The following is a 55,514-nucleotide window of genomic DNA, read 5'->3' on the forward strand; positions in this document are numbered from 1 at the left end:
GGTAGCCCACCGCGCGGTCGATGGAGGCGGTGGCCAGCCCGTCGAAGATGCCGGCGCGCGCCAGCCAGCGGCCGGGCACGGGCGAGGCGTGCAGCGCGATGCCGTCTTCCTCGAAGAACGGACGCGCGGCTGCCAGCAGGGCGGCCGATTCGCCTGCGTCGATCTCGATGGATGCCGGGTCGCCCAGTACCACGTCGTCGATGCCGACCTGCCAGTTGCACAGCGTGACCAGCCCCCAGCCTTCGGTGTCGCCGGGCGCGGCGATGCCCAGCCGGCGCGCTTCGAGCGCGGCCCAGGGGATGCAGCCGTCGGGCGAGGCGATGCCCAGCGCCTGCGCCAGCGCGCGTTCATGCGGAGGCGAGCGCGTGCTTTCGTCCTGCGTATCGGTGTCGGCGAGGGTGAGGCGGGAGAGCAGGCTTTCGAGATTGGGGAGCCGAAGCGTGGGCAAGGCCGCGCGGCACGACGGGGAACCGCGGCCGGCGAAGGGAATCAGTAATTGGCGTGGGGAGGTTTCGGCCATCCCCTTATTGTCCGGGAAGCCCCAGGGCCATCCGGAATGCCACAATTCCGACCCTATGCGACTTCCTTATGAACTGCAGCTCGGCTGGCGCTACACGCGCGCGGGACGGGCGACGCGGCGCAACGGCTTCATCTCCTTCATCTCCGGTGTCTCGATGCTCGGCATCGCGCTGGGCGTGGCGGCGCTGATCATTGTGCTCAGTGTGATGAACGGCTTCCAGAAGGAAGTGCGCGACCGCATGCTCGGCGTGGTGTCGCACATCGAGATCTTCTCGCGCGACGGCCAGGCGCTGCAGCAGCTCGACGAGATCATGGCGGCGGCGCGCAAGCACCCCGAGGTGGTCGGCGCGGCGCCCTTCATCAACACCCAGGCGCTCATCGCGCGCGGCGAGGACATGAAGGGCACGATCGTGCGCGGCATCGATCCCAAGCTCGAGCCCGAGGTCACCGACATCAACGGCATCGCCTCCAGGGGCACCTTCGACAAGCTCGTGCCGGGCCAGTTCGGCATCGTGCTCGGCGCGGAGCTGGCGCGTTCGCTCTTCGTGCAGCCGGGCGACCAGGTCACGCTGGTGGCGCCGGGCGGGCAGGTCACGCCGGCGGGCGTGGTGCCGCGGCTGAAGCAGTTCACCGTGGTCGGCACCTTCGACTCGGGCCACTACGAATACGACTCCGCGCTGGCCATGGTGCACGAGCAGGACGCCGCCAAGGTGTTCCGCCTCGAGGGCCCCACCGGCATCCGGCTGAAGCTCAAGAACCTCAACGAGGCGCGCGACGTGGCCGACCAGCTCGCAGTCACGCTGCCGGGCGAGTTCCTCATCCGCGACTGGACGCGCCAGAACAAGACCTGGTTCGCGGCCGTGCAGGTCGAGAAACGCATGATGTTCATCATCCTCACGCTGATCGTGGCGGTGGCGGCCTTCAACCTGGTCTCCACGCTCGTCATGACCGTGACCGACAAGCGCGCCGACATCGCCATCCTGCGCACGCTTGGCAGCTCGCCGCGCAGCATCATGGGCATCTTCGTGGTGCAGGGCGCAATGGTGGGCGTGATCGGCACCGTGGCCGGACTGCTGCTGGGCCTGGGCATCGCCTACAACATCGACGTGATCGTGCCCTTCCTGGAGCAGCTCTTCCACGCGAGCTTCCTGCCGAAGGACATCTACCTGATCAGCAAGATGCCGAGCGATCCGCAGCAAAGCGACATCGTTCCCATCGCGATCATTTCCCTGGTGCTGGCCTTCGTCGCCACGCTGTACCCGAGCTGGCGCGCCAGCCGCGTGAACCCTGCCGAAGCCCTGCGCTATGAGTGAAGTTGTATTGAAGGCCCGTGGACTGACCAAGCGGTTCCACGAGGGGCGGCTCGACCTGACCGTGCTGCATGGCGTCGACCTCGACGTGCATGCCGGCGAAACGCTCGCCATCGTCGGCGCCTCCGGCTCCGGCAAGAGTACGCTGCTGCACCTGATGGGCGGCCTCGACGAGCCCACGGCTGGCAAGGTCGAGCTGCTGGGCAAGGACATCGCGCATGCCGATCCGGCGGAGCAGGGCCGTCTGCGCAACCAGCACCTGGGCTTCGTCTACCAGTTCCATCACCTGCTGCCCGAGTTCAGCGCGCTCGACAACGTGGCGATGCCGCTGAAGATCCGCCGCACCGAGCCTCATGCGGCGGCGCAGTCGGCAGCGAAGATCCTCGAGAGCGTGGGCCTGGGCCAGCGCCTGCACCACCGTCCGGCAGAACTCTCGGGCGGAGAGCGTCAGCGCGTGGCGATCGCGCGCGCGCTGGTCACCGAGCCGGCCTGCGTGCTGGCCGACGAGCCCACCGGCAACCTCGACCGCAGCACGGCCGATACCGTGTTCGCATTGATGCTCGATCTCGCGCACCGGCATGGCACCGCCTTCGTGATGGTCACGCACGACCAGGACCTGGCGAAGCGCTGCGACCGGGTGTTGCAGCTGGTGGCGGGGCGCCTGGCGGGTTGAGACCGGTCTTTCTCCCTCCCCCTCTGGGGGAGGGCAGGGGTGGGGGCACGGCGGCGTTCAACAAAGCACTGCGCCGAACAATCGCAGCTTGCCCCCATCCCAACCTTCCCCCAGAGGGGGAAGGGGCTAACACAGGGCTGCTTCGTGCTCTTCGTTCGCCGGCCTGGCATCGAGCGGCAAGACACACAACACCTTCCCGCCCAGCGTCAGCACCAGCCCGAGCCGGCCGCCCATCTGCATGACCTGGCAGATGGTGCGCGGCGTTCCGCCATTGGACGCCGACATCGACAAGGCCCGCGCGGGCGGCTGCCTCAGCATCGCGAACAGCATGCGCGCATCGCAATCCTGCAGCGCCTGCCGGTAGACATGGAAGATCGCGTCCGATGACCCGGCTTCGTCCCGGTCCTTTTCCTGGCGCAGCCGCAGCAATGCGCGATGCAGCTGCTGCCTGCAGGCCGCCTCGGTCCTGCCGCCAGCCTCGGCGATTTCCCTGAAGCTGGCTTCGAAGACTTCGCGCAGCAGCACCGCGGCGCCGTCGGTCGGCGAGAGCCTCGCAGCGATCAACCTCAGCGCCCGCTCGATGGACTCGGCCTGCGCCGCCTCGGCCTCCGCTGACGGCGCTTCGAGTGAGCGCCCTTCGGCCTCTTTCAGCCACCGCTGCATCCACCCGTCCCGCCGCAGCCTGTCGATCGCGAGGTTCTGCATCACGGTCGTCAGCCAGGCCTGCACCGAATCCGGCCCGGGCCCGTCGCCGGCTTCCAGCGCGCGCAGGTAGCTGTCCTGCACCACGTCCTCGGCATCCGCCGGGCCGCCGAGCATGCGCGCCGCCGCGCGAACCAGCTGGCCGCGCAGTGCCGGGAATTGCGAGAGATAGCGTTCATCGAGCATCGGCGCAGCTTGCCATAGCGCGCAATGTCACGAAACTGTGGGCTTGTTCGTCAAGACAGTTCAACCAAAGGAGCTTTCTTCATGCAGCCCACCATGTTCTCAATGGAATCGGAAGACGACACCAAGCCCGCCGCCACCGCCGAGCCGCGCAACTCCTACCTGGAGGAAAAGGCGTTCAAGTCGCGAACGCTGCTGATCTTCGGCACCATCAGCGACTCCGTGGCCGCCGACGTGACGCGCCGGCTCATCGCGCTGGACGCCGACAGCCCCGAGAAGCCCATCGACATCCTCGTGAGCTCGCCTGGCGGGCACCTGGAGTCGGGCGATGCGATCCACGACATCGTGCGCTTCATCAGCGCGCCGGTGAACATGATCGGCACCGGCTGGGTGGGCAGCGCGGCCACCCACCTGTTCCTGGCGGCGCCGCGCGAGCGCCGCGTGTGCCTGCCGAACACGCGCTTCCTGATCCACCAGCCCAGCGGCGGCGCGGGCGGGCAGGCGACAGACATCGCCATCCAGGCGCAGGAAATCATCAAGGCCCGCCAGCGCATCGCGCACGAGATCGCGCGCGAGACCGGCAAGCCCATCGACGTGGTGCTGGCCGACATCGAACGCGACCGCTGGCTGTCGGCCGAGGAGGCCGTGGAGTACGGCTTGGTCTCGCGCATCATCCAGCGCAAGACCGAGCTGAAAGGCTGATCGCGTGCCGGATCAGGCCTTGGGCTTGTAGGCCACCACGTCGATTTCCACGCGCGCGTCGACCATCAGCCGCGCCTCGGTGGTCGAGCGCGCCGGCTTGTTTTCACCGAAATAGCTCATGTAGATGCGGTTGAAGGCACCAAAGTCGCGCGCGTCCTGCAGCCAGCAGGTGCTCTTGCACACGTCGTCGAGCGTGGCGCCGGCCAGCGCGAGCACGGTCTTGATGTTCTCCATCACCTGGCGCGTCTGCGCCTCGATGCCGCCGGCCACGATCTCGCCTTCCTTGTTCACGGGCACCTGGCCCGACACGTAGATGAAGTCGCCGGCGCGCACGGCCGGGGAGAAGGGGCGGACCTGGCGGTCGGAAGCCAGGGGCGGGGCGCCGAGGTATTCGAGGGGCATGGGAACTCCTTGTGTGATGAAAGGAAAGAGAAACGGAAAGAGCGGAAACGAGCCGCGAGTATCCCTCTGATTTGAAAATCTATTTCAAAATAACCCCTGAACAAGGGTTAACACGGATGATTTGGCATGAATACTGCTTCAAAGTCCGGGCCGAAGAGAAATTTTCTTTCACAAACCAGCCCGCCTCATGAAGGAGTTCCCCATGCCCCACGCCGGTCTTGCCCAGTGTCTGCCCAAGCTGTCCAAACGCAGCCTGCTGGGCGCCTCCCTGCTCGTGATGCTGTGCGCCGCGCTGCCCCAACAGGGCGCCCACGCACAGGGCCCGCGCAACTTCGCCACGCTGGCGATGGTGGCCGAGCCGCAGACGCTCGACCCGATGGCGTCCACCGCCGACCTGGTCGGAACCATCATGCAGCACGTCTACGAGACGCTCTACACCTTCGACGCCAAGTGGAACGTGGTGCCGATGCTGGCCGAGGGCATGCCGAAGATCTCCGCCGACGGCAAGACCTACGCCATCACCCTGCGCAAGGGCGTGATGCTGCACAGCGGCCGTGAGCTCACTGCCGACGACGTGGTGGCCAGCCTGCAGCGCTGGATGGACCAGTCGCCGCGCGGCAAGGCCGTGGGCAAGGAAGTCGACAGCCTCAAGGCCAAGGGCCCGCTGGCGGTCGAGATCGTGCTGAAGGAACCCTACGCGCCGCTGCTCTCGCAGCTCGCGCTGCCCAGCGGCATGGCCGCCATCATGGCCAAGGACTCCATCGCCTCGCCGCTGAAGGACTTCGTGGGCACCGGCCCCTACAAGTTCAAGGAGCGCCGCCCCGACCAGTTCGTGCTGCTTACGCGCTTCGACAAGTACAGCGCGCGCAAGGAGGCCGCCAGCGGCTACGGCGGCAAGCGCGAGGCGGCCATCGAGGAGCTGCGCTTCGTGCCCGTGCCCAACGCCAGCACCCGCGTCGAGGGCGCGCTGGCCGGCCAGTACGACTTTGCCGACCTGCTGCCGGTGGAGGCGCTGCCGCGCCTGGAGAAGTCGGGCGGCAAGACCGTGCCGATCATGACGCCCTCGTTCGGCTTCCCGTACCTCGTGCTCAACACCAAGGAAGGCGTGGCCGCCAGCCAGCCGGTGCGCCAGGCGATCCAGACCGCGCTGGGCGAAGGCGAGATGCTCGCCGCCGGCTTCGGCGACACGCGCTTCTTCGTGGCCGAGGCCAACCACTTCCCGAAGGGCTCGCCCTTCTACTCGGCCGCAGGCGCCGACCAGTACAACCAGCGCAACGCCGCCAAGGCCAAGGAAGCCGCCGCCAAGGCCGGCTACAAGGGCGAGCCGATCCGCGTGCTCACCAGCCGCCAGTACGACTTCCACTACAACATGGCGCTCCTGATGGCCGAGCAGCTCAAGCGCGCCGGCTTCAAGGTCGACCTCAACGTGGTCGACTGGGCCACGCTGGTGCAGCGCCGCAACGACGCCAAGCTGTGGGACATCTACGTCACCCACTCGGGCCAGTTCCCCGAGCCCATGCTCTCGCCGCCGCAGCTCGGCGACGGCGCGCCCGGCTGGTGGGATTCGCCCGCCAAGAAGACGGCGCTGCAGGCCTTCAACGTCGAGAGCGACCCTGCCAAGCGCGGCGCGCTGTGGGGCAAGGTGCAGCAGGTGGTGTACGACGAGGTGCCGTACATCAACGTCGGCAAGTTCAACGGCCTCTCGGCCAAGAGCCCGGCGCTGGACAACTACCAGCCCGCGACCTGGCCGTTCTTCTGGAACGCGAAGATCAAGTAAGAAGGCGGAGACACACAGCCATGCCGTCGCGTCGCCAACTTCTGCAAGCCAGCGCACTGGTCTCCGGCCTCGGGGCCCTCGGCCTCGAATCCTCCCTTGCCTTCGCCGCCCGGGCTGCCGCCCAGGGCCCGGTCTACGCCTACGTCGGCACCTACAGCGACGGCGGCAAGCCGTGGCGCGGCGGGCGCGGACAGGGCGTGCACCAGTTCGTGCTCGACGGCGCCACCGGCGCGCTCAAGCCCATTGCGGGCGCACCGGCGGCCGTGGCCAGCACGGGCGAGGGCGCGAAGCTGCGCAACCCTGCCTCGCTCGCGCGCCATCCGAAGCTGCCGATGCTCTATGCGGCCAACGAATTCGAGGCCGGCTCGGTCTCGGCCTTCCGTATCGGCGCGAACGGCGCGCTGACATTCGTCTCCGAAACGCCCTGCGGCGGCAAGGACCCGGCCTACATCAGCGTGCACCCCGACGGCCGCTTTCTCTTCACCGCCAACTACGCGAGCGGCGACGTCAGCGTGCTCGCGCTGCGCGCCGACGGCACGCCAGATGCCAGCGTTGCAGCCGTCGTCTACAAGGACGTGGAAGCCTGCGGTGCGTCCACCCCCTGCAAGCCCGGCGCCGATGTGGTGCCGCAGGCCGCGCGCTCGCACGAAGGCTTCGCCACCAGCGACCACGACGGCCCGCACGCCCACATGGTGCATGCCGACCCGAAGGGCGACTTCGTGCTGGTGGCCGACCTGGGGCTCGACCGCGTCATCTCGTACCGCTTCGACCGCATCACCGGCGTGCTGAGCCAGCCGAGCACGGTGGCCGTGTCGGAAAGCTCCGGCGCGCGCCACTTCGTGTTCCACCCGAACGGCAAGTGGCTCTACCTGGTGAACGAAGAGGCATCGACCATCGCCTTCATGCGCTACGACAACGCCACCGGCGTGCTCACGCTGGCGAGCGAGATCTCGGCGCTGCCCAAGGGCTTCAAGGGCACCAGCTACGCATCGGGCATCCGCATGCTGCCGGACGGCCAGCACTTCGTGTCGCTCAACCGGCTGCACGACTCGATCTCGATCTTCAAGGTCGACGCCCGCACCGGCGCTCCCACGCTGGTGCGCGAGGAATGGTCGCGCGGCAACTACCCGCGCAGCTGCACGCTCGACCCGAGCGGCCGCTTCCTCTACGTGTGCCACAACAAGCAGGGCGACAACGTGACCGTCTTCCGCGTGAAGGGGGGCGACATCCAGTTCACCGGCCAATACGTCGCGGTGGGCAGCGCGGCAGCCATCGAGTTCTCCGCGTGATGAAGAAATCGCTTTTCCGCTACATCGCCTCCCGCGCCGCGGGCATGCTGATCGTGCTCGCCATCGTGGCGGTGCTCGTCTTCGTGCTCACGCGCGCCGCCTCGGGCGACCCGGTCTCGGTGCTGCTGGGCGACCAGGCCACCGCCGCCGACATCGCCCGCGTGCAGAAGGAATACGGCCTCGACAAGCCGCTGCCCGTGCAGTTCGGCTACTGGCTGCGCGAGGTGCTCCAGGGCAACCTCGGCCAGTCGATCTTCCTGCAGCGCCCCGTGACGCAGGCGCTGTGGGAGCGCTCCGAACCCACCACGCTGCTCGCGCTGATGGCCGTGGCCATCGCGGCGCTGATCGGCGTGCCCTGCGGCATCGTCTCGGCGGTGTTCCGGGGGAGGGTGGTCGACCAGCTCTTCACCGGCATCGCGATGCTGGGCGCGAGCATTCCGAGCTTCTGGCTGGGCATCGTGCTGATCCAGATCTTCGCGGTTTCGTTCGGCTGGTTCCCGGTGTCGGGCTACGGCGCGCCCGATGCGCCGTTCGCCGAGCGGCTGCATTCGCTGGTGCTGCCGGCCACGGTGCTGGGCCTGCTCAACTCGGCGCTCATCATCCGCTTCACGCGCGCCTCGATGCTCGACGTGCTGGGTGAAGACTACGTGCGCACCGCGCGCTCCAAGGGCCTGAGCGAAAGCACCGTGGTGCTCAAGCACGCGCTTCGCAACGCGCTGGTGCCCATCGTCACGGTGATCGGCCTCACGGTGGCCCTCATGATCGGCGGCGCCGTCATCACCGAGACCGTGTTCGGCCTGCCGGGCGTGGGCAACCTCGTGGTCAGCGCGGTGCTGCGGCGCGACTACCCGGTGATCCAGGGTGCGCTGCTCGTCATCGCCGCGATCTACGTGCTCATCAATTTCTCCATCGACCTGCTGTACGCGGTGGTCGACCCGCGCGTGAAGGTCTGAGAAAAATGCAAATGCCCCGAATGCTCCGCCAGCTGATGCACAGACGCATCGTGATGGTGTCCGCGCTGGTGCTGCTGGTGATCGCGGTGCTCGCGATCGGCGCGCCGCTGTTCGCTTCCATCGACCCCAACGACACGGCCGTGCTGGAGCGCCTGAAGGCGCCCAGCGCCGAGCACCTGCTCGGCACCGACGAACTCGGCCGCGACCTGTATTCGCGCATCGTGCACGGCGCGCGCTACTCGCTGGCCATCGCCGCGCTCACCGCGCTGGGCGCCGTGATCGCCGGCACCGTGCTGGGCCTGATGGCCGGCTTCTTCCGCCGGCTCGACGCGCCGCTGATGCGCGTGGTGGACGCGATGATGTCCTTCCCCGACATCCTGCTGGCCATCGCGCTGGTGGCCATTCTCGGGCCCTCGCTCGTGAACACCGTGCTGGCGCTGGTGCTGGTCTACACGCCGCGCGTGGCGCGGGTGGTGCGGGCCTCCACGCTGGTGGTGCGCGAACTGCTCTTCGTCGAAGCCGTGCGCGCGCTGGGCGTGCGTACCTCGCGCATCCTGTGGCGGCACATCCTGCCGAACCTGATGTCGCCGATCCTGGTGCAGGTGTCGTTCATCTTCGCCTACGCCATCCTGGCCGAAGCCGGCCTCTCGTTCCTCGGTGTCGGCGTACCGCCCGAGATCCCGACCTGGGGCACCATGGTCGCGGGCAGCCAGCAGTACGCGCACCAGGCCTTCTGGGTGGTGCTGTTCCCGGGCCTCGCGATCATCTTCACGGCGCTGTCGCTGCAACTGCTGGGCGACGGCGTGCGCGACCTGCTCGACCCCAAGCTCAAGAAAGGCGCGTGATGACGACGACCGCCAACAACAACCAGGCCCCGCGCCTCACGGTCAGCAACCTGAGCACCAGCTTCCCCACCGAAGACGGCCTCGTGCGCTCGGTGGCCGACGTGAGCTTCTCGATCCAGCCCGGCAAGACGACCGCGCTGGTCGGCGAATCAGGCTCGGGCAAGTCGGTCACCAGCCTCACGCTGATGCGTCTGCTGCCCAAGACCGCCAACGCGCAGGTCAGCGGCAGTGCCTCTTTCGTGACGCGCGAAGGCAAGGCGCTCGACCTGCTTCAGATCGGCGAACGCGAGATGCGCTCGCTGCGCGGCAACCAGCTGTCGATGATCTTCCAGGAGCCGATGACCAGCCTGAACCCGGTGTTCACCATCGGCGAGCAGATCGCGGAGAGCGTGCGCCTGCACAAGGGGCTCGACCGCAAGGCGGCACTCGCGCATGCGCAGCGCATGCTGGAGCTGGTGGAGATCCCGGCCGCGGCGCAGCGCATCCACGAGTACCCGCACCAGCTCTCGGGCGGCATGCGCCAGCGCGCGATGATCGCCCTGGCCATGGCCTGCGACCCGACGCTGCTGATCGCCGACGAGCCGACCACCGCGCTCGACGTGACCATCCAGGCGCAGATCCTCGAGCTCATGCGCAGGCTGCAGGCCGAGACGGGCATGAGCATCCTGTTCATCACGCACAACCTCGGCGTGGTCGCGCACCATGCCGACGACGTGGTCGTGATGTATTCGGGCCGCGTGGTCGAGAGCGCGCCGGTGCGGCCGCTGTTCGCCCAGCCCGAGCACCCGTACACGCAGGGCCTGCTGGCCTGCCTGCCGGGCAAGGCGCGCCAGCCCGGCCAGCCCAAGCCCAAGCGCCTGTTCGCCATTCGCGGGCAGGTGTCGAGCCCGCTGGCGCCGCCGCCGGGCTGCGCCTTCGAGCCGCGCTGCGATCTTGCGCTCGCGGGCTGCAAGGACGCGATGCCGCCGCTGATCGACATCAGGCAGGGCCGCCAGGCACGCTGCATTCGCGTGCAGCCCGACCAATCACTCGCGAGGGCCGCATGAGCCGCGCGCCGCTTTCGTCTTACTCCCTCCCCCTTTGGGGGAGGGCCGGGGTGGGGGCAATCGGCCGTTCCATCGCCGCGACAGTCTCCATCGCCCGGAGCCCCCACCCCAACCCTCCCCCAGAGGGGGAGGGAGCCAATACAAGAAACCCACGATGACCACCGCAGCTCCTCTCATCGAAGTCCGAGGACTCAAGAAGTACTTCGGCAGCAGCGACCGCCCGGTGCGCGCCGTGGACGACGTGTCGTTCGCCATCCAGCCTGGCGAGACGCTGGGCCTGGTCGGCGAATCAGGCTCGGGCAAGAGCACCATTGGCCGCACCGTGCTGCGCCTGCTGGAGCGCAGCGGCGGCCAGGTGCTGTACCGCGGCGACGACATTGGTGAACTGTCGGGCGAGCGCATGCGCAAGCTGCGCAGCAAGCTGCAGATCATTTTTCAAGACCCGTACGCCAGCCTGAACCCGAAGATGCGCATCAGCGCGATCCTCGGCGAGGCGCTGTCCACGCACGGCCTGCACAAGGGCGCGGCGGCGCGAGACAGGCGCATTGCCGAGCTGCTCGAAACCGTGGGCCTGCGCGCCGAGCATGCGAACCGCTTTCCGCACGAGTTCTCGGGCGGGCAGCGCCAGCGCATCGGCGTGGCGCGCGCGCTCGCGGTGGAGCCCGAGTTCATCGTGGCGGACGAGCCGCTGTCGGCGCTCGACGTGTCGATCCAGTCGCAGGTCATCAACCTGCTGGCCGACCTGCGCGAGCGGCTGGGCCTGACGATGCTCTTCATCTCGCATGACCTCGACGTGGTCGAGTACCTGTGCGACCGCGTGGTGGTGCTGTACCTCGGCAAGGTGATGGAAGTCGCCACCACCGAGGAGCTGTTCGCGCGCCCCTCGCACCCCTACACCCGGGCGCTGCTGGCTGCCAGCCCGAAGCCCGATCCGGAGATGGCGACCGAGCGCATCGCGCTGAAGGGCGACATCCCGAGCCCCATCTCGCCGCCCTCGGGCTGTGTGTTCCGCACGCGCTGCCCGCATGCCATCGACGCCTGTGCGCAGACCGTTCCGCCGCTGGAAGAGATTTCGGCGGGACACTACAGCGCCTGCATTCGAACCCAAGAACTCCTATCCAACATCGCTGCATGACCGCCAACACCGCCATGACCGCCGCCGACAACGACTTCAACGACCCGCTGCTGGGCAGCAACTTCAAGGGCTATCCGCGCACCGCCGCGCCGCGCCGCCGCAGCGAGATCGGCGCCGCCGGCTGGAACGTGCTGGCCGGCGACCTGCCGCTGCCGCTGGCCGTGCTCAAGCGCGAGGCGCTCGAACACAACCTGTCGTGGATGCAGTCGCGAGTGCGCGAGTGGGGCATCGACCTCGCGCCGCACGGCAAGACCACCATGTCGCCGCAGCTCTTCCAGCGCCAGCTCGACGCCGGTGCCTGGGGCCTGACCTTCGCCACCGTCACGCAACTGGCCGTGGGCGTGGCGGCCGGCGCGCGCCGCACGCTCATCGCCAACCAGGTGGTGAGCGACGAGGACCTGGCCGGCATCCAGATGCTGCTGAGCGAGCATGCCGACCTGCGCATCGTGTTCCTGGTCGATTCGCTGGCGCAGCTCGGGCTGATCGAGGACTGGTCGAAGCGCCATCCCGCGAGCGTGCCCTTCGAGGTGATGGTCGAGATCGGCGTGGACGGCGCGCGCACCGGCTGCCGCACGCACGAGGAGGCCGTCGCGCTGGCCACGCGGCTGCGCGCGAGCGATGCGGTCAAGCTCGTGGGCATCGAGTGCTACGAAGGGCAGGGCGCCACCGGCCAGAGCGAGCCCGACTCCGCCTACGCCAGGACGCTGATGGACCGTGTCGAAGCCGTGGCTCGCCACTGCGACGAGAACAAGCTCTTCGAAACCGACGAGGTGCTGGTCTCGGCCGGCGGCTCGGCCATCTTCGACCTCGTGGCAGGCAGACTCAAGCCCGCGCTGGGCGCGCCGGTGCGCGGCCTGCTGCGCTCGGGCTGCTACGTGACGCACGACCATGGCTTCTACAAGCGCATGGTGAGTGCGGTGGACGAGCGCCTGGGCTGCGGCTGCGGCGAAAGCCTGGTGCCGGCGATGGAAGTCTGGGCCACGGTGCAGTCGCGCCCCGAGCCGGGCCTGGCGATCCTGGCCGTGGGCAAGCGCGACATCTCCTTCGACCTCTCGCTGCCCGTGCCCATCGCACGCGCGGCGCGCGGCGAACTGCAGCCGCAGGGCGTGCCGGCAGGCTGGAAGATCACAGCGCTGAACGACCAGCATGCCTACCTGCGTTGGGACGCGAGCGAGGAAGCCGTGGCGCCCAAGGTCGGCGACCGCGTGGGCCTCGGCATCTCGCACCCCTGCACCACCTTCGACAAGTGGCACTGGATGCCGGTTGTCGAGCAGGACTACCGCGTGAGCGACGCGGTGGCCATGCATTTCTGACCGAGCGACTTCCGAGCGCACACCGATGACTCCCTCACTGCTCCAGAGGATCGCGGACATCCGCAGCGACGCCCCGGCGACGCGGCGCGCGATTCTCGACCTGATCCTCGAAGACCCCGACCGCGTGCTCGAAGAGAGCTTCGAGCAGCTCGCCGAGCGCTCGCGCAGCTCGGTTCCGACCATCATGCGCACCTGCCGCGACCTCGGCTTTGCCGGACTGCGCGAGTTCAAGCTCGCGCTCGCGCAGGAACTCGCGCTGGGCGGCTCGCCGCTGCACCGCCGCGTGAACATCGAGGACGCGGCCGACGAAGTGGTCGGCAAGATCGCGCGCAGCGCGGCGGCCTCCGTTTCCGGCGTGCGCGGCCAGCTCGACATGCAGGTGCTCGACGGCGCCGTGGCCGCCATCGCGGCGGCGCCGCACGTCGACCTGTACGGCGCGGGCGCCACCTCGTGGTTCATGGCCAACGACCTGCAGGCGCGGCTGTTCCGCCTCGGCCTGTCGGCCAACGCCTGGGCCGACTACCACCTGCAGCAGGTGGCCGGCGCGGCGCAGCGCCCCGGCGGCGTGGTCATCGCCATCTCGCACGTGGGCGGCATGCCCTCGCTGCTCGACGCGGTGGACATCGCGCGTGGGCAGGGCGCCAAGGTGGTCGCGCTCACGCGGCCCGGCACGGCGCTCGCGGCCAAGGCCGACTTTCTTCTGGGCCTCTCGGTGCCCGACGACGCGGTGATGCACGTGGGCATCGACGCCTATCTCACGCACCTCACCGTCATCGAGATCCTCACCGTGCTGGTGGCCCAGCGCCGCGGCGAGCCCGCGGTGCAGCGCCTGCAGCGCGCGCGCGAGGCCTTCCAGCGCCACGGCATCGATGCCACCACGCATCCGCTGCAGAGCTGGGACGGCGGCGGCGTGAACGACGGAGGGAGCGCATCGTGAGCGAAAGCAACAAGAAGGCCGTCCTGCTGGAAGCGGGCCTGGTGGTCGACGGCTCGGGCGGCCCCTCGTGGCCCGGCGACGTGCTGCTGCAGGGCGACCGCATCGTCGCGCTCGGCGAAGGCCTGCGCGAGCGGCTGCCCGACGGCCTGGCGCTGGCCGATGTCGAAGTCGTCGACTGCCGCGCGAAGGTGATCGCCCCCGGCTTCATCGACGCGCACACGCACGACGACGCCATCGTGCTGCGCGATCCGCTGTGCCTGCCCAAGGTGTCGCAGGGCATCACGACCGTGATGACGGGCAACTGCGGCATCTCGCTCGCGCCGTACCGCACGCCGCAGTCGCTGCCGCCGCTCACGCTGCTGGGCGCCGATTCGTTCAAGCACGCGACCATGGCCGAGTACCGCGCGGCCGTCGATGCGATACAGCCCGCGCTCAACGTGGCCGCGCTGGTCGGCCACACCACGCTGCGCTTCGCCGCCATGGAGGCGCTGGACCGCCCGGCCAGCGCCGACGAGCTGGCACGCATGGAGGCACTGCTCGACGGCTGCATGGCCGACGGGGCGCACGGAATGTCCTCGGGCCTGTTCTACGAGGAGGCCTTCGCGGCGCCCGCGGAGGAAGTGACCGCGCTGGCGCGCGTGGTGAGCCGCCACGGCGGCGTCTACGCCACGCACCTGCGCAGCGAGATGCAGCAGATCATCGAGGCGCTGCACGAGGCCGGCGACTGCGCCTTCGAGGCCGGCGTGCCGCTGGTCATCTCGCATCACAAGTGCGCCGGACCCGCCAACTGGGGCCGCACGAAGGAAACGCTGCCGCTGATCGAGTCGCTTGCGCAGCGCCAGAAGATCGCGATGGATGTGTATCCCTACGTGGCCGGCTCGACCGTGCTGCGCGAGGACCTGGTGGACGGAGTGATCGACGTGCTGCTGACCTGGTCCGATCCGCATCCGGAGATGACGGGCAGGCTCATCTCCGACATCGCGCACGAATGGGGCGTGAGCGAGCAGGATGCCTGCCTGCGGCTGAAGCCCGGCGGCGCCTGCTACTTCCAGATGCAGGAGGAAGACGTGGAGCGCGTCATCTCGCATCCGCTCACCATGATCGGCAGCGACGGCCTGCCGCACGACCGCCATCCGCATCCGCGCCTGTGGGGCGCCTTTCCGCGGGTGTTCGCGCGCTACTGGCGCCAGCGACGGCTCTTCACGCTGGAGCAGGCGGTGCACAAGATGACCGGCATGACCGCGCGCAACCTGCGCATCGCCGACCGCGGCCTGCTGCGCGCCGGCACCATGGCCGACGTGGTGGTGTTCGACCCCGAGACCATCGCCGACACCGCCACCTACGACAAGCCGCACGGCGTGAGCCTGGGCGTGGAGCGCGTGTTCGTGAACGGCGTGCTGGCCTATCGCGGCGGCGAGGCCGAGGCCCGGGTGCTCGCGCGCGCGGGGCGGATGCTCACGCGCGGGAGCGCCATCTAGGCCCGGTCAGGCGAAGACGAGGCAGACCGGCGTAGGCACCTGCGCCACCTGCACCGGCTGGTCGAGCCTGCCGGTGGCGGGTTCGATGCGCAGGCGCAGGATGGTGTCGCCCTTCTGGCTCAGCGCGTAGAGGTGGCCGCCGTCGGGCGCCACCGCCAGCGCGCGCGGGAAGCGCAGGCCGTCGCTCCAGTGCTGCACCGGCGTCAGGTTGCCGCTGGCAGGGTCGATGCGGAAGGCGGCGATGCTGTCGGCCAGCGGGTGGTCCGACTTCAGCCTGCGGTTGCTCGCGTAGAGGAACTGGCCCGAGGGATGCATCACGAGCGCCGCGGCGCTCTTCTGGCCCGTGTAGCCGTCCGGCAGCGTCGAGACCCGCTGCCGCTGTTCCCCGACCGCGCCGTTCGCTGCGTCGTAGGCGTAGCTGGTGACGGAGGCATCGAGTTCGCCCACCACGTAGAGATAACGTTGCGACGGATGCAGCGCCAGATGGCGCGGGCCGCTGCCGGCTTGCACGGCCGCGCGGCCGATGGGCGCCAGCTTGCCGTCGGCCAGCGTGAAGACGTTGACGCGATCGCTGCCGAGATCGGTTGCGAGCACGCGCCGGCCCGAGGCATCGAACTGCACCATGTGCGGGTGCGGCGATTCCTGCCGCTCGGCGTCGGGGCCGGAGCCGGTTTCCTTCTCGATGCCTGAGACCTTGCCCAGCGCGCCGTCGTTGCCGATGGGCAGCACGTTGTAGGCGCCGCCGCCGTACAGCGCCACCACCAGTGCGCGCCCGTCGGGCGACACCGCCAGATGCGCCGGGATCACACCCGAGAGCGACAGCGACTGCCGGTTGACCAGCGTGAGCCGGCCACTGCGCTCGTCGATGGCATAGGCCTCGGCCGTGCCGGTTGGCAGGCCCTCGTAGGTGTCGATCTCGTTGATCGCGTAGAGGAAGCGCCGGTTCGGATGCACGGCGAGGAAGGACGGGTTCGCGCTCGCGACCGTCTGCACCGGCGTCCAGTTGTCGCCCTGCATGGCGAGCACGTAGATGCCTTTCGAGGCAGGCCCGCCGGCCGTGCCACCGGGCGCATCGAAGGTGTAGGTGCCGACGTAGGCGAAGCGTGGCGCGGGCGACGGCGGCGCGGTTGCTGCGCTCGCGGTGGCCGGGGCCTGTTGCGCATGGACCGGCAGCAGCGGCGCGAGGGCGCCGGCGGCGGATGCGCCGCCGAGCCACTGCATGACGGTGCGGCGTTTCTGACCGGAGTGATCTGTCATGGGGTTCCTCTCTGGTTGGGATCGCGTCACGGGCGCACCGACATCGCGTGGTGGAAGATGTTGTTCGGGTCGTAGCGGCGCTTCACCTTGCGCAGGAAGTCGTAGAGCCCCTGGTCGCCGTAGTAGAGCTGCGGCCAGAAGGGGTAGGCCAGCATGTCGTTGTCGGGGTAGTTGATGTAGCAGCCTTCGTAGCGCTCGCCCGGGTAGGGCGTGCCGGCGCGGCGCTCGGGCACGTCGGGCGTGCCGTACACGTCGCGGTAGAAGTCGCCGATCCAGCGCAGGTGGCCGGCGTCGTCCTTCGCGCTGCGCCAGTAGGTCTGGTACTGCAGCTTCATGATCGAGGCGCGCTGCGGCACGGCGGTGTCGGCGATGCGCTCGGGTCTGTTGACGGCGCCGCCGTACGAATCGACCTGCACCAGCGACTGGCTCAGGTCGACGCCGGCGATGGTGCGCGTGAGATGGGTGTAGATGCGCTGCGCCTCGCGGGCGCTGAAGTTCTGCTTCATGTAGGCCGACTTGTACTTGCCGCGCTGGTTGTCGCCCGAGCCGTTGAGGTACTGGGTGGCGGTGAGCCAGTCGTAGCGCGTCACGGTGTGCGGCTTGGAGCACAGCAACTGGCCCGCGTCGCGCTGCGGAGCCGGGCCCACGCCGGGCGCGCGGCCCTTGGCGGGCACCGGCGCGCAGGCGCGGAAGCGGTCGAGAAAATCGTTGAGCACCGTCAGGTCGTTGCAGGTGCCGTCGGGGTTGCAGAACTGCGTGAGCATCACGATCTGGCCGGCCGAGCGGTGCGTGAGCTTCAGCAGCGAGAACATGCCCCAGGTGTCGGGCGACTTGCCGCGCGTCGCCCAGTAGTCTCCGTAGGTGGTGAGCAGGGCGGTGAAGCGCTCGGGCGTCATGCTGGCCCAGTCGAAGGCCACCACCGCCAGCGCGACCTCTCGCGGGGCCGTCGGCAGCTTGTCGAACACGTAGCTGGTGATCGCGCCGAAGTTGCCGCCGCCCGCGCCGCGGCAGGCGCGGAACAGGTCGGGGTCGCGGTTCGCGTCGACGGTGCGCGGCACCACCTTGCCGCGGTTGTCCACCGTGAGGATGTCGACCGCCGAGAGCCAGTCGACCGTGAGCCCCTGCAGCCGCGACAGCAGCCCGTAGCCCCCGCCGCAGATGTGGCCGCCGGCGCCCACCGAATAGCAGGAGCCGCCGGGCAGCGTGACGTTGCTGCGCTTATACAGGTCGAGGTACTCGTTCCAGTTCTGGGTGCCGGGGCCGACGCGGAAGCGGCCGTCGCTCCTCGAGGCCGCGTCGGCCTGGTTGAGCAGGCTCAGGTCGAGGATGGCGCCGTCGGGGTTGTTGGAGACGAAGTCTTCATAGCAATGCCCGCCGCTGCGCAGCGTGGGGCGCAGGCCCGCGTCGACGATGCGCTGCAGCGCGGCAGCGGCATCGCCGGCGCTTTCCGCCAGCTCGATGCGCGAGGCCGCATCCGACTCCGTGGCGGGCCATCGCAGGTTGAAACCCTTTTTCAGGGTGTTGTAGCGGGCGTCCTGGCGCGTCACGGTGATGGTCATGGGCACTTTCCGATGGGTGTCTTGCGACGAATGGGTTCGCCGGCCAACGAAAAACTGAAATGTTTTTTCTTATATGATCCATTTTTCAGATGAAAACAGCATTTCCTCGGCCTTGCGGTGCGAATTCTTGGCTTGATTGAAAAATACTTTCATCGGATGAACCCTTAGATCACTGGCCGACGCAGCCGGACCCCGGGCCGCAGTATTTGGGTGGCTATAACCCCAAGACCTCTAAAGTTCTAACGCTCCCGGCAAAAATGAGTCAAACTGGCGCAATTACCGGCCGTCGAAATTCCTGATGGAGCAAAGATGGACAAGGACGCTGAAGGCCTTGGCGCCGATTTCGAGCTGTGGCAACAGCTCACTGACGACTACGAAGCAGCCTTGGGCGCGCTTGCCCGGGGCGAGCCGGGCGCGCGCGAACGGGTAGTGCGGCTGTCGCTGGCACTGCAGCAAATGCACCCGGATCTTTCCCCCGTCGGCGACGGCGGCTGAAGCCGCTTTCCCGCGCGGCCAGGCGGGCCGGAGCAATTCCGGCTCGGTAGGATGCAGCTCCCACCGCTGCTCCTCACCCTTCTGAATCCATGCACGCCGCCGCGCGCCACCTCGTCTTCCACGGTGCCATCGTCCTCCTGTTCGGATTGCTGCTGGGCGCGCCCTATGCGAAGGCGATCAAGCGGGAGGCCGCCGCGCACATCGTCAACTCGTGGCGCGTCGCGCACCTGAGCCTGCCCATTGGCGCGACCCTGATGTTCGCGACGGCAGCCGTGCTGTCTTCGCTTTCGGCTCCGGCGTGGCTGCTGTGGCTCATCGCCATCGCGCTGATCGTGTCGGCTTACGGCTTCTGCGTGTCGACGCCGCTGGCGGCCATCTCGGGGCAGCGCGGCCTGTCGTCCGACGGCGTGGTGGGGCTGGGAAGGCTCGTCTACCTCGGAAACATGGTCGGTGCGCTGGCGTCCATCGTCGCGGCGGTGGCGCTACTGGGAGCGGCATTCGTCTCGCTCTGAGCGATTCATGCCAGAAGAAATCCCCGTCGTTCAACTCGTTGGTCCCGGTGGGGCCGGCAAGACAACCGTCGGGCTCGAGCTTGCGCAACGACTCGACTGGGCGTTCGTGGACCTCGACCGGGAGTTCATGTCGCGTGAGGGCGATATCGCCGGCTGCATCGCGGCGCACGGCTATGCCGGCTACGCGAGGCGCAACCTAGCCCTGCATATCGACACGAGCAGTGTTTTCACGGTGCCGACCGTCTACGCGCTGTCGTCCGGTTTTATGACGTACCCGACCGACCTGGATGTGCGCTATGCGCAGATTCGCAGCGAAGTGGAGCGCAACGCGCTGACCGTGCTGCTGCTCCCGTCTTTCGAGCTGGAGCCTTGCGTCGAAGCCATTGTCCAGCGACAGTTGTCCAGGCCTTACCTGCCGGGCAACAGGGCCAGCGAAGAAGCGCGCATACGCCAGCGCTTTCCGGTGTTCATGGCCCTGCGGTGCGTGCGATTCCTCAACGATGGCACCCCGGAAGAGGTGGCATCGCAAATAGCCGATTTCGTGCGCGAACGCATGGAGGAGACGACCCGATGAATTTTCGAAGAAGCCTTGTCTTCGCGGGCAGCGCCACGCTGTTGGGCGCCGCTTACGCCGACTGGAAGCCCGGCAGTGCGGAAGCCCCGCGCATGTCGGGCGAAGAGCTTGAGAAGCTGCTGACCCATGCAAGCACCGCCGTGCCCGCGCTGCGCGCCATCGTCGTCGTGCGCAACGGCGTGCTGCTCGGCGAGAGCTACTACGCCGGTGCATCCGCAAACGACCTGTTGGCGATCAACTCGTCGACCAAGAGCGCCTGCTCGATGCTTGTGGGCCAGGCGCTGCAGCAGGGGAAAATCCAGAGCGTCTTGCAGACTGTGGCAGAGCTACTGCCCGAGGCTGCGAGCAAGGCTCCTGACTCGCCAGCCGCCAAGGTCACGTTGAGCCAGATTCTCACCGGCACCACGGGCCTGGCCTACGACTGGCGCACGCAGATGGGGCCACTGTTCTCGGCACCCGACCCCACCGCCTATGTTCTGAGCCTCAAGGGCGACGGCACCGAGTCCGGCACCTGGTCATACAACGACGCGGCCGTGTCGCTGCTCACGCCGATCCTCGAGCGTGCCCACGGCATGCCGGTTGCCGAAGTCGCGAAGCGCGACCTGTTCGCACCGCTCGGCATCGAGCGCTTCATGTGGCGCCATGACAAGTCCGGCCACGCGACGGCCTACATGGGCCTGAGCCTTCGCACACGCGATCTTGCAAAGCTGGCGTGGACCATGGCCGACGGCGGCCGCTGGGAGGGAGTGCAGGTGGTGCCAGCCGACTGGGTCGCCGACAGCACGCGCCGTCATGGCCCGGCGCAATGGCGCAATCCTCCGATCAGCGACACGGGCTACGGCTACCTCTGGTTCACGGGCATGCTCGACGGCCGCGAGGTTGCCTGGGGATGGGGCTATGGCGGACAGTTCGCGCTGCTCGTGCCGTCGCTGCGCCTCGTGGTGGCAACAGCCGTCACCTCGCCCGCGCCGCAGGGCGTGTCCGCGCAGACTGCCACCGTCGCGCGCCTGGTGCAACAGGTTGTCGCGCTGGCCGCAGCTTCCGCCTAGGCCTGGAACATCGATGCGAAGTCGCAGCACTCCTGCGCCAGCATCACGATCGACGAGGTGAGCGCGCTGCGGTGCTCGCCCTTGTGCATCGCCACGTAGCGCACCACGGGCAGTGCCGGCGTCACGTCGATCACCGCGAGCATGCCGGCCGCCACCAGCGGCTGCAGGCATTCGCGCGGCAGGTAGCTCACGCCCAGGCCCGACACGGTGAGGCCGGTCAGCGCCACGAGGTTGCTCACCACGATCACGTTGGCGGGCTGCACGCCCTGTTCCTTCATCCACGCGTCGTAGGCACGGCCGGTGCCCGAGTTGTTGCCCTGCACCAGCATGCGGTGGCGCGCCAGCTCGTGCAGCCGCATCGTGGCGCCTGCGCTGCTGTTGGCCGGCACCACGCCGGGCTTGCACATCCACGCGCTCCTCACCTGGCCGATGACCTTGTTCGGCAGGCGCGAGTCGGCGAAGGTCTCGGGCACGATGACGAGGTCGAGCTCGTCGGCCAGCAGCTTGTCGCGCAGCTGAAGGCTGTCGTCCACGTCGGGCTCGAGGATCACCTTGGGATAGTGCTGCTGGATCAGCCCGACCAGCCGCGGCAGCCAGGTCATCGCCGTCAGCTCGGTCACGCCGAGGCGGATGCGCCGCTCCACTACGCCCGGCTTGCCGAACTGCTCGATGGCTGCGTCGCGCTGCTCCAGCAGCTTGCGGGCGAGCACGAACATCTCTTCGCCCTTCTCGGTGAGGCGGGCGGTGCGCTGGCTGCGGTCGAAGAGTTCGGTCTCGAACAGCTGCTCGAGCTCGTGCACCCGCTTGGAGATGGCCGACTGCGAGGTGTGGAGCTGGTTGGCCGCCTGCGCGAAGCCGCCGAGACGGGCGATCCAGTACAGGGCTTCGAGCTGCTTGAAGGTCATCACGGGAAGCTGTCTCCAAAAGAACGCTTTTTCTCATGTGATTCGATCACAAAAAATCGCTTTTGGAAATTGATGGCGAGGCCGAAGATTCGCCGGAACCACCTCACCGACCCTTCAAGGAACCCGCCATGGACTTCAAGAAACTGCCCCTCGCGCTCGGACTTGCCATCGCCTTCGCCTGCGGCGCCGCCAGCGCCCAGGACGGCGGCACGCTGCAGAAGATCAAGGACAGCGGCACGATCCAGATCGGCGCGCGCGACAGCCAGATCCCGTTCTCGTACAAGCTCAGCGCCGACAGCGCGCCCATCGGCTTCACCAACGACATCTGCCTGAAGATCGTCGACGCCGTGAAGGCCAAGCTGGGCCTCGCGAAGATCGACGTGCGCTACACGATGCTCAACTCGACCAACCGCATCCCGCTGCTGCAGAACGGCACCGTCGACCTCGACTGCGCGACCACCACCAACACCACGCAGCGCCAGCAGCAGGTCGACTTCGCGCCCAGCCACTTCGTGACCAACATCACCGCCGCCGTGAAGAAGGCCTCGGGCATCAACACCCTCGCCGACCTCAACGGCAAGAACGTGGCCACCGTCTCGGGCAGCACCTCGATCCAGCTGCTGCGCGGCGCGCGCAAGAGCGGCACCATCGAAGTCAACGAGATCGCGGGCAAGGACACCTCCGATGGCTTCCTGCTGCTGTCCACCGGACGCGCCGACGCCTACGTGCTCGACGACGTGCAGCTCGCCGGCATGATCGCCAGCTCGACCAACCCCGGCGACTACAAGATCCTCAAGGAGTCGCTGCGCCAGGAGCCCTACGGGATCATGCTGCGCAAGGACGACCCGCAGTTCAAGGCGCTGGTGGACGAGACTGTCAACGGCCTGATGAAGTCGGGCGCCATCGAGCAGCTCTACACCAAGTGGTTCCTCTCGCCGATCCCGCCGAAGAACGCGAACCTCAATTTCCCGATGACGGACGCGGTGCGCGAGATCTACAAGAACCCGAACAACAAGGGCGTTTGAACGATGGATTCCAAGCTGTCTTCCAACCATCCCCGCGGGCTGGCTTTCTCGGACGCGCTGATGCGCGAGGTGAAGGCGCGCTTCCTGCAGGTCGACCATGACCACCATGGCCGCGAACGCCTTTACTTCGACAACGCCGGCGGCTCGTTCCGCCTGAAGGCCGCGGCCGAGCGCTTCGCGCAGGTCGACGCCATTCCCGACAATGCCGAGCGCATCCACGCCACGGCCGTCGAGCTGCAGCAGATCCAGGCGAAGGGCTGCGCCGACCTGCGCACCATCCTCAACGCCACGGGCGGCAGCGTGTACGCATCGCTCACAGCCTCGGGCGCCATGTTCGACATGGTGCGCGCCATCGCCGAGAACGTGCCGGGCACGAACATGGTCACGACCGTGCTCGAGCATCCCTCGGCCTTCGACGCGATGAGCCTCTATGCCCAGCGCCTGGGCCGCGAGCTGCGCGTGGCCAAGAGCAACCCCGTCACCGGCGGCGTGGACGTGGACGAGATCGTGCGGCTGGTCGACAAGGACACCTGCCTGCTCAACGTGATCCACGCGTCGAACATCTCGGGCGCCAAGCTCGACATGGAAGCCATCGTGCGCCGCGCGCGCGAGATCAAGCCCGACCTCTACATCCTGGTGGACGCCGTGCAGCATGCGCCGCACGGCCTCATCGACCTGCAGAAGGCGCCGGTGGACGGCATCAACATCGCGCCCTACAAGTTCTTCGGCTGCCGGGGCTCGGGGCTGTCATGGGTGTCGGAGCGCGCGGCCGTGCTGCCGCACCACAAGCTCGCGGGCAAGAAGCCCGACTACTGGGACCTGGGCAGCTCTGCGCCGTGGCAGTTCGCGGTGCTCACGGAAATCGTCGACTACGTGTGCTGGCTCGGTGGGCATTTCATCGACGCCACCCATGCCACCGATCGCCGCGCGCTGTTCGTCGCGGGCATCACGCACATCGAGCTGCACGAGCGTGCGCTGCTCTCGGTGCTGCTCGACGGCAACGAGAACGCAACGGGCATGCGCAAGCTCGAGGGCGTCAACGTCTTCCTCGACTACGAGGACCTGAGCAAGCGCGACCTGATCCTGGGCATCGGCTTCGACCGCATCGACTGCACGCAGGCCGTCGTCGAGTACGCGAAGCGCGGCGTGACGGTCTACGAGCGCGTGGCGAGCAGCATCTACTCGAAGCGCATGCTCGAATCCTTCGGACTCGAGGGCACGGTGCGCGTGTCGCCGCTGCACTGCAATTCGGTCGGCGACATCGAGAAGTTCCTGCGCATCACCCGCGAGATCGCTGCCGACATCTGACTGTCATAAACCGTCATATTCAGTAGTTAGTATGTTTCTCGACCCCCGCGCACAGGGGGCGAGGAGCATGAGATTTGGAAATCCGCAAGCTGATCGCACCAGCGCTGGCCGTCGTCCTGCTGGCCGCGGTCGGGGCCGGCGTCTGGTATTCGAACACCCGCCTGCACGATGAATCGGCCACCGCAACGGCGGCCCGTATCGAACAGGAAAAGCAGGTCACCCTGCGTGGCCTGATCGGCTCCGAAAAAGAAACCTTCTTCGCCGACCCGCGCGTGCAAAAGGCACTGGCCGCGCAGGGCATCACCGTCACCGTCGAGAAGGCCGGCTCGCGCGCCATCGCCAGCCGCTACGACGCCAGCAAGTTCGACTTCGGCTTTCCCTCGGGCGCTCCGGCAGCGGCGCAGCTCAAGACGCTGGCCAAGGCGCCGAACGTCTTCAATCCGTTCTACACGCCCATCGTGCTGGCCAGCTGGCGGCCGATCGCCGAGATCCTCGTGTCCAACGGCATCGCGCAGAAGCAGGGCGACTTCTACTACGTGGTCGACCTGCCCGGCCTCATGGCCATGATCGAGAAGGGCACGCGCTGGAAGGAGCTCAAGGCCAGCAGCGCCTTCTCCACCAGCAAGTCGATGCTCATCAACTCGACCGACGTGCGCACCTCCAACTCGGCGGCGATGTACCTCGCGCTCGCGAGCTACCTCGCCAACAGCCAGCAGATCGTGCAGAGCCAGGAAGACGTGGACCGCGTCATGCCGGTGGTCGCACCGCTCTTCCTGCGCCAGGGCTTCCAGGAGCAGTCGTCGGCCGGCCCCTTCGAGGACTACCTCGCGCTCGGCATGGGCAAGGCGCCGCTGCTGGTGGCCTACGAGTCGCAGATGGTCGAGTTCTGGCTGAAGAACCCCGACCGCCTCAAGAGCGACATGGTGCTGCTCTACCCCAAGCCGACCGTCTATTCGAAGCACGTGCTGGTGCCTTACACGCCCGGCGGCGCGCGCCTCGGTGCGGCGCTGGAGAACGACCCGACCCTGCGCGAGCTCGCGCACGAATACGGCTACCGCACCGGCGGCGACACCAAGGGCCCCGAGACCTGGGCCGCGCGCGGCGTGAAGGTGCCCGAGGTGCTGGTCGACGTGATCGATCCGCCGAGCTTCGAGTGGCTCGAACGAATGACCACGGGCATCGAAGCCCGCTTCAAGTGAACGAACACAGGAACACCATGAACGCACCCGTCACCACCACCACGACAGTCACCGCATCCGCTCCCATCGACCTCCAGCCCCCGCAGGCCTTCACGCTGGAGCCGCCCGCGCCCGTGGCGCCGGTGCCGGTCGAGTCGGCCAGCGGCAAGGTGCGCCTGAAGCCCGAAGACGTGGCCGAGCTCGACGCGCAGGTGGCGCGCTTCATCGAGGACATCACCGCGCACGACAGCCAGCACCCGCAGTTCAAGGAAGCGGTGGAGCGCATCCATTCGATGGGCAGCAAGGACATCGAGGCTTCGGCGTCGGTCTCCAACCGCATGCTCGACCGCCCCGTGGGCTCGCTGCGCAACGGCCTGTTCGACAAGGGCGCGCAGATCGGCCAGTCGCTCATCGACCTGCGCCACCAGGTGGAAGACCTCGATCCCTCGAAGCAGGGCGACCTGTTCTCCGCGCGCAAGCTGCTGGGCCTCATCCCGCTGGGCAACAAGCTGATCGCCTACTTCGAGCGCTACCAGTCGTCGCAGACGCACCTCAACGCCATCATCGAGTCGCTCAAGCGCGGCAAGGACGAGCTGCTGCGCGACAACACCGCGATCGAGCAGGAGAAGGTCAATCTCTGGACGCTGATGGAGCGGCTCGAGAAGTACGTGCACATCGGCAAGGCCCTCGACGGGCAGCTCGACGCCAAGGCCCGCGCGCTGGAAGCCACCGACCCCGAGAAGGCCCGCGTGATCCGCGAGGAGATGCTGTTCTATTCGCGCCAGAAGGTCACCGACCTGCTGACGCAGCTCGCGGTGAACATCCAGGGCTACCTCGCGCTGGACATGATCCGCAAGAACAACCTGGAGTTGATGAAGGGCGTGGACCGCGCCACCACCACCACCGTGGCCGCGCTGCGCACCGCCGTCATCGTGGCGCAGGCGCTGTCCAACCAGAAGCTGGTGCTCGACCAGATCAGCGCGCTCAACGCGACCACCGGCAACCTCATCGCCAGCACCAGCGAGATGCTGCGCGACCAGAGCAGCGCCATCCACCAGCAGGCGGCCTCCAGCACCATCGAGATCGCCAAGCTGCAGCAGGCCTTCGCCAACATCTACCAGACCATGGACACGATCGCCGACTTCAAGAGCCGGGCGCTCGATTCCATGCAGACCACGGTGGACACGCTGAGCAGCGAAGTCGAGAAGAGCCGCACCTACCTCGACCGCGTGCGCCGGCAGGAAACCACCGAGGCGCTGCAGTCGCCGCGCGGCGAGGTCGCACTGTGAGCCTGTTGTCGCGGCTGATGCTGCTGGCGGCCCTGGCACTGGGCCTCGTGGCATGCGGCAAGGAGGAGCCGGCACAGGTCACGAACGCCGCACCGGCTCCGGCAGCCAGTGCCGTCTTCACCATCCTTGCCGGCTCGGAACTCAAGGACCTCGAAGCCCCCATCGTCGCGGCCGCGCAGTCGGCCGGCGTGGACGTGAAGCTCTCCTACGCCGGCACGCTCGACATCGTCGAACGCATCAACGCCGGTGAGCGCTTCGACGCGATCCTGCCGCCCAACGGCGCGTACCCTGCGCTTGCGCTGCAGATCAAGCCGCTGGCGCGCGACAAGCTCTTCTATTCGCGCATCGCGCTCGGCGTGAAGAGCGCCAAGGCCGCGCAGCTCGGGTGGAACAAGAAGGCGCCCGGCTGGGCCGAGATCGCCAAGGCAGCCGGCGCCGGACAACTGCGCTACGGCATGACCAACGCCACCAGCTCCAACACCGGCATGAGCGCGTTGTTCGCCGTGGCCTCGGCACTGGCCGGCAAGACCGAAGACCTGACGGCTCAGGACGTCGACGAAAAGACGCTCAAGGCCTTCCTCTCGGGCCAGAAGCTCACGGCCGGCAGCTCGGGCTGGCTGGCCGACGCCTATGCGAAAGACCCGTCCGCCATCGACGCGATGGTCAACTACGAAGCGGTGATCCTGCGCGCCAACGAGAAGCTGCCCGCGGCCGACAGGCTCACGCTGATCTACCCGCGCGACGGCATGATCTCGGCCGACTACCCGCTGATGCTGCTCAACGCCGACAAGCGCGATGCGTACACGAAGCTCGTCGGCACCCTGAAGGCTGCACCGTTCCAGCGCGATGCGCTCTCGGCCGCCTTCCTGCGCCCCGCCAACCCCGAGGTCGCGGCCGTCGCCGCGCTGCCCACCGCCGCCGTGGCCGAGCTGGGCTTTCCCAACCGGCTGGAGGTGATCGATGCGGTGCTCGGCACCTACCAGTCGCAATGGCGCAAGCCCGCCACCTCGATCTTCGTGCTCGACCTCAGCGGCTCGATGGCCGGCAAGCGCCTGGCGTCGATGCGCGAGGCGCTCAAGCTGCTCTCGGGCGCCGACGAGTCCGCCACCGCGAGCGCACGCTACAGCGCCTTCCAGAGCCGCGAGCGCGTGGTGCTCATCACCTTCGCCACCGACGTGCAGGAGCCGGTGTGGGTGCGCTTCGACGCCGACCACATCGCCGCCGCGCGCGAGGAGCTGCGCCGGCTGGCCGATGGAATGTCGGCCAACGGCGGCACCGCCATCTACTCCGCGCTGGCCGCGGCCGAGGACCTGGCTCGCAAGGAGCAGCAGCGCGAGCCCGACCGCTTCGTGAGCATCGTCCTGCTGACCGACGGCGAGAACAACTCGGGCCTGAAGCTGCGCGAGTTCCGCGACCGCTATGCCTCGGGCGGCGTGCCCGCGCGCATCTTCCCCATCCTCTTCGGCGAGGCCAACGTGGGCGAGATGCAGGAGATCGCGCAGCTCTCGGGCGGGCGCGAGTTCGACGGCCGCAAGCTGCAGCTCGGGCAGGTGTTCAAGGAAATCCGGGGCTACCAGTGATGCCCCGGCGTTCGCTGAAGCTGCGCGCGCTGCTGTTCCTCTACGGCAACGGCAACATCCTGGGCTGCGCGCTGGCACTCCTCGGGCCGGCGCTGCTTTTCGCTGGTGTCATCGACAAGGGCTGGCTGCTCATCACCGCCGGCCTGTACGTGGCCGGCTGCCTGCTGGGCCGCAAGGCGCCCGAGCTGGAGCGTCGCATCGAGGACAGCCTCAGCGTCGAGCAGACGCTGGAGCGCCTCGATCACGTGGTCGCGCAAGCCCAGCCGCACCTCACCGAGGACATGCGCAAGAGCCTCGACAACGTGCGCGGCTCGGTGGGCGAGGTGCTGCCGCGCCTGGTGGGCGCGGGCTCGCATGGCGACGACTTGTTCACCGTGCGCGAGACCGTGCTGCGCTACCTGCCCGAGACGCTCGCCAACTACGTCGCGCTGCCGCCGGCCTTTCGCATCACGCATGCAGTGAAGGACGGCAAGACCGCGCGCCAGCTGCTGGGCGAGCAGCTCGGCCTGCTCGACGCCAAGCTGCGCGAGATCGTCGCCAACGTGGCTTCGAGCGATGCCGCTGCGCTGGTGGCGAACGGGCAGTTCCTCGAGAAGAAGTTCCGCCAGCCGGACTTTCTCGCGAGCTGAACGCGCCCGCTCAGAAAGGGTAGTGGCGCGGCGTGGTCTGCACCGTGATCCAGCGCAGCTCCGTGAAGGCCTCCACGCCCGCGCGCCCGCCGAAGCGGCCGTAGCCCGAGGCCTTGACGCCGCCGAAGGGCATCTGCGCCTCGTCGTGAACCGTGGGGCCGTTGACGTGGCAGATGCCGGCCTCGATGCGCTGCGCCACGTTCCATGCGCGCGCCACGTCGCGGCCGAACACCGCTGACGACAGGCCGAACTCGTTGTCGTTGGCGATGGTCACGGCTTCCTCCACGCCATTCACGCGCACGACGGCCTTCACCGGCGCGAAGGATTCCTCGCGGTAGATCTCCATCGCGGGCGTCACGTGGTCGAGCACGGTGGCGGGCATCAGCGTGTTCTCGGCCTTGCCGCCACACACCAGCTTCGCGCCCTTGGCCAGCGCGTCGTCGATGAGCGCGTTGCAGCGCTTCACCGTGCTCATGTCGACCACCGAGCCGAGCACGACAGGGCCTTCGCGCGGATCGCCCAGAGGCAGCGCCTGCGCGCGGGCCGCGAACTTCGAGACGAACTCGTCGGCCACCGCGCTGTCGACCACGATGCGCTCGGTCGACATGCAGATCTGGCCCGAGTTGGCGAAGGAGCCGAAGATGGCGGCGTTGACTGCCGCGTCGATGTCCGCGTCGTCCAGCACCACGAAGGGTGCCTTGCCGCCGAGTTCGAGCACGGCGGGCTTGAGGTACTTCGCGCAGGTCTGAGCGATCAGCCGGCCCACGCGCGTGGAACCCGTGAAGTTGACGCGCCGCACGGCAGGGTGGGCCACCATCGCCTCGACCACCGCGCCGGCATCGGCGGGGGCGTTGGTCACGAAGTTGACGACGCCCCTGGGCAGGCCGGCCTCGATCAGCGATTCGATGATGAGCGCGTGCGTCTGCGGGCATAGCTCCGAGCCCTTCAGCACCACCGTGTTGCCGCAGGCCAGCGGCGTGGCGATGGCGCGCGTGGCGAGGATCACTGGCGCGTTCCACGGCGCGATGCCGACTACCACGCCCGCCGCCTGCCGCACGCCCATTGCGAGGCTGCCGGGCACGTCGGAGGGAATCACTTCGCCGGCGATCTGCGTGGTGAGCGATGCGGCCTCTGTGAGGATGCCGGCCGCCAGATGCACGTTGAAGCCAGCCCACAGGGCGGAAGCGCCGGTCTCGTGGGCCATCGCCTGCACGAAGGCGTCGGCGCGCGCCTCAAGCGCGTGCGCGGCCTTCAGCAGCGCGGCGCGGCGCTCGTTGGGGCCGGTGGCCGACCATGCGGCGAAGGCGCGGTGCGCGGCCTCGACCGCGGCGACAGCGTCGGCCGGCGTGGCGGCCGGCGCACGCGTGGCGATGCCACCGTCCAGCGGGTTGCGGCGCTCGAAGGTCGCGCCGCCGGTGGCCGCGCGGCGCTCGCCGTCGATGAGCATGGAGATGTCGGTCATGGGGTGTCCTTTGCAAACAAGGGAAGGAAGAAGGGGGAGGAAGGAAAGAGGGCGGATCAGGCGACGCCCAGGTAGGCCTGGCGCACCGCGTCGGAGTTCAGCAGCGCCTGCGCTTCGCCCGAGGCCACGACGCGTCCGCGTTCGAGCACATAGCCGCGGTCGGCGGCCTGCAGCGCCTTGCGCACGTTCTGCTCGACCATCAGCACCGTCACGCCCTGCGAGGCGATGCGGCGCACGATGGAAAGCAGTTCGTCGACCATGCGCGGTGCGAGGCCCAGCGAGGGCTCGTCGAGCATCAGCAGGCGCGGCCCGCTCATCATGGCGCGCGCCACCGCCACCATCTGCTGCTCGCCGCCGCTCATGGTGCCGGCGAGCTGCGCGGCGCGTTCCTTCAGGCGCGGAAAGTCCTCGAAGGCGCGGGCGAGCCGCTCGGCGCGCAGCCGCGCCGGAATGAGCCAACCGCCGAGCTCGAGGTTCTCGGTGACCGTCATCTGCGGAAAGAGCTGGCGCCCCTCGGCCACCAGCGCAAGGCCGCGCCGCACGCAGGCCGTGGCGTCGGCCGATGGCAGCGCCGCGCCGTCGAGCAGCACCTCGCCGGCTCGAGGCAGCAGGCCGGCCAGTGCCTTCAGCAGCGTGGTCTTGCCCGCGCCGTTCGGCCCCAGCACGACGGTCACGCCGGGCCGCACGTCGAGGCTCATGTCCTGAATCACCTGGAAGCCGTGATAGCCGGCCGACAGCCCGCGCACGCTCATGTGGCTGTTGTTCTGTGCGCTCATGCCGTCGCCTCCATCTCGTCGCCGAGGTAGGCCTCGACCACCTCCGCGTTGCGCACCACCTCCGCCGGCGTGCCGTCGGCGATCTTGCGGCCCTGGTGCAGCACCAGCACGCGCTCGACGTACTTCAGCAGCGTGGCCACCGCGTGCTCGATCCACACGACAGTGAGTCCGTGCTCGTCGCGCAGCCGGCGGATGCGCCGCGCCATCGCGTCGACCTCGGCTTCTGTCAGGCCCGCCGCCACCTCGTCGAGCAGCAGCACGCGCGGCCGGGTGCCGAGCGCCATGCCGATCTCCAGCAGCCGCTGCTGCGAGGGCGTGATGTCGGCGGCGACGTTCCGTGCCAGGCCCCCGAGGCCCAGCATGTCGAGGATCTCGCCCGTGCTGCCCAGACCGGAGATGGGCTCGCGGTGCCTTCCGGCGAACTGCATGCCGAAGCGCACGTTGTCTTCGAGCGTCATGTCGGCCATCACGCGTGGCGTCTGGAAGGTGCGCGCGATGCCGTGGGCCGCGTACAGGTGCGGACCGCGGCGCGTGAGGTCGATGCCGTTCTCGACCAGCAGCGTGCCCGAGGTGGGCATGACCACACCCGAGATCGCATTGAAGAAGGTCGTCTTGCCCGCGCCGTTCGGCCCGATGATGCCGACGATCTCGCCCGCATGAAGCGTGGCGCTGACCGCATCGACCGCAGTAAGGCCGCCGAAGCGCACTGTGAGCTCGCGGGCTTCCAGCAGGAGTTGTTGCTGCCGATTGCTCATGGCCTTGCCTCCGCTGCCTTGCGCCGCCACAGCGACGCAAGGCCGTTGGGCAGGTACATCACGCACAGGATCAGCAGCAGCCCCAGCACCATCATGTAGCCGTAGGGCAGCTGCAGCCGCAGCGTTTCCGACAGCAGGCTGAACACGATGGCGGCAGCCACCGGTCCGCCGATGCTGGCCGCGCCGCCGATCATCGCGATGAGCACCGTCTGGAAGCCGATGAAGGGGCTGAACACTGCGGGTGGATCGATGTACGTCCAGCGCACCGCCATGGCCGCACCGACCGCGCCGGCGAAGGCGGCGGTGAGCGCGAAGCCCATCACCTTCATGCGGCGCGTATCCACGCCCAGCGTCTGCGCGCGCTGCTCGTCGGCGCCGATGCCCGAGAGCGCGAGGCCGAAGCGGCTGCGCTTGACCAGCAGGGCGGTGGCGATCGCCGCGCCCGCGATCGCGAGCACCGTGAGGTAGACCGTCTCGTTCGACGGCACCACCGTCAGCACGCGCCCGACCGTGCCCGACACCTGCTTCTCGACGAAGGTCACGGCATGGCGGATCAGCTCCGTCATGCCGAAGGTCAGCACCGCGAAGTAGGTGCCGCGCAAGTGCAGCACCGCCGCGCCCATCAGCACCGCCACCGCGCTCGCGATAGCCGCGCCGCTCAATATCACCAGCGGCCAGGGCAGCACTTCGAGCAGCGTCGCGCTCGCATACGCGCCAAGTCCGAAGAAGGCCGAGGTGGCGAGCGAAAGGTAGCGCGTGGCGCCGCAGAACAGCGACCAGCTCGTGGCCAGCGCTATGTACATCAGGCAGCCGAGCGCCACCGAGGCCACGAACTCGCTCGCGATCCACGGCACGGCGGCCGCCAGCGCGAGGCCGATGCACAGCACCCACCAGGGCCTCATTGTCGAAGGGGAGGAAATCATTTTCTGGAGAACAGTCCGTTGGGCCGCCAGATCAGCACGCCGATGAACACGGCGTACGACAGCAGCATCTTGAGCGAGGGGCTGGTGAAGTGCATGCCCAGCGCTTCCACGACGCCCAGCAGCAGGCCGCCGACCAGGCTGCCCGCGATGCTGCCGAAGCCGCCGAGGGTGATGACGATCAGCGCCGTCACCGTGTAGGGCTCGCCCATCGAGGGAGAGATTTCATAGGTCATCGAAAGCAGCGAGCCCGCCACGCCCGACAGGCCCAGGCCGATGCCGAACATCAGCGGATGCAGCCGCTTCGTGTTGATGCCCACGAGCTGCGCGCCGGTGGGCGACTGCATCAGCGCGCGCACCGCCTTGCCCAGCAGCGTGAGCTTGAGCAGCGCGATGAGCACCAGGCTCAGCGCCAGCGCCACGCCGAACAGCACCAGCTTGTTGGCGGTGAAGCGCATCTCGCCCACCTGCACCGGGTCGGCCAGGTAGTCGTAGCCGCGCAGGTCGCCGCCCCACACGAGAAGGGCTGTGTTCTGCACCAGGAACATCAGGCCGAAGCCCACCATCAGGCTGCGCGCCTCGAACACGTCCACGTTCGGCGCGCGCGCCGCCACCTGGCGGAAGCACAGCCAGTGCACCGCCATGCCCAGAGCCATCAGCAGAAGGAAGGCAATGGGCATGAAGAGCAGCGGCGACACGCCCAGTGCGGTGTGCGCCCACCACGTCGCGAAGGCGCCCAGCATCAGGAACTCGCCGTGCGAGATGTTCATGATGCGCATCAGCCCGTACTGCAGGTTCAGCCCGATGGCCACCAGCGCGTAGATGCCGCCCGTGATCAGTCCGCCGGCAAGAAGCTCGGCCCATCCAGAGAAAGACACGTCGTTATTTCCAGGCCGGTTTCGGCATCAGCTGCGCGGTGGCGCGGTCTTTGGGCCAGACGACTTCGAAGTCGCTGCCCTGCCATTGCGACACCGTGCCTGGAATGGATGCGTTCTCGCTGCCCTCGAAACGGATCGGGCCGAGGATGGTCTTGAACTCGGTCTTGGCGATGTGTTCGCGCAATGCCTTGCGGTCGAGCCCGATCTTCTCCACCGCCTGCTGCAGGATCTGCAGGCCGGCCCATGCATGGCCGCTGGCCCAGCGGTCGGGCTCCTTGCCGAACTTCTTCGTGTGCGCATCGAAGTACGCTTTTGCCTCGGGGCTGGTCTTGCCGTTCCACGAGCCCATGCCGATCACGCCCTCTGTGTTGGCGGCCATCACGTTCTTGTAGAGCTGGAAGGCCGTGCCCACCGAGGCGTAGAAGTACTTCGGGTTGAAGCCCACTTCGCGCGCCTGCCGGCTCGCGAGGATGGTGTCGGGCGGGTAGGTGATGCCGATGAAGGCGTCGGGGTTCAGGTCCTTGATGGTGCGCAGCACCGGCGCGAGGTCCTTCACGCCCAGCGGGTAGCTCTTGCGCTCGACCACCTGGATGCTCGTCTTCTTCAGCGCGTTGTTCAGTGCCGCGAAGTTCTCCAGGCCGAACAGGTCGTCCATGTAGACGATGGCGATTGTCTTCACGTTGTTCGCCACCAGCATGTCGACCAGCGCACCCATCATCTTGTCGGGCTGCTGCAGCAGCGAGAAGAAAAAGGGCAGGCGCATGTCGATCAGCTTGCGCGAAAGCGCGGTGGGCGCCAGCAGCGGATAGCCGAAGCGGTTGGCCAGCGGCGCGACCGCGAAGTTGGCGCCCGAACCCCAGGGCGGCAGCACGAGGTCGACCTTGTCGCTGCCCATGAGCTTCTCGAAGGTGCGCACGCAGGTCTCGGTCTCGCTGCGGTCGTCGTAGCCGATCAGCTCGATGGGCCGCTTCGCACCCTTCACCGAAAGCCCGCCCGCCGCGTTGACCTGCTCGGCCCACAGCAGGTAGTTGGGCTCCTGGCTCACCTGCGCGCCGGCGGCCCACGGGCCGGTGCGCGCGATGGCGTAGCCGATCTTCACGGGGCCGCCCGTGCTGTTCTGTGCGAACAGTTGCGGCGCGACGGCGGCCGCGCCCAGGGCGGTGGCGGTGCCCTTGATCCAGTGACGGCGATTGGGTCCAAGCATTGAGGTCTCCTCCGGGCGTCGGTATGCGCCCGCTGCCTGGGATCGTAGAAATCGGGGGCTTCGGGTGCTGTGCCGGCCGTGCACAAAGCACTTGTCGCTGCGTGCAGGCGCCTAGTGGTTAACCCGCAATCCCTTGCGCCCTGAAGGCGCTTCACAATGCGCGGCAACCCGGCTTCGTGCTGAAATCTTTCGTTCTCGTCGTTCCGACCCGTCCCTGTCTTCGTCGCCCAGCCTGCATGACCGCCTCATTGCTCCTGTCCACCGACCAGATCCCGCCCAAGGAGCGCGGGCCGCTGTGGTGCGAATGGGTGTGGCGCCACTTCGGCGGCCTGGGCTCCGACCTCTACGACGACAGCGAATTCGACGGCCACCTCGCGGCATCGCACGCGGGCGACGTGATCCTCACGCGGCTGGAGGCCAACCGCCACCGCGTGCTGCGCACCACGCAGATGGCGCGAATGAGCGAGGCCCCGTACCTGAAGATCGTCGCGCCCTGGCAGGGCTCGGCCGAGGTCACGCAGCGCGGCCGCGCCGCCGCCGTGCGCTCGGGCGGCTGGACGCTCTACGACACCACCGCCGACTACACCGTGGCGAACCCCGAGCGCAGCGACCACCTGATCGTGATGCTGCCCAAGGACCAGATCGCATCGCCCGCGCTGCCGCTCAACGACCTGGTGGCGCGCCGCATCGGCGGCGGCAGCGGCATCTCTCGCGTGGCGCTGGAGACCATGCGCAACACGTATCTCGAGCTGCCTTTCATGAGCGAAGCGGCGGCGCGAGGTGCGGGCGAGCTGCTGATACAGCTTGTGCGCCTTTCACTCATGGAGTTGGCAGGGCAGGAAACGCCACAGACGCAGCGCGAAGCATTGAAGGACCGCATCCGCCGCCACGTCGCGCAGAACCTGCACGACCCTTCGCTCTCGATAGACAGCATGGCGCTGGCCCTGCGCTGCAGCAAGCGCCTGCTGCACAGCGCCTTCGCCGACGACGACGAGACGCTCAACGGCTACATCCAGCACCAGCGGCTGGCCGCGAGCATCCGCGAGCTGCTCGATCCGACGAACGCGGCGAGGTCGATCACCGACATCGCGCTGGCTTCGGGCTTCGGCAATCTCTCGCACTTCAGCCGCGTGTTCCGCGAGCACACGGGCGGCAGCCCGAGCGAGTTCAGGCGGCAGGCGGCGTTGCGCTGACCGACGCGAACACTGCGTCAGCGGTAGCGCAGAAAAGCGGCAACTCGGGCCGCTACAAATCAAATTTTCGGGTCGATATCATCCCGGGCGGGTGCATCGAAGCAAGCCTGCAGGTTGAGGAACTTGCATGTTCCGGTGCACCCGCATCAACAACGAGAAATTAATTTCCGGGAGGCCGTATGGCAATTCAAATTGCCACGGATGGAATGATCATTCACGCGAAAGTCCGCAATGCGCGCAGCCCTGCGATCGAACGCGGTAGACGTACGAGCACGATCACAGGCATCGTCGTGCATCAGACCGATGCGGACACTTCAGCGTCCTCGCTGAACAGCTACACGCGCCCAAAGGCCAATGGCGCGCATTTTCTTGTCGACACCGATGGCACTATTTACCAGACCGCCGCGATCTACCAGCGCACGAACCATGTCGGGCCGCTGAAGGCGAGGTGCCTGATCACCGGGAAGTACTCTCCGCGAGACTACCCTGCGGGCGTGAACGCGGTGGACCTGATGCATCGCATCGAGATGCGCAGGGCACCTGGCGACCGGTATCCAGGCAACATGGAGGCCATCGGCATCGAGATGGTGGGCAGAGCCAGACTACCAGCGGGGTTTCAGGTGCCACGAAACAACAAACTCTCCATGGACGAATTGAGAGGAAGGTACGGTGTATATGACACACCGACCGCAGCCCAGAACCAGACACTCTCGTGGCTTGTCAAGGCACTAGAGGACTCCATGCAGATCGCACCGAGCGAGATATTTCGACATCCGGAAGCCAGCAGAAAAAATACGACCGAGGCACAAGGTGCGAATTGGAATCTGGTGGTCCCGACGCCATGAAAAAAGTCATCGTTCTTGCGGTAACGCTGGCTACCGCAGCTATGGCCCTGTCGGTTCACGCGGCAGACAAGCGCTATCCGGCAGCCTTCGTAAAGTCGATCAAGATCGACAACCCGTCGGGGAAAACAGCGTGGGAGAACAAAGATTTTCTGGATTGCCAGGATGTTGTCTTGACCGTCGAAGATGTGTTCTATGCGCTACGTCATATGCGGAGGGTCTCAAAGAAGTCGTATCTCGTGCCGCAGGCGCAAGAAACCGGATGCGAGGGCAGTGCGCTCGTTACGTTCAAGAACGGAAAGATCCTCGCTATCGGTATCGAACCCACGGGGAGAATCAGTACCGCGGAGTTGAACGAAGCGCTTGGGCCCACGACCGACCCCGGAAGCTACTACGAGTGCGAACCTTGCAACGATCGCAAGATGGCAATGCTCAAAGATGCTCTGAATCGGGCAGATGAGCGGCGCCTCAAGCGATTGGAGGCAGAAGGTCAGATTCCGCCAGGTCAGGCGGAACCACGACTTAAGGTTCTGCGGGAAAGCCGCGAGCCCAAGCCACCCTCCAGGAACTGAAATCCATACGGTTGAACACGCTGTATCCAGTGGTACGTGATCAAGAAGACCGTGGCGTCCTGCTTTCTTCTGGCTGCACCGCGTCGTCCACGCTCCACGGCGCGTACACCTCGGCGTGCAGGTCGGGCGAATTCACCTTCGCGAGCAGGTCGCGCACGTCGTCCTTCACGCGCGCCAGTGAGAGACGAAGGCCTCGCACGCGCACGTAGGCAGCGAAGTCGCACAGCGCCTCGATGCTGGTCGCGTCGAGGTCGGGCGACTCTTCCAGGCTCAGCACCATGCGCTGCAACCCCGGTGTGGCGTCGATGCGCGCGCGGATCGACGCGAACACCGCATCCGCATTGCCGAAGAAGAGCGGCACCTCGGGCCGTGCGATGAGCACGCCCGGCGGCACCACCGCCTCGGGGTGCCGTGCGATGTCGACGAAATCGTGGCTCTGGCCCAGCCGCCCGAGCCAGCTCACGGTGGTGCGCGAGAAGCCGCGCAGCAGCAAGAGCAGGCTCACGCCGATGGCCGCCAGCAGGCCGTCGAGCACGCCCAGCACCAGCACCGCCGCGACCGCCACCAGGGCGACGAGCCGGTCGCGCCGCCACTCGAAGTAGGGCCGCAGCGCCGCCGGGTTGAGCGTGTGGCTCACCGCGTGGATCACGATGGCCGCCAGCAGCGGCTCGGGCGTGTGCGCGATCCACGGCAGCAGCGTGAGCACCGCCAGCAGCACCACCAGCCCCGCCACGATGCCGGCCGCGCGGCTCCTCGCGCCCGCGGATTCATTGGCCGACGTGGCCGAGTAGCCCGCGCCCACCGGCATGCCCTGGAAGAGCGCCGACAGCAGGTTCGCGCCTCCCAGCGCCAGCAGGTCACGGTTGGCCGACACGTTGTCGCCATGGCGCATGGCGAAAGTGCGGATCGAGCCGTACGACTCGGCATAGAGAATCAACGCCATCGCGAAGGCCAGTCCGCCGAGGGTCTGCCACTGTGCGCGGTCGAGCTGCGGCACGGTCGGGTGCGAGAAGTCGAGCGAGATAGGCCCCACAGCCGCCACGCCCCAGGCCTGGCACAGGCCGTTCACGTCGAGCACGATGCCGGCCACGATCACCAGCAGCGCGGCCGGCACCGCGCGCCAGCGCGCCAGACCGCGCAGCAGCACGAGCGCCACCAGCGCCATCGCCGCGCCCGCGATGTTCCAGTGCCGCCATTCAGCCGCAAGCCCGGCGACGAGCCTGAAGAAATCGCTGTGCGCCGGATGCACAGCCAGCACCTTCGGCAGCTGCTTGACGACGATGGTGAGCGCCAACCCCAGTGCGAAGCCGCGCAGCACCGGCTTGGCGATCAGGCTCGACACCGCGCCCAGCCGCGCGACGCCCGCGATGACGAAGAACACTCCCGCCAGCAGAACGATGCCCATGCCCATCGCGAGCCGCGTGGCGGTGTCCACACCCGTCACCGACGTGGTGGCCGCGAACAGCACCGCGGCGGAAGAAGAGGTGGCGGAAACGATTGCGAAGCGGCTGCTGCCGAAGAGACCGTAGACCAGCAGGCCCGCGAAGAGTGCGATTACGCCCGCCTGCGGCGGCAGCCCTGCGATGCCCGAATAGGCCACCGCCTCGGGCAACAGCAGGCCCGCGATGGAAACACCCGCCACGATGTCGGCGAAGCCGGGTCGGCGGGCGTTGGCAGTCGGTGTCGGCGAGGTTTCGGTGGCCATGGCAGGCAGGCAAGTGTGCGGTTGCCGCACGATGCTGGCAATGGCTCGCGGACCGGAAGCTGACTCCGCGCAACAGTGCATACTCGCGCGCGCCCGGAAAACCCATATTTCAACGACAAGCAAGGACCCCATGTCAGGACACGGCTTTCACGTGCACGGCCCGCACGACCACGAACTCGAACACGCAACGAACGGCGGCCACGGCCATTCGGAATCGTCAGGAGACCACGAGCATTCCGGCGGAATGAGCAGCACGAGCAAGATCGCGATGTGCACCGCGGTCATCGCCACCTTCGGCGCCATCTTCGCGTACATGGGCGGCGCCACGCAGGCCAACGCCGGCATCTACAAGAACAACGCCGCGATCAAGAAGACCGAAGCCTCCAACCAGTGGAATTACTTCCAGTCGAAGAGCACCAAGCAGGCCCTCGCCGAGTTTGCACGCGACACCGCGACCGACGACGCACGCAAGCAGGGCTGGCAGGCCAAGGTGACGCGCTACGAGCAGGAGAAGACGGAGATCCAGACCGAGGCGAAAAAGCTGGAGGCGGAAGCGAGCAAGTGGGATGCGCAGTCGGATGAGCAGATGCATCAGCATCATCGGTGGGCTCAGGCTACTACTGTGTTGCAGGTTTCCATTGCGTTGGCGGCCATTGCTCTACTGACCAAGAACAAGTGGTTGGAGAGGGCGATGTTTGGGGTGGCTGTGGCGGGGTTGGCTGTGGGTGGGTTGGCGGCGGTGCACGTATAGGTAGGGCAGCGTGGGCCGAATGTATGTGCCTACGCTGAATGATGTGGGCGGCGGAATTCGGTTCTGCATGCCATCAGGCTGTCGTTGTCGGTGTGCAGGCTCTCAGCTAGGCTGAAAAAGCTTGTACAGAGTGTGCGTCGCGACGGCATGCGTCACTTGAGGGATTAGTCAGCTGCTAAAAAGATGCTGATCTTTGCAGGCGATGGGCATTTGGTCTGAGCTATTCAGGTACATAACCGAGAAAGCATGAGGGAGAGTGCGATGAGGGAGGGAAAGAGGTCTTTGCATGCATGGCTTTCATCGAGTCGTCACGCGCATCGTGTGTTCGGGTGGCTATGCAAGGCGGCAATGATCCTTTTTGTGCCGTTTTTTTTCTGCTGGCCATCTCTTGCTTCGGCTTACGTGCCTTACGAGGTGGGATACCGTCTCGATATAGGGGTGTGGCACCCGCTGTCGGAATCACCAGAGCAAGCTTGCGAGGTTGGATCTAAGGCTTGGCTCGGAGATCCTTCTCGCTACCTGTCATCAAGCGTCGGATCCGACGCGAGATGTTCGTTGCGGTACACCATGACAAATGGCATCGAAAACACGATGACGTTTATCGTTTCGGCAGTTTCTAATGGCCAGTGTTCCAGCAACAGCGTAGAGGAACAAGCCCCCAGCGGCGGGATGGCATGCCAATGTAGGCCCGGTTTTTTGGAGAATGCCGGCGCTACGGCCTGCGAAGCTGCTGCCCCCGAGCCTAAACAGTTAGCCGGTCCATTGTGCAAGGCGCCTATTGCCGGTATATGGACGCCATTTCCCATCGCGCTAGCGTCTGCAGAAAAGTACCGCTCAGAACTTGACTGGGCCGATTCGGGTCCAGCGCCTCTAACTCTGATCCGTACCTATCGCAGCAATTGGGGAAATGACACCTCACGGCCCAATAGCGAGTTGGGTCGAGTGTGGACCCACAACCATGCCATCCACCTCAAGCTGACCCCCGTTAACTCGCCGAGCACGGCCACAATCACCAGCCCCGAAGGCTACCTGCGCAGCTTCATCAAGGCGGCAGGGACCTCGACTTGGAGCGCCGCCAACGGTGCCGATACTCTGACCGAAGCTGGGGGCGTCTGGTTCTATAAGCGTGCTGACGACGACTCCGTCACGGCCTTCACTGCCGACGGCAAGCCTCAGACCACGACTGAGCGAAACGGCTTTGTCACCACCTATGGCTATGACGGTGCTGGATACCTTGGCACCGTTAGCAATTCCTTTGGGCGCTCCCTGGTCTTTTCGTATGCCAACGACAAATTGGCTTCCGTCACTACACCCGATGGCCGCGTCATCGGCTACACCTATGATGCTTCAGGTCGTCTGGTCACTGTGGCCTACCCCGATGGCAAGAGTCGGTCCTTTCTCTACGAAAACAGCACCTACCCGCTAGCCCTTACCGGCATCCTCGACGAGGCAGGCGCACGTTGGGGCACGTTCAGCTACGACAGCCAGGGCAGAGCCATCGCCAGTGAACTGGCTGGCGGCGTCTCGCGCTACCAGGCTAGTTACCCTTCCAGCCGCTCGGCGACGGTGGTCGATCCACTCAACACCAGCCGAGGCTACGGCTATAGCATCATCAAGGGCAGGCTGGCCGTGACTGCTGGCAGTCTCCCTTCTGGGGAAGGCGAACCCGATGCGGCCAGTCGTGTGCAAGATGTCAACGGCCTCGTCAGCAGTGAGATCGACTTCTTGGGCTTCCGTACCGACTATGTATGGGACACAGCCCGCCGTCTGCCCACCAGTGTCACTGAAGCCGTTGGCACCGATGCCCGCACGGTCACGACGCAATGGCACGCGACCTTCTCGCTGCCCCTGCTGGTCACCGAGCCCGGTCGCACCACCGCCTACACCTACGACGCCGTCGGCAACGTCCTGACCCGCACGGTCGCGGACACGGTGACCAACAAGGCCCAACTCTGGCAGTGGACCTACAACGCTTCGCAACTGGTCGATACCGCCACCGAGCCCAACGGCGCGGTGACGAGCTACACCTACGACACCCGAGGCAACGTCCTCACCTCCACCAACGCCTTGGGCCATGTGACTCAGTATGGCTACGACCTCGCCAACCGAGTCGTCAGCTCGACAGGCCCCAACGGCCTGGTCACCACCTACACCTACGACCAGCGCGACCGCCTGCTGACCCAGAGCACCGGCGGCCAGACCACGGTTCTCACCTACAAGCCCTACGGCACGGTCGAGACAGTGTCCTTGCCCAGCGGCCTCGTCCTGACCTACGCCTACGACGCGGCCCACCGCCTGACCGGCTGGAGCAACAACCGAGGCGAGTCCGGCACCTACACCCTGGACGGCATGGGCAACCGCACCGCCGAGCAGATCAAGGACAGCGCCGGCAACGTCGCCTGGAGCGTGGCGCGAACCATCAACAACATCAACCGCCTCTCGGGCAGGACCGAAGGCGCGAACCAGAGCAGCACCTTCGGCTACGACGCCAACGGCGAGCTGACCAGTTCGACCAACGGCCTGAACCAGAGCACCAACTACGGCCTGGACAGCCTGCGCCGCGTCAAGAGCGTCACCGACGCAGCCAACGCCAGCGCCACCCTGAAGTACAACGCCCTGGATGCCGTCACCGAGGCCAAGGACTTCAAGGGCGTGGTGACCGCCTATGGCCGCGATGCCCAAGGCAATGCCACCACCGAGAGCAGCGCAGACACGGGAGGCTCCAGCACCCAGTACGACAACCTCGGCCTGCCCAGCCAGGTCACCGATGCGCTGGGCCAGGCGACCACCATCACCCGGGACGCCCTGGGCCGCCCCACCGGGATGGTCTTCGCCGACGGCAAGACCACCACCCTGCGCTACGACCTCACGGCCAACAGCAAGGGGTATCTGTCGGAGATCCTCGACCGCAGCGGCACCACCGAGTACACCCGCGATGCGTTCGGGCGCATCACGCTCAAGAAGCAGACCCTCGCAACAGGCACGAGTACGGGCAGCGTCCAGCAGGTCAGCTACGCCTACAACCCCAACGGCACCCTGGCGAGCATCGGCTATCCCAACGGCGGCACCCTCAGCCACGTCTACGACGCCACGGGCCGCCTCACGGGCCTGAACTGGAACGGCACCCCGCTGGTCAGCGGCATCGCCTGGAACCCGCTGGGCCAGCCCACCACCTGGACCTGGGCCTTCACCACCGGCAGCCCGCAGCTCACGGCCAGCCGCAGCTACAACACCGCAGGCCGACTCACGAGCACCGAGTTCAGCAGCTACGGCTATGACGCCGCAGGCCGCATCACGAGCCTCACGCAGAACCTGAACCTGCCCGGCGACACCGATCCGACCCACAGCACCATCGCCAATGCGAACGTGACCTGGAGCGTGGGCTACAACAGTGTGGGTCGCATCACCAGCTTCAACGCCACGGGCAACACAGCAGGCTTCGGCTACGACGCCAACGGCAACCGATCCAGCAGCACCCGGGTGCTGAACGGCCAGACGACGAGCCGCACCTACACGGTGGGCGCCAGCAGCAACCAGCTCACGGGCTTCACCCAGAGCATCAACGGAGCGAGCAACACCAGCGTCACCTACGGCTACAACGCCAACGGCGACCTGCTCACCGACGGGCTGCGCAGCTACACCTACGATGCCGAAGGCAGGCTGGCGGCTGCAACGACAGGCGCCACCGATGTGAGCCCGACCACGCGCTACGCGCACAACGCGCTGGGGCAGCGGGTGTTCAAGACGGAGCCGCTGTACCCGCCGAGCCAGGGTGACGAGGCCGACCCGGGCTTCATGGCCAGCCTGATCGCGTTCTTCACGAAGCTCTGGAGCCCGACGACCGCAACAGCTGAGCAGCTGGGCTACGCCTACGTCTACGACGAGCAGGGCACGCTGATCGCGGAGGTGGGCAGCGGGGGCACAGCCAGTGCGGGGCAGAGCCAGTACATCTATCTGCCGACCGCAAATGGGCCGATGCCGATTGCGGCCGTGATCGATGGCGCCACCTACGCCATCCACAGCGATCACCTGAACACCCCGAGGAAGCTGAGCAGCGCGGACGGGCAAGCTGTCTGGCAGTGGGGCTACAGCGCCTTCGGGGAGGACAAGCCCACCACGGCAAGGAACAGGTTCGCCAACACGGAGATCACCCCCAACCCGGGCACTACGAACATCGCGGAGGTGAAGTTCAACCTGCGCTATCCGGGGCAGTACGCGGATGAGGAGTCGGGGCTGAGCTACAACTACTTCCGCAGCTACGACGCCAGGACCGGGCGGTACAGCCAGCCGGACCCGATCGGGCTCGATGGCGGGTGGAATCAGTATTCCTATGCCGAATTGAATCCGTTGCTGTATAGCGACTCGACGGGTTTGACATCGGTGGCAGCGTGTGCCAATCCCGCGAACGCTGCTGCCTGCGCAGCTGCGGGCATTGGCATTGCCGGAGCAGCTGCCGTTGTTGCACCTCCTGCACCTCCAGTCCAGCCAGAGCCGAGCCCGAGCCTTTGGGATAGGTTTATCGACTGGTGTATGGAAAGTCGCGGGCGTGGAGAGCGTGGCGCCACCGGAGGTACTTCAGGGAAGGGGACGAACAACCCCTACAAGCATTGCAGAGATCATCCAACCGACCCGAATAAGATCATTTGCAAAGACCACCAAACGGGCAAGACCAACGAAAAGAAAAAACCTGCTGATTGGCCTACACGTTGAAAGGAGTCATCCATGGATGGGCATAGCAATGAATACACAAGCCTCTTTGATGAGGCCAACGAAGCATGGGATGCAGGCGAAAGGAAAAAAGCCTTTCAACTCTTTTTAGCTGCAGCGCTCAACGGGGAGGAGGATGCATTTAATAGTGTGGGCTACTTTCTCGATCATGGGATTGGCGTCAAGAAGGATCCAGCAGGTGCATATCGGTGGTATCGACGCGCGGCCATGCGAGGTAATCTTGCAGGATGCCTCAATATGGGCGTGTGGTATCGCGACGCCGATAATCTACGCCGCTCGAAGTTCTGGTTTGAGAGGGCATATGCGCAAGGCGATGGGTCAGCAGCATACGAACTCGGAAAGATCTTCCTGCACAAGCGTTCGAGTGCTAGTGCCCAGCGAGCATTGCTGTATCTGACTGCCGCCGCCAAATCCAAATACATCAGCGAAGATGAGCGCGTGGAGGCAAAGAATCTGCTAACCAATATGAAGCGCAAATAGGCGCAGGGGGAATCGGAGTCAGACTTCCGTTAATTTTATGACTTGGGAATATCGAGTAATGAACCGAGGTGGCGAGGTCGCTATCTACGAGGTCTACTACTATGAAGACGGTAGGGTGCAGGGTCACAGCGCGGAACCAACTTTTCCTGCGGGCGAAACCGTTGAAGAGCTACGAGCCAACTGCGAGTTGTACCTTGCTGCACTCCGGAAGCCAGTTCTCGAATACAGCAGTTAGCGAGGGTCAGGGTTCGGTCTTGCTCGGTGCCCTAGATTTTCAATGAACAGAGAAGGCCGCTTGTTACTTTGGCCGCTCAGACTGGGGTTGGCGGGCAGCGTTGCTTGTGGCCGCGTGGCTGATACGGCATGGTGTAAAAGTTCTTCAGAGATGGTTCTCCAATGAGCCTCGGATTGTTGATTCCCTCGTGGACTTGAGAAAAGTTCAATCGCTCCCCAAGAGCAGTTGGTTGTACCGTCCATAAGGGGAAAAATAACCTTTACTCGCCTCCGAAATGAAGAGAGTTGTTGTTGCCCTTGTGTCTTTAACCATCTTGGTGGCCGTACTTCTAGTCATCGCCTCCGAAACATATATCTTGGTTGCGGATGGCCCTCTTTACCCGAGGAGAACTCTGGGCGAGCCAGATTCGAAGGCGAACGTAATAGCGCAAGTTCGTGCCGGGCAGGAGTTGAAAGTCACAGGGTGCGTCGACTACAAGAGTGACATCGCGGTTCAGGTGCGCCTGGATGAGCAAATTGGCTACATAAGTGATGGCGACTTTCACCTGATGAGGTTGCCATGGCGAGTCAGATTCGCCTCCTTAGACCTTGACTCGGTCGTTTGGTCTTGCCACGGCTTCTTCAACAACAGAAAAACTGAGGGCTGAAGATGTCACATGAAAATGCAGGGTCAGGATCTCGTCTCTTCTGCAAGGCGAGCTTGGCGAGTCCATACATCGTGCGCGAGGTCCCACAGAGTCAGCATCTCAAATGAACCATTTGCTTCTCCCGAGAAGTATCACCACCAACAGGCAAGAGGAAGCGCCAGACATGAGCCTCGGGGGCTGCTTCTATGACCATCTTCGATCGAATGAAGGGGAGTTGATCGGCGTCCGATACTGGTTGATTGAGTCTGTGAAATTCGAGGAGCACCCGGTTTACTCCCAGTTTCTCGGTGATGGGCGATTCGCTTTCGACCAAGCTGGCAACTACGTGGATATCGTTTTTGATGAACGCAGTATGGCGTTTCTTCGGAAGGGGGCGATCACGGTTGAGACCGTACAGGATTTCGGTGGAGAGCGTGTTGTGAAGTGCGGCGAGCAGTTCGGCATAGCTCTTGCAATTTCAGATGATTGGCAATGAGCCAGCAAGAATCGGGCAACCCCGTAGGAGATGCGTGCTACTACTACAGCATTCGACTGCTGATAAGAAATACGCCCATACCTTCGACATGACCGATTTTTCCCTTCATTTCCCAACCGGCCTTGCCGAGCCGACCTTGGACGACAACGTCGACGTCCATATCAAACTGCGAGACGGCCGCGCATTTGCCGTGACCTTCTTCACCGTCTCCAATCTGACAACACTCATGGCTCGCTGGGGACGGACCGGGGAGTGCGCGCACGGCCTGTATGTCTGTGCGACGAACATGATCGTGGTGCAGGAAATCTCGCAAGCGGTGATAAGAAGAGTCGCCCAGGATCTTGTCGAGACTAGGCAGATCGAGTCAGTGGGCCATCTGATTCATTCGGCCGAGCATGTTGAGTCGACGGGAAGCGAAATGAATGACTGATGTCTTTCTTGTTCACCATGTCCATCAACTTCCTGATGCGGAGGAAGACGTCAAGCTGCTGGGTGTCTTTTCATCCGAGGCAAGGGCAGTGCTTGCGATTGACCGCGCCCGCAATCTGACAGGCTTCTCGGAGGCGCTCGATGGTTTCAGTGTCGACAAGTATCAGGTCGACAAGAGCGCGTGGACCGAAGGCTTCTTGACTTGGGGTCAAGCCGAAGACAAAGGGAATGGGTGAGTTGCGAAGAAAGAGTGTTCATCGCGTACCGCTTTCGCTCAAGGCAGCACGCAACGACTGAAGCGCAGAGTCAGCCGTTTCGATCCGCCGCTTCAACTCCTCGTTGACCACTCGCACCAGCGCTCCGAGTTCGGTGCGAGTCGGATAAATCTCTTCCGTATCGTTCACGTTCTGCGAAACGATGAGCTTTTCCAAGCCTGCATATGCACGTTGCAGCTCGTGCAGGTTGTCGATGTCATCGCATGCCTGCAGTGCAAGCGACTCAACGCTGGCGGCTTCGGGTGATTCGGGAAATTGGGAGACGCGCGCGGACGCGCGAGCGGATACAGCCATGAATGGCCTCCAAGGGGTTCGGTTTGCTACAACCGCCGCACCCAACGCCAATTGGAGGCGGCAGCTCGAACAGGTTGGCGTACCGGGAACCCGCTTGCGCGAACCGGCGAGCCTTGCGGCTCCCTGTCCGAGCCGCCAAAACTGGAGGCACGAACGACGAAAGCCGCAGGGTCTCTGCGGAGAATCTGCGGCTTGCGTCGCAGCGGGTTACTCGGGACGCCAATCCCGATCACGCCTCTTTTTGACGTGACGGCCGCAGTATAGCCACGCAACAATTCAGCCCCTTCGGGTCATAGCGCGCAACGGCCTTGTGCCCATCGAGGTCTTCCAGCAGCTGCAGTCCGGTGCCCCGCAGCGTCGCTTCCAGTTCCGCAGGATCGAACCCGGACAGGAACACTTCACCCGCAGCCGCCACGTCCTCGCGCAACTTGCGAAAGGCTTCGTTGCTCGCGTCCGCGCGGCAATGTCACGCAGCGCCGCCAGGTCGGTTTCGTCAGGTGCCCGCATGCCCGCAGGCACGAAATGCTCGTGCGCTACCGACCAGCTTCACCGACCAAGCTGCGCCCGCGCAAGCTTTCCCAACCGCCGCACACCGGCATCGATCCGCTCCGTCCACGCATGCCCCGCACTCAGCCGCAGGCAGTTGCGAAAGCGCCGGCTTGCAGAGAACACATCGCCAGGCGCAAAGCAGATGCCGTGCTCCAGCGCTTCCTCGAACAGCGCGCGCGAATCGAATTGCTTCGGGAGCTCGAGCCAGAGCATGAAGCCGCCGGCAGGCCTGCTCACTTTGGTCTCAGGCGGAAAGCTGGCCTCTATCGCGCGCACCATGCGCGTAAGGTTTTCTTCGAGAACGCGCCGGACCCTGCGCAGATGAATGTCATAGGCGTTGCTCGCCAGAAACTCCGCGACCGCGACCTGCGGCAGGACCGGGCTGCAAAGACTGAATGCCAGCTTGCGTGCCAACACCTGCTGCGAATAGGCGCCCGGCACGATCCAGCCGACGCGGTATCCCGGCGCGAGGCTCTTCGAGAAGGAGCTGCAGTAGATGACCTTGCCCGCACCTTGAGCGAGCGCGATGAAGGGCTTGGGCCGATCGCGGCCGAAGTGGATGTCGCCGTAGACGTCGTCTTCGATCAGGGGAATGGAATGCTCCGACAGCAGCCCGAGCAGCGAGCGCTTGTCGGCTTCGGCCATCGCCGACCCCAGCGGATTGTTGAAGCTCGAAGACAGCACGCATGCCGCCACCGGCTCTTTGCCCAGCAGCCGTGCCAGTGCCGCGATGTCGACGCCGCGGGCCGGGTCCGTCGGCAGTTCCAGTGCCTTCAGGCCCAGAACCTCGAGGGTGTGCAGAAGCCCGAAATAGGTGGGCGACTCGACGGCTATCGTGTCGCCCGGTTTGGCCACGGCGCTAAGTGCGAGCGTCAGCGCTTCGGTGCAGCCGCTGGTGATGAGCACGTCTTCCGGCGAAAGCGCATGCCCCATGCGCATCGACCGTTTCGCGATCTCGCGGCGCAAACCGGGCTCGCCGCGCGGCGGGCTGTAGACGTTGTGGCGCGAGCCGTGCTGGCGCGCCAGGCGTGCGAGGGTGAAGTCGAGCCGCTTCGACTGCAGCAGGCCCACGTCGGGCACGGCGCATCCGAGCGGAACGAGCGACATGTTCGAGGCATGCTCGAGCAGGGTCGCGACAACGCCGCTGATCGAAACGGTCGATGCCTTCGCGCGAGGCCGTGAAGTGGAGGGCAATGCGAATGCAGCATGGCGCGCATTCGATACGTAGAAGCCCGACTGCGGCCTTGCGACAAGAATCCCCTGGTCCTCGAGCATGCGATAGGCCTGCAGCGCGGTCGCGATGCTGATCCGGTGCTGCTCGCTGATGGCGCGCACGGACGGAACTCGCATTCCCGCGGAAAGCGTGCCCTTGTCGATCATGTCGACGACGAGGTCGGCCAGCTGTTCGTATCGGTAGGGGGCGTGCACGTCCATGGTTGCGTTCAGCGTGATGACGAGCGCGATTGTCGATCGCGGGAGTGCGAATCGACAAGCAAACTGTGATGGTCGAAAAAGCGCAAAACTGTGGCTGTTGCGGTTGCTCTTCGCTCTATACGATTCTTCCGTTCCAGCATTGACAACGGATTCGAGGCGAAAGAATGGCAGCTGTTCAAGAGAGTCTTTCCGATGGGCGGCAAGCCAGCCTGCGCGAGGCGTTTTCCTCCTCCTCCTCTTCCTCCACCTCTTCTTCTGCGTGGCGTGGAAGGTTTCCTTACAACGAGATCATTTCCCTTCTCGATGTGAACCGCCCGTTCAATCTGGCGGAAAGCACGTCGCAGGACCTGAGCCTCGGCGAGCTGCTCGATCTCCCGGGCCTGGAGAGCATTCGCGACCTGAAGCTCGGCTATGGCACGTCTGCCGGCGCGCTCGCCCTGCGTCGGGAGATCGCGGAGGCATGCGGTGTCCCGGCGGAGCACGTCATCACGACCCAGGGTACGGCGCTGGGGCTTTTCCTGCTCGCATTCGAGGTCTGCCGTGCCGGCGACGAGGCGGTCCTGGCGACGCCATGCTTTCCGCCCAGCCGCGACTGCCTGCTTGGAGCCGGCGTGACCGTTCGCGAAGTGAAGCTTTCGTTCGAGAGCGGCTACCGGCTCGACCTGGGCCGGATCGAGGAGAGCCTTACCTCGAAGACGAAGCTGGTGAGCATCGCTTCGCCCCAGAACCCGAGCGGCGTGCGAACTTCTCGCGCCGATGTCGAGAAGCTCCTCGGATCGATGGCGCGGCTGTCCCCGGCTGCGCTTCTCTTCATCGACGAGACCTATCGCGAGGCCACCTACGGAGACGGCGCGGTGGTCGAGAGCTTCGCGAGTCTCGATCCACGCATCGTGACCGGCTCGTCCGTTTCGAAGGCGCTCGGTGCGCCCGGGCTGCGGACTGGCTGGCTCACTGTGGCGGACGCCGATCTCAGGTCACGGCTCACCATCGCCAAGATGAACACCGTGATCTCCGGATCGGTCCTCGATGAAACGCTCGCCGCGGCGTTGTTGCGTCACAGGGAGCGCGTGCTCGTGCCGCGCCGCCGGCTTCTTGCCGGTGCGTTGCAGGAGCTTTCGAATTGGTGCCGGGGCGAGCAGGAGCGCATCGAGTGGATAAGGCCGGAGGGCGGAGCACTGTGCTGCCTCAGGCTGCGGGCCGACGTGTTCGACGATGCCGCCGTCTCGCGCTTCTGGCAGCTGCTGCCCGACCACGACCTGCAGCTTGCGTCGGGCAAGTGGTTCGGCGAGAGCGACAGGGTGTTCCGGCTGGGCTTCGGGTATCTGCCTCCCGCGCGCCTGGGGGCTGCGTTGGCCGCTCTTTCGTCGAGCCTCGATGCCGCCGCGGCGTGATCGACATCGACACGAGAGCCGTTTGTTTCCCTTCTGGAAAGTCGAGCAGAGCATGAAAGTACGAATCGCATACATCGAAGAGCCGCCCTTCTACTGGACGGGCCAGGACCAGGCCGCGACCGGGGCAGACATCGAACTGGCCGAGGTGGTGCTTCGGGCGATCGGGGTTTCGGCCATCGAGCACCATCTCACCTCCTTCGGCGAACTCCTGCCCGGTGTGCAGGAGGGGCGATGGGACATGAACGTGCCGATCTTCGTGACGCCCGAGCGGGCTAAGCAGGTCGCGTTCAGCGAGCCGGTCTGGGCGATCGGCGACGGGTTCCTGGTTCCGCGCGGAAACCCGAAGGCGCTTGCAGGCTACAAGGCCGTCGCATCCCGCGGCGATGCCCGGCTGGGCACTGTCGTCGGCACCGTGCAGATCGACTCGGCAAGGTCCGCGGGAGTCGCCGAAGACCGGATCGTGACGTTCAAGGACCAGCCCGCTGCAGTTGCCGCACTGCTGGCGGGGAAGATCGATGCATACGTGAGCACCACGGTCGGCAATCGCGCTCTCGCAGCGATCCACGAGGACCTGGAGGTGGTTGCGAGCGAAGGCAGCGCGGGTGGACGGTTCCCGGTCGGAGCCTTCTCGTTCAACAAGCAGAACCAGCAGCTCGTGCAGGCGGTGAACAGGCAGCTCCGGACGTACCTGGGCACGGCCGACCATCGGGCCAGGATGGCGAAGTACGGCATCGAGGCTGCAGAAATCGACGCCGTGGTCGCAGGCGAGCGTCGGGGAGACGAAGCATGAAAAGAGCCTACAAGGTGGTCGATGTCTTCACCTCCCGGCCCTTCCTGGGCAACCCGGTCGCCGTCGTCCTCGACACGGACGGACTCGATACCGCCCAGATGCAGGCCATCGCAGGCTGGACCAACCTGTCGGAAACGACCTTCGTGCTTCCACCCTCGTCGGACGAGGCCGACTACCGCCTGCGGATATTCACCCCACGCAGCGAGCTTCCCTTTGCCGGTCATCCGACGCTCGGCAGCGCCCACGCGGTCCTCGAGGCCGGACGTGTCGCGCCGCGCCGCAGCGGTCGGTTGATCCAGGAGTGCGGCATCGGCCTTGTCGAGCTGACTGTCGCGCAAACGGGCGACGAGCGCCGCCTGAGCTTCGCGCTGCCACCGGCAAGGCTGGATGCATTGGACAAGGCAGGCCTGGCGGAGCTGGAGTCGATTCTCGGAAACAGGTTGAAGATCGAACCGGCCGTCGTGAACGTGGGTCCCATCTGGCTCGTCGCGCACATGGAAGATGCGGACAGCGTCATCGGCTTGCAGCCGGATCTTGCAAGGCTGGCCGATCTGGAGCGTCGACTTGGCGTGACGGGCCTGACGGTGTTCGGGCCGCATCGCTCCGGAGATGCCGCGATAGAGGTCCGCACATTCGCTCCTTCGTGTGGCGTCGCGGAAGACCCGGTGTGCGGAAGCGGCAACGGCAGCGTGGCCGCGTTCCTGTGGGCGCGAGGGCTGCTGCCCGCTGATGGGCGGGACTACCTTGCGACCCAGGGGCGCTGTGTCGGCCGCAATGGACGCATAGAGGTGAATGTGGACTCGGGCGGCAGTATCCGTATCGGCGGCTCATGCGTCACATGCGTCGAGGGCTCGCTGGCGAGCTAGAAGGCAAGCAGTCAAACGGACGATTGCCTCAGCCCGCTCAGAGCGGATCCAGCGAGGCATCGTCCACCGGCTGCCGCGCCTGCACGGCATTCCGCGCACGCGCACGCCGCATCAGCAGCCCGATCAGCAGCGCCGCAGCTGCGGAGCCCGCCAGCGCCCCCGAGCCGCTGCGCAAGGCTGTCCACGGTCTCCACGCTGACCTGCTGCGCGTGATGGACCAGTGCGGCCATGTCGGCGCCGCGCACGTTCTGGAGATCTTCCATGCGCACGTTCAGGTCGTGCCCTGCGTTCTGAAAGCGGATCTTCGCGAAGATGCCGTTGGCTATTGCCACCAGCGAGAGCACGCCCAGCGGGCGCAGCAGTGTCTCGACGAGATGGCAGCGGTCGGCGACGGGTGCCGACTCGTACACCTGCGCGACCAGCGCGGGAATCTCGGTTTCGGACACGGGTTCGGGGAATGCGGAGGAGGGAGAGGAGAGGGAGGAGGAGAAGGGTTGCAATGCGTTGGATGCCATGGCGTGTTCTTCCTTTGCGTCGTGCGGCCCGGCGGCACCGGTCGGAGAAAAAGAAGTCGCGACATCGGTTGTTGCTGCCGGAACCCGCATGTTCGTACCGTTGCCGCGGCACTTTGATGAACAAGCCGTAAAGCTGCGTTGAATTTACGAAACCGTCGGTGCGGTAAGCCGCAGGTCAGCTCATGCGCCGTAGATGTGGGCTTGGACATGGAAGAAGCCCCACGGAGGCAGGCTGTTAAACGAAGGCTGTCACAGCGCGTCCGATAGACTTGCGCGGGTGAACTCATCCTCCGAGCCTCCCAGTAGGCCGCTGGCCTGCGCCAGCTTTTCTCCCGCGGCACCAGCCCGCATCTTCTTTCCCATGCCGTCCGATGCGGCCCGCACCATGCCGGGCCGCGCCTGCGCGCGCGACGTTGCACGCTTCTCCGGATCATGATCGAACTGCTCTCCGACCCGGCCGTCTGGCTCGGTCTTCTGACGCTGGTCGTCCTGGAGATCGTGCTGGGCATCGACAACCTGATCTTCATCGCGATCCTCGCGGAGAAGCTGCCGCCGCGCCAGCGCGACAAGGCGCGGCTCATCGGCCTGAGCCTCGCGCTCATCATGCGGCTGGCGCTGCTGTCCATCGTCTCGTGGCTGGTGACGCTGACCACGCCGCTGTTCTCGCTGTGGGGGCAGGGCTTCTCGGGGCGTGACCTGATCCTGCTGGGCGGCGGCCTGTTCCTGCTGTTCAAGGCCACTTCGGAGCTGCACGAGCGGCTCGAAGGAGTGACAGCACGTGTCAGCACCGGCACGGCTGCCTATGCGAGCTTCTCGCTGGTGGTCACGCAGATCGTGGTGCTCGACGCGGTGTTCTCGCTCGACGCGGTGATCACCGCCGTGGGCATGGTCGATCACCTGCCGGTGATGATGGCTGCGGTCGTCATCTCCATCGGCATCATGCTGTGGGCCTCGAAGCCGCTCACCCGTTTCGTGAACGCGCACCCCACGGTGGTGATGCTGTGCCTTAGCTTCCTGCTGATGATCGGCCTGAGCCTCGTGGCCGAGGGCCTGGGCTTCCACATTCCCAAGGGCTACCTGTACGGTGCCATCGGCTTCTCCGTGATGATCGAGGCGCTGAACCAGTGGGCGCGGCGCAACGAGCTGAAGCACGAGGCGCGCCGTCCGCTGCGCGAGCGCACGGCCGAGTCCGTGCTGCGCTTGCTCGGCGGCAGGGCGCCCGGCGAGCCCGTGCTGGTCGGCGTGGGCGCGGCCGACACGGCGCCGGAAGAAGCGGAACAACCGGCATTCGCTCTCGAAGAGCGCAACATGGTGAGCGGCGTGCTCACGCTGGCCGAGCGCACGGTGCGTTCGGTGATGACGCCACGCGCCGACATCTCGTGGGTGGACCTCAACGACGCCCCCGAGGCGGTGCGCGAGCAGCTGCTCGATACGCCGCACGGCATCTTCCCCGTGTGCCGCGGCTCGCTCGACGAGGTGGTGGGCGTGGCACGCGCCAAGGACCTGCTGGGCCAGCTGCTGCGCCACGGCAGGATCGACGAGAGCTCCGGCCTGCGCGCGCCGATCTACGTGCCCGAGTCGACCACCGCGATCCGGCTCATCGACACGCTGCGCGGCGCGCGCGGCCAGCTCGCATTGGTCAGCGACGAGCACGGCACGCTCACGGGCGTGGTGACGCCCATCGACGTGCTGGAGGCCATCGCGGGCGAGTTCCCCGACGAGGACGAGACGCTCGAGATCCTGCAGACCGCGCCCGATGCCTGGACCGTGTCCGGCAGCGCCGACCTGCACCTGCTGGAGCAGGCGCTGCAGACGCACGGCCTGGTGGGAGACGACGACAGTTACACCTCGGTCGCCGGCCTGCTGCTGGCGCGCTTCGGCGGCTTGCCCCCGCGCGATGCCCGCTGGACGCATGACGGGTACGATTTCGTGGTGACCGAGGTCGATGCGCAGCGCATCCGCACGGTCGCCGTCCGCCGGCTGCCCGTGGACGAACCCGAAACCTGACATCCGCTCCTTACCATGACCGCATCGCATCGCCAACCCGTCGCGCTGACCAAGGCCTACCGCCTGCTGAACCACGGCCCCACCGTGCTCGTGAGCGCCTCGCACGGCGGCAGGCGCAACATCATGGCCGCGGCCTGGGCGATGCCGCTGGACTTCGATCCGCCCAAGGTGGCGGTGGTGCTCGACAAGAGCACCTGGACGCGCGAGCTGCTCGAAGGCGCCGGCTCTTTCGCGCTGCAGGTGCCGGTGCGCGCGCAGCTCGACCTGACCGAGGCGCTGGGCAACAGCTCCGGCCGCGAGATCGTCGAGAAGTCGGGGCAGGACAAGTTCGCCGCCTACGGCCTCTCGACCTTCGCGGGCACGGCCACCGACGCGCCCCTGCTCGAAGGCTGCGCCGCCTGGCTCGAATGCCGGCTGCTGCCCGAGCCCGCCATCCAGCAGCGCTACGACCTGTTCCTGGGCGAGGTGATCGCCGCGCAGGCCGACGAGCGCGTGTTCTCCAACGGGCGCTGGCATTTCGACGGACACGACGAGCTGCGCACGCTGCACCACGTGGCGGGCGGGCACTTCATCATCGATGGCGAGGCGGTCGACGCGCGCCCCTTGCCTCGCTAGCTGACCCGGTTCAGGCCGAACTGCCGCCGCGTGCCGCGCGAGGCACCAGCATCGCGCGCAGCACCAGCGTGCCGAATGCGGCGGCGGCCAGCGCGAGCAGCGC

General features: G+C 66.4%; 54 protein-coding genes (2 of these 54 only partly in view). 36 read left to right on the top strand and 18 right to left on the bottom strand.

All coding sequences use genetic code 11. The annotated features are described in order from the left end of the window. Window positions 1–520 carry the 5' portion of a hypothetical protein gene (locus EJP69_RS11295; RefSeq protein ID WP_126470123.1) on the bottom strand. It extends 449 nt beyond the left edge of the window, so only the first 520 of its 969 coding nucleotides appear in the window; it begins with the start codon at window positions 518–520; the stop codon falls past the left edge of the window. A 55-nt stretch (window positions 521–575) separates the two neighbouring features. Between EJP69_RS11295 and EJP69_RS11300 the strand changes: the two genes are divergently transcribed. Both EJP69_RS11300 and lolD read left to right on the top strand, forming a co-directional pair. Continuing rightward, window positions 576–1,832 carry a lipoprotein-releasing ABC transporter permease subunit gene (locus EJP69_RS11300; RefSeq protein WP_093196288.1) on the top strand — a complete coding sequence of 419 codons (1,257 nt, stop codon included), beginning with the start codon at window positions 576–578 and terminating at the stop codon, window positions 1,830–1,832. Next, complete coding sequence (gene lolD, locus EJP69_RS11305) at window positions 1,825–2,502, top strand: lipoprotein-releasing ABC transporter ATP-binding protein LolD (protein ID WP_093299850.1); 678 nt, start codon at window positions 1,825–1,827, stop codon at window positions 2,500–2,502. Before EJP69_RS11300 ends, lolD begins: the two co-directional genes overlap by 8 nt. A gap of 126 nt (window positions 2,503–2,628) precedes the next feature. Here lolD and EJP69_RS11310 read toward each other — a convergent pair whose 3' ends face one another. Further along, entirely contained in the window at window positions 2,629–3,390 is a 762-nt protein-coding gene (locus tag EJP69_RS11310; RefSeq protein ID WP_126470125.1) for a sigma-70 family RNA polymerase sigma factor, read from the bottom strand. 102 nt (window positions 3,391–3,492) lie between these two features. On the opposite strand from EJP69_RS11310, the gene EJP69_RS11315 reads away from it, so the two are divergent. Then, on the top strand, window positions 3,493–4,089 hold the full coding sequence (locus tag EJP69_RS11315) for an ATP-dependent Clp protease proteolytic subunit (protein WP_126471073.1): 597 nt from the start codon (window positions 3,493–3,495) through the stop codon (window positions 4,087–4,089). Between the two features lie 12 nt (window positions 4,090–4,101). On the opposite strand, the gene EJP69_RS11320 is transcribed toward EJP69_RS11315, so the two are convergent. After that, window positions 4,102–4,491 (bottom strand): RidA family protein, encoded by a 390-nt coding sequence (locus EJP69_RS11320; protein ID WP_093196278.1) that lies wholly within the window; start codon window positions 4,489–4,491, stop codon window positions 4,102–4,104. A 202-nt stretch (window positions 4,492–4,693) separates the two neighbouring features. Between EJP69_RS11320 and EJP69_RS11325 the strand changes: the two genes are divergently transcribed. The 9 genes from EJP69_RS11325 to EJP69_RS11365 all read left to right on the top strand — a co-directional run bounded on the left by EJP69_RS11325 (window position 4,694) and on the right by EJP69_RS11365 (window position 15,264). After that, window positions 4,694–6,268 (top strand): ABC transporter substrate-binding protein, encoded by a 1,575-nt coding sequence (locus tag EJP69_RS11325; protein WP_126470127.1) that lies wholly within the window; start codon window positions 4,694–4,696, stop codon window positions 6,266–6,268. Between the two features lie 20 nt (window positions 6,269–6,288). Continuing rightward, window positions 6,289–7,557 carry a lactonase family protein gene (locus EJP69_RS11330; protein WP_126470129.1) on the top strand — a complete coding sequence of 423 codons (1,269 nt, stop codon included), beginning with the start codon at window positions 6,289–6,291 and terminating at the stop codon, window positions 7,555–7,557. Beyond that, the gene (locus EJP69_RS11335) at window positions 7,557–8,510 is read left to right on the top strand and encodes an ABC transporter permease (RefSeq protein ID WP_093299856.1); all 954 of its coding nucleotides are present in this window, start codon (window positions 7,557–7,559) and stop codon (window positions 8,508–8,510) included. Before EJP69_RS11330 ends, EJP69_RS11335 begins: the two co-directional genes overlap by 1 nt. Before the next feature lie 5 nt (window positions 8,511–8,515). After that, entirely contained in the window at window positions 8,516–9,355 is an 840-nt protein-coding gene (locus EJP69_RS11340; protein WP_093196271.1) for an ABC transporter permease, read from the top strand. Continuing rightward, window positions 9,355–10,401, top strand: a complete 1,047-nt coding sequence (locus EJP69_RS11345) for an ABC transporter ATP-binding protein (RefSeq protein ID WP_126470131.1) — start codon at window positions 9,355–9,357, stop codon at window positions 10,399–10,401. Before EJP69_RS11340 ends, EJP69_RS11345 begins: the two co-directional genes overlap by 1 nt. A gap of 154 nt (window positions 10,402–10,555) precedes the next feature. Beyond that, window positions 10,556–11,536, top strand: coding sequence for an ABC transporter ATP-binding protein (locus EJP69_RS11350; RefSeq protein ID WP_126470133.1), 981 nt, complete (start codon window positions 10,556–10,558; stop codon window positions 11,534–11,536). Next, a complete protein-coding gene (locus tag EJP69_RS11355) occupies window positions 11,533–12,849 on the top strand; it encodes an amino acid deaminase (protein WP_240652115.1) in 1,317 nt (438 codons plus the stop codon). The genes EJP69_RS11350 and EJP69_RS11355 overlap by 4 nt, the downstream gene beginning before the upstream one ends. Window positions 12,850–12,874: 25 nt before the next feature. Beyond that, on the top strand, window positions 12,875–13,786 hold the full coding sequence (locus EJP69_RS11360) for a MurR/RpiR family transcriptional regulator (RefSeq protein WP_093196268.1): 912 nt from the start codon (window positions 12,875–12,877) through the stop codon (window positions 13,784–13,786). Continuing rightward, a complete protein-coding gene (locus tag EJP69_RS11365; RefSeq protein ID WP_126470135.1) occupies window positions 13,783–15,264 on the top strand; it encodes an N-acyl-D-amino-acid deacylase family protein in 1,482 nt (493 codons plus the stop codon). The genes EJP69_RS11360 and EJP69_RS11365 overlap by 4 nt, the downstream gene beginning before the upstream one ends. 6 nt (window positions 15,265–15,270) lie before the next feature. Here the strand turns inward: EJP69_RS11365 and EJP69_RS11370 are convergent, their stop codons facing one another. Further along, window positions 15,271–16,521, bottom strand: coding sequence for a lactonase family protein (locus tag EJP69_RS11370; RefSeq protein ID WP_126470137.1), 1,251 nt, complete (start codon window positions 16,519–16,521; stop codon window positions 15,271–15,273). 26 nt (window positions 16,522–16,547) lie between these two features. Further along, window positions 16,548–18,080 (bottom strand): FAD-binding oxidoreductase, encoded by a 1,533-nt coding sequence (locus tag EJP69_RS11375; RefSeq protein ID WP_126470139.1) that lies wholly within the window; start codon window positions 18,078–18,080, stop codon window positions 16,548–16,550. 309 nt (window positions 18,081–18,389) lie between these two features. Here EJP69_RS11375 and EJP69_RS11380 point away from each other — a divergent pair, with 309 nt between their 5' ends. The 4 genes from EJP69_RS11380 to EJP69_RS11395 all read left to right on the top strand — a co-directional run bounded on the left by EJP69_RS11380 (window position 18,390) and on the right by EJP69_RS11395 (window position 20,710). After that, entirely contained in the window at window positions 18,390–18,575 is a 186-nt protein-coding gene (locus EJP69_RS11380) for a hypothetical protein (protein ID WP_093196264.1), read from the top strand. An 89-nt stretch (window positions 18,576–18,664) separates the two neighbouring features. Continuing rightward, window positions 18,665–19,087, top strand: coding sequence for a styrene oxide isomerase (locus EJP69_RS11385; RefSeq protein WP_126470141.1), 423 nt, complete (start codon window positions 18,665–18,667; stop codon window positions 19,085–19,087). Between the two features lie 7 nt (window positions 19,088–19,094). Continuing rightward, complete coding sequence (locus EJP69_RS11390; RefSeq protein WP_126470143.1) at window positions 19,095–19,661, top strand: shikimate kinase; 567 nt, start codon at window positions 19,095–19,097, stop codon at window positions 19,659–19,661. Beyond that, window positions 19,658–20,710, top strand: a complete 1,053-nt coding sequence (locus EJP69_RS11395; protein ID WP_126470145.1) for a serine hydrolase domain-containing protein — start codon at window positions 19,658–19,660, stop codon at window positions 20,708–20,710. Before EJP69_RS11390 ends, EJP69_RS11395 begins: the two co-directional genes overlap by 4 nt. On the opposite strand, the gene EJP69_RS11400 is transcribed toward EJP69_RS11395, so the two are convergent. Beyond that, complete coding sequence (locus tag EJP69_RS11400) at window positions 20,707–21,615, bottom strand: LysR family transcriptional regulator (RefSeq protein WP_126471077.1); 909 nt, start codon at window positions 21,613–21,615, stop codon at window positions 20,707–20,709. The two genes, EJP69_RS11395 and EJP69_RS11400, sit on opposite strands and share 4 nt — an antisense overlap. A gap of 128 nt (window positions 21,616–21,743) precedes the next feature. On the opposite strand from EJP69_RS11400, the gene EJP69_RS11405 reads away from it, so the two are divergent. The 6 genes from EJP69_RS11405 to EJP69_RS11430 all read left to right on the top strand — a co-directional run bounded on the left by EJP69_RS11405 (window position 21,744) and on the right by EJP69_RS11430 (window position 28,624). Further along, the gene (locus EJP69_RS11405) at window positions 21,744–22,640 is read left to right on the top strand and encodes a transporter substrate-binding domain-containing protein (RefSeq protein WP_126470147.1); all 897 of its coding nucleotides are present in this window, start codon (window positions 21,744–21,746) and stop codon (window positions 22,638–22,640) included. Window positions 22,641–22,643: 3 nt separating this feature from the next. Beyond that, window positions 22,644–23,948 carry an aminotransferase class V-fold PLP-dependent enzyme gene (locus EJP69_RS11410; RefSeq protein ID WP_126470149.1) on the top strand — a complete coding sequence of 435 codons (1,305 nt, stop codon included), beginning with the start codon at window positions 22,644–22,646 and terminating at the stop codon, window positions 23,946–23,948. Between the two features lie 74 nt (window positions 23,949–24,022). Beyond that, window positions 24,023–25,147: a hypothetical protein gene (locus EJP69_RS11415; protein ID WP_126470151.1), complete on the top strand. Its 1,125-nt coding sequence runs from the start codon at window positions 24,023–24,025 to the stop codon at window positions 25,145–25,147. A gap of 17 nt (window positions 25,148–25,164) precedes the next feature. Then, window positions 25,165–26,415 carry a toxic anion resistance protein gene (locus EJP69_RS11420; protein ID WP_126470153.1) on the top strand — a complete coding sequence of 417 codons (1,251 nt, stop codon included), beginning with the start codon at window positions 25,165–25,167 and terminating at the stop codon, window positions 26,413–26,415. Continuing rightward, on the top strand, window positions 26,412–27,995 hold the full coding sequence (locus tag EJP69_RS11425) for a vWA domain-containing protein (RefSeq protein WP_240652116.1): 1,584 nt from the start codon (window positions 26,412–26,414) through the stop codon (window positions 27,993–27,995). The genes EJP69_RS11420 and EJP69_RS11425 overlap by 4 nt, the downstream gene beginning before the upstream one ends. Beyond that, window positions 27,995–28,624 carry a hypothetical protein gene (locus EJP69_RS11430; RefSeq protein WP_126470155.1) on the top strand — a complete coding sequence of 210 codons (630 nt, stop codon included), beginning with the start codon at window positions 27,995–27,997 and terminating at the stop codon, window positions 28,622–28,624. Before EJP69_RS11425 ends, EJP69_RS11430 begins: the two co-directional genes overlap by 1 nt. A 10-nt stretch (window positions 28,625–28,634) precedes the next feature. Here EJP69_RS11430 and EJP69_RS11435 read toward each other — a convergent pair whose 3' ends face one another. Genes EJP69_RS11435 through EJP69_RS11460 form a run of 6 tightly spaced genes read right to left on the bottom strand, consistent with a single transcriptional unit; the run spans window position 28,635 to window position 34,619 of the window. Further along, the gene (locus EJP69_RS11435) at window positions 28,635–30,086 is read right to left on the bottom strand and encodes an aldehyde dehydrogenase (protein ID WP_126470157.1); all 1,452 of its coding nucleotides are present in this window, start codon (window positions 30,084–30,086) and stop codon (window positions 28,635–28,637) included. 56 nt (window positions 30,087–30,142) lie between these two features. Then, window positions 30,143–30,862 (bottom strand): ABC transporter ATP-binding protein, encoded by a 720-nt coding sequence (locus tag EJP69_RS11440; RefSeq protein ID WP_093299878.1) that lies wholly within the window; start codon window positions 30,860–30,862, stop codon window positions 30,143–30,145. After that, window positions 30,859–31,617 (bottom strand): ABC transporter ATP-binding protein, encoded by a 759-nt coding sequence (locus EJP69_RS11445; RefSeq protein ID WP_126470159.1) that lies wholly within the window; start codon window positions 31,615–31,617, stop codon window positions 30,859–30,861. Before EJP69_RS11445 ends, EJP69_RS11440 begins: the two co-directional genes overlap by 4 nt. Continuing rightward, complete coding sequence (locus EJP69_RS11450) at window positions 31,614–32,519, bottom strand: branched-chain amino acid ABC transporter permease (RefSeq protein WP_170217092.1); 906 nt, start codon at window positions 32,517–32,519, stop codon at window positions 31,614–31,616. Before EJP69_RS11450 ends, EJP69_RS11445 begins: the two co-directional genes overlap by 4 nt. A 17-nt stretch (window positions 32,520–32,536) precedes the next feature. Then, on the bottom strand, window positions 32,537–33,415 hold the full coding sequence (locus tag EJP69_RS11455) for a branched-chain amino acid ABC transporter permease (protein ID WP_093196254.1): 879 nt from the start codon (window positions 33,413–33,415) through the stop codon (window positions 32,537–32,539). A gap of 4 nt (window positions 33,416–33,419) precedes the next feature. Further along, complete coding sequence (locus EJP69_RS11460; RefSeq protein ID WP_126470161.1) at window positions 33,420–34,619, bottom strand: amino acid ABC transporter substrate-binding protein; 1,200 nt, start codon at window positions 34,617–34,619, stop codon at window positions 33,420–33,422. A gap of 236 nt (window positions 34,620–34,855) precedes the next feature. Between EJP69_RS11460 and EJP69_RS11465 the strand changes: the two genes are divergently transcribed. The 3 genes from EJP69_RS11465 to EJP69_RS11475 all read left to right on the top strand — a co-directional run bounded on the left by EJP69_RS11465 (window position 34,856) and on the right by EJP69_RS11475 (window position 37,226). Then, on the top strand, window positions 34,856–35,812 hold the full coding sequence (locus EJP69_RS11465) for an AraC-like ligand-binding domain-containing protein (RefSeq protein ID WP_126470163.1): 957 nt from the start codon (window positions 34,856–34,858) through the stop codon (window positions 35,810–35,812). Window positions 35,813–35,991: 179 nt separating this feature from the next. Continuing rightward, on the top strand, window positions 35,992–36,657 hold the full coding sequence (locus EJP69_RS11470; RefSeq protein WP_126470164.1) for a peptidoglycan recognition protein family protein: 666 nt from the start codon (window positions 35,992–35,994) through the stop codon (window positions 36,655–36,657). Continuing rightward, window positions 36,654–37,226, top strand: coding sequence for a hypothetical protein (locus tag EJP69_RS11475; RefSeq protein ID WP_126470166.1), 573 nt, complete (start codon window positions 36,654–36,656; stop codon window positions 37,224–37,226). Before EJP69_RS11470 ends, EJP69_RS11475 begins: the two co-directional genes overlap by 4 nt. Before the next feature lie 40 nt (window positions 37,227–37,266). Here EJP69_RS11475 and EJP69_RS11480 read toward each other — a convergent pair whose 3' ends face one another. Further along, the gene (locus EJP69_RS11480; protein ID WP_206169317.1) at window positions 37,267–38,931 is read right to left on the bottom strand and encodes a SulP family inorganic anion transporter; all 1,665 of its coding nucleotides are present in this window, start codon (window positions 38,929–38,931) and stop codon (window positions 37,267–37,269) included. A 130-nt stretch (window positions 38,932–39,061) separates the two neighbouring features. Between EJP69_RS11480 and EJP69_RS11485 the strand changes: the two genes are divergently transcribed. The 6 genes from EJP69_RS11485 (at window position 39,062) to EJP69_RS11515 (ending at window position 46,911) form a co-directional block, all read left to right on the top strand. Next, on the top strand, window positions 39,062–39,682 hold the full coding sequence (locus EJP69_RS11485) for a DUF4337 domain-containing protein (RefSeq protein WP_093196251.1): 621 nt from the start codon (window positions 39,062–39,064) through the stop codon (window positions 39,680–39,682). Window positions 39,683–40,351: 669 nt separating this feature from the next. Further along, a complete protein-coding gene (locus EJP69_RS11490) occupies window positions 40,352–44,392 on the top strand; it encodes an RHS repeat-associated core domain-containing protein (RefSeq protein WP_476718503.1) in 4,041 nt (1,346 codons plus the stop codon). A gap of 12 nt (window positions 44,393–44,404) precedes the next feature. Beyond that, on the top strand, window positions 44,405–44,890 hold the full coding sequence (locus EJP69_RS11495; protein WP_093196245.1) for a tetratricopeptide repeat protein: 486 nt from the start codon (window positions 44,405–44,407) through the stop codon (window positions 44,888–44,890). A 984-nt stretch (window positions 44,891–45,874) separates the two neighbouring features. Beyond that, complete coding sequence (locus tag EJP69_RS11505; protein WP_126470170.1) at window positions 45,875–46,246, top strand: hypothetical protein; 372 nt, start codon at window positions 45,875–45,877, stop codon at window positions 46,244–46,246. Between the two features lie 88 nt (window positions 46,247–46,334). Beyond that, on the top strand, window positions 46,335–46,676 hold the full coding sequence (locus tag EJP69_RS11510; RefSeq protein WP_126470172.1) for a hypothetical protein: 342 nt from the start codon (window positions 46,335–46,337) through the stop codon (window positions 46,674–46,676). Then, window positions 46,669–46,911, top strand: coding sequence for a DUF7336 domain-containing protein (locus EJP69_RS11515; protein ID WP_126470174.1), 243 nt, complete (start codon window positions 46,669–46,671; stop codon window positions 46,909–46,911). The genes EJP69_RS11510 and EJP69_RS11515 overlap by 8 nt, the downstream gene beginning before the upstream one ends. Window positions 46,912–46,929: 18 nt before the next feature. Here the strand turns inward: EJP69_RS11515 and EJP69_RS29830 are convergent, their stop codons facing one another. The 3 genes from EJP69_RS29830 to EJP69_RS11530 form a co-directional block, all read right to left on the bottom strand. Next, window positions 46,930–47,244: a hypothetical protein gene (locus tag EJP69_RS29830; RefSeq protein WP_240652118.1), complete on the bottom strand. Its 315-nt coding sequence runs from the start codon at window positions 47,242–47,244 to the stop codon at window positions 46,930–46,932. Between the two features lie 229 nt (window positions 47,245–47,473). Beyond that, a complete protein-coding gene (locus EJP69_RS11525; protein WP_126470176.1) occupies window positions 47,474–47,671 on the bottom strand; it encodes a hypothetical protein in 198 nt (65 codons plus the stop codon). 119 nt (window positions 47,672–47,790) lie between these two features. Continuing rightward, window positions 47,791–49,227 (bottom strand): aminotransferase-like domain-containing protein, encoded by a 1,437-nt coding sequence (locus EJP69_RS11530; RefSeq protein WP_126470178.1) that lies wholly within the window; start codon window positions 49,225–49,227, stop codon window positions 47,791–47,793. A gap of 164 nt (window positions 49,228–49,391) precedes the next feature. On the opposite strand from EJP69_RS11530, the gene EJP69_RS11535 reads away from it, so the two are divergent. From EJP69_RS11535 to EJP69_RS11545, 3 genes are read left to right on the top strand one after another with little or no spacing between them, the layout of a single operon-like run. After that, a complete protein-coding gene (locus tag EJP69_RS11535) occupies window positions 49,392–50,618 on the top strand; it encodes a pyridoxal phosphate-dependent aminotransferase (RefSeq protein ID WP_126470180.1) in 1,227 nt (408 codons plus the stop codon). Window positions 50,619–50,670: 52 nt separating this feature from the next. Further along, entirely contained in the window at window positions 50,671–51,408 is a 738-nt protein-coding gene (locus tag EJP69_RS11540) for a transporter substrate-binding domain-containing protein (protein ID WP_126470182.1), read from the top strand. Further along, window positions 51,405–52,274 (top strand): PhzF family phenazine biosynthesis protein, encoded by an 870-nt coding sequence (locus EJP69_RS11545; RefSeq protein ID WP_126470183.1) that lies wholly within the window; start codon window positions 51,405–51,407, stop codon window positions 52,272–52,274. Before EJP69_RS11540 ends, EJP69_RS11545 begins: the two co-directional genes overlap by 4 nt. 11 nt (window positions 52,275–52,285) lie before the next feature. On the opposite strand, the gene EJP69_RS11550 is transcribed toward EJP69_RS11545, so the two are convergent. Continuing rightward, complete coding sequence (locus tag EJP69_RS11550) at window positions 52,286–52,789, bottom strand: hypothetical protein (protein ID WP_126470185.1); 504 nt, start codon at window positions 52,787–52,789, stop codon at window positions 52,286–52,288. A 435-nt stretch (window positions 52,790–53,224) separates the two neighbouring features. Here EJP69_RS11550 and EJP69_RS11555 point away from each other — a divergent pair, with 435 nt between their 5' ends. Both EJP69_RS11555 and EJP69_RS11560 read left to right on the top strand, forming a co-directional pair. Then, window positions 53,225–54,796, top strand: a complete 1,572-nt coding sequence (locus EJP69_RS11555) for a TerC family protein (RefSeq protein WP_170217125.1) — start codon at window positions 53,225–53,227, stop codon at window positions 54,794–54,796. A 15-nt stretch (window positions 54,797–54,811) separates the two neighbouring features. Next, complete coding sequence (locus tag EJP69_RS11560) at window positions 54,812–55,411, top strand: flavin reductase family protein (RefSeq protein WP_126470189.1); 600 nt, start codon at window positions 54,812–54,814, stop codon at window positions 55,409–55,411. A 10-nt stretch (window positions 55,412–55,421) separates the two neighbouring features. Here the strand turns inward: EJP69_RS11560 and EJP69_RS11565 are convergent, their stop codons facing one another. Then, window positions 55,422–55,514, bottom strand: partial view of a CPBP family intramembrane glutamic endopeptidase gene (locus tag EJP69_RS11565; protein ID WP_126470191.1) — the end only. The gene runs 714 nt beyond the window's last position; the window shows 93 of its 807 coding nt (coding positions 715–807); the start codon falls outside the window, past its right edge; the stop codon is at window positions 55,422–55,424.

The organism is Variovorax gossypii, from assembly GCF_003965815.1.
Taxonomy (GTDB): Bacteria; Pseudomonadota; Gammaproteobacteria; order Burkholderiales; family Burkholderiaceae_C; genus Variovorax; species Variovorax gossypii.

What these genes read in the sequence shown, in the direction of transcription:
- EJP69_RS11475 (WP_126470166.1), top strand. Translation starts at nt 36,654, where the DNA reads ATGAAAAAAGTCATCGTTCTTGCGGTAACGCTGGCTACCGCAGCTATG.
- EJP69_RS11325 (WP_126470127.1), top strand. Translation starts at nt 4,694, where the DNA reads ATGCCCCACGCCGGTCTTGCCCAGTGTCTGCCCAAGCTGTCCAAACGC.
- EJP69_RS11335 (WP_093299856.1), top strand. Translation starts at nt 7,557, where the DNA reads ATGAAGAAATCGCTTTTCCGCTACATCGCCTCCCGCGCCGCGGGCATG.
- EJP69_RS11310 (WP_126470125.1), bottom strand. Translation starts at nt 3,390, where the DNA reads ATGCTCGATGAACGCTATCTCTCGCAATTCCCGGCACTGCGCGGCCAG.
- EJP69_RS11550 (WP_126470185.1), bottom strand. Translation starts at nt 52,789, where the DNA reads ATGGCATCCAACGCATTGCAACCCTTCTCCTCCTCCCTCTCCTCTCCC.
- EJP69_RS11355 (WP_240652115.1), top strand. Translation starts at nt 11,533, where the DNA reads ATGACCGCCAACACCGCCATGACCGCCGCCGACAACGACTTCAACGAC.
- EJP69_RS11485 (WP_093196251.1), top strand. Translation starts at nt 39,062, where the DNA reads ATGTCAGGACACGGCTTTCACGTGCACGGCCCGCACGACCACGAACTC.
- EJP69_RS11560 (WP_126470189.1), top strand. Translation starts at nt 54,812, where the DNA reads ATGACCGCATCGCATCGCCAACCCGTCGCGCTGACCAAGGCCTACCGC.
- EJP69_RS11430 (WP_126470155.1), top strand. Translation starts at nt 27,995, where the DNA reads ATGCCCCGGCGTTCGCTGAAGCTGCGCGCGCTGCTGTTCCTCTACGGC.
- lolD (WP_093299850.1), top strand. Translation starts at nt 1,825, where the DNA reads ATGAGTGAAGTTGTATTGAAGGCCCGTGGACTGACCAAGCGGTTCCAC.
- EJP69_RS11300 (WP_093196288.1), top strand. Translation starts at nt 576, where the DNA reads ATGCGACTTCCTTATGAACTGCAGCTCGGCTGGCGCTACACGCGCGCG.
- EJP69_RS11450 (WP_170217092.1), bottom strand. Translation starts at nt 32,519, where the DNA reads ATGAGGCCCTGGTGGGTGCTGTGCATCGGCCTCGCGCTGGCGGCCGCC.
- EJP69_RS29830 (WP_240652118.1), bottom strand. Translation starts at nt 47,244, where the DNA reads ATGGCTGTATCCGCTCGCGCGTCCGCGCGCGTCTCCCAATTTCCCGAA.
- EJP69_RS11360 (WP_093196268.1), top strand. Translation starts at nt 12,875, where the DNA reads ATGACTCCCTCACTGCTCCAGAGGATCGCGGACATCCGCAGCGACGCC.
- EJP69_RS11410 (WP_126470149.1), top strand. Translation starts at nt 22,644, where the DNA reads ATGGATTCCAAGCTGTCTTCCAACCATCCCCGCGGGCTGGCTTTCTCG.
- EJP69_RS11545 (WP_126470183.1), top strand. Translation starts at nt 51,405, where the DNA reads ATGAAAAGAGCCTACAAGGTGGTCGATGTCTTCACCTCCCGGCCCTTC.
- EJP69_RS11505 (WP_126470170.1), top strand. Translation starts at nt 45,875, where the DNA reads ATGAACCATTTGCTTCTCCCGAGAAGTATCACCACCAACAGGCAAGAG.
- EJP69_RS11375 (WP_126470139.1), bottom strand. Translation starts at nt 18,080, where the DNA reads ATGACCATCACCGTGACGCGCCAGGACGCCCGCTACAACACCCTGAAA.
- EJP69_RS11535 (WP_126470180.1), top strand. Translation starts at nt 49,392, where the DNA reads ATGGCAGCTGTTCAAGAGAGTCTTTCCGATGGGCGGCAAGCCAGCCTG.
- EJP69_RS11340 (WP_093196271.1), top strand. Translation starts at nt 8,516, where the DNA reads ATGCAAATGCCCCGAATGCTCCGCCAGCTGATGCACAGACGCATCGTG.
- EJP69_RS11390 (WP_126470143.1), top strand. Translation starts at nt 19,095, where the DNA reads ATGCCAGAAGAAATCCCCGTCGTTCAACTCGTTGGTCCCGGTGGGGCC.
- EJP69_RS11435 (WP_126470157.1), bottom strand. Translation starts at nt 30,086, where the DNA reads ATGACCGACATCTCCATGCTCATCGACGGCGAGCGCCGCGCGGCCACC.
- EJP69_RS11330 (WP_126470129.1), top strand. Translation starts at nt 6,289, where the DNA reads ATGCCGTCGCGTCGCCAACTTCTGCAAGCCAGCGCACTGGTCTCCGGC.
- EJP69_RS11345 (WP_126470131.1), top strand. Translation starts at nt 9,355, where the DNA reads ATGACGACGACCGCCAACAACAACCAGGCCCCGCGCCTCACGGTCAGC.
- EJP69_RS11405 (WP_126470147.1), top strand. Translation starts at nt 21,744, where the DNA reads ATGGACTTCAAGAAACTGCCCCTCGCGCTCGGACTTGCCATCGCCTTC.
- EJP69_RS11515 (WP_126470174.1), top strand. Translation starts at nt 46,669, where the DNA reads ATGACTGATGTCTTTCTTGTTCACCATGTCCATCAACTTCCTGATGCG.
- EJP69_RS11380 (WP_093196264.1), top strand. Translation starts at nt 18,390, where the DNA reads ATGGACAAGGACGCTGAAGGCCTTGGCGCCGATTTCGAGCTGTGGCAA.
- EJP69_RS11320 (WP_093196278.1), bottom strand. Translation starts at nt 4,491, where the DNA reads ATGCCCCTCGAATACCTCGGCGCCCCGCCCCTGGCTTCCGACCGCCAG.
- EJP69_RS11540 (WP_126470182.1), top strand. Translation starts at nt 50,671, where the DNA reads ATGAAAGTACGAATCGCATACATCGAAGAGCCGCCCTTCTACTGGACG.
- EJP69_RS11440 (WP_093299878.1), bottom strand. Translation starts at nt 30,862, where the DNA reads ATGAGCGCACAGAACAACAGCCACATGAGCGTGCGCGGGCTGTCGGCC.
- EJP69_RS11465 (WP_126470163.1), top strand. Translation starts at nt 34,856, where the DNA reads ATGACCGCCTCATTGCTCCTGTCCACCGACCAGATCCCGCCCAAGGAG.
- EJP69_RS11420 (WP_126470153.1), top strand. Translation starts at nt 25,165, where the DNA reads ATGAACGCACCCGTCACCACCACCACGACAGTCACCGCATCCGCTCCC.
- EJP69_RS11495 (WP_093196245.1), top strand. Translation starts at nt 44,405, where the DNA reads ATGGATGGGCATAGCAATGAATACACAAGCCTCTTTGATGAGGCCAAC.
- EJP69_RS11315 (WP_126471073.1), top strand. Translation starts at nt 3,493, where the DNA reads ATGGAATCGGAAGACGACACCAAGCCCGCCGCCACCGCCGAGCCGCGC.
- EJP69_RS11510 (WP_126470172.1), top strand. Translation starts at nt 46,335, where the DNA reads ATGACCGATTTTTCCCTTCATTTCCCAACCGGCCTTGCCGAGCCGACC.
- EJP69_RS11385 (WP_126470141.1), top strand. Translation starts at nt 18,665, where the DNA reads ATGCACGCCGCCGCGCGCCACCTCGTCTTCCACGGTGCCATCGTCCTC.
- EJP69_RS11395 (WP_126470145.1), top strand. Translation starts at nt 19,658, where the DNA reads ATGAATTTTCGAAGAAGCCTTGTCTTCGCGGGCAGCGCCACGCTGTTG.
- EJP69_RS11490 (WP_476718503.1), top strand. Translation starts at nt 40,352, where the DNA reads ATGGCATGCCAATGTAGGCCCGGTTTTTTGGAGAATGCCGGCGCTACG.
- EJP69_RS11480 (WP_206169317.1), bottom strand. Translation starts at nt 38,931, where the DNA reads ATGGCCACCGAAACCTCGCCGACACCGACTGCCAACGCCCGCCGACCC.
- EJP69_RS11350 (WP_126470133.1), top strand. Translation starts at nt 10,556, where the DNA reads ATGACCACCGCAGCTCCTCTCATCGAAGTCCGAGGACTCAAGAAGTAC.
- EJP69_RS11460 (WP_126470161.1), bottom strand. Translation starts at nt 34,619, where the DNA reads ATGCTTGGACCCAATCGCCGTCACTGGATCAAGGGCACCGCCACCGCC.
- EJP69_RS11445 (WP_126470159.1), bottom strand. Translation starts at nt 31,617, where the DNA reads ATGAGCAATCGGCAGCAACAACTCCTGCTGGAAGCCCGCGAGCTCACA.
- EJP69_RS11400 (WP_126471077.1), bottom strand. Translation starts at nt 21,615, where the DNA reads ATGACCTTCAAGCAGCTCGAAGCCCTGTACTGGATCGCCCGTCTCGGC.
- EJP69_RS11370 (WP_126470137.1), bottom strand. Translation starts at nt 16,521, where the DNA reads ATGACAGATCACTCCGGTCAGAAACGCCGCACCGTCATGCAGTGGCTC.
- EJP69_RS11470 (WP_126470164.1), top strand. Translation starts at nt 35,992, where the DNA reads ATGGCAATTCAAATTGCCACGGATGGAATGATCATTCACGCGAAAGTC.
- EJP69_RS11530 (WP_126470178.1), bottom strand. Translation starts at nt 49,227, where the DNA reads ATGGACGTGCACGCCCCCTACCGATACGAACAGCTGGCCGACCTCGTC.